This is a genomic window from Vibrio ezurae NBRC 102218 (assembly GCF_000467185.1).
Taxonomy (GTDB): Bacteria; Pseudomonadota; Gammaproteobacteria; order Enterobacterales; family Vibrionaceae; genus Vibrio; species Vibrio ezurae.
Genome location: NZ_BATM01000050.1, coordinates 1 through 40,679, shown reverse-complemented (window position 1 = coordinate 40,679; position 40,679 = coordinate 1). Strand labels below are relative to the sequence as shown.

The 40,679-nt window shown below is 43.7% G+C and carries 39 protein-coding genes and 1 riboswitch; of the genes, 10 read left to right on the top strand and 29 right to left on the bottom strand.

The window, feature by feature from the left end:
• Nucleotides 1-190 precede the first annotated feature (190 nt).
• The 22 genes from VEZ01S_RS14505 to VEZ01S_RS14405 form a co-directional block, all read right to left on the bottom strand.
• Nucleotides 191-613, bottom strand: a complete 423-nt coding sequence (locus VEZ01S_RS14505; protein WP_021714809.1) for a F0F1 ATP synthase subunit epsilon — start codon at nt 611-613, stop codon at nt 191-193.
• 18 nt (nt 614-631) lie between these two features.
• Entirely contained in the window at nt 632-2,035 is a 1,404-nt protein-coding gene (gene atpD / locus VEZ01S_RS14500; RefSeq protein WP_021714808.1) for a F0F1 ATP synthase subunit beta, read from the bottom strand.
• Between the two features lie 34 nt (nt 2,036-2,069).
• Nucleotides 2,070-2,936 carry a F0F1 ATP synthase subunit gamma gene (gene atpG, locus VEZ01S_RS14495; protein WP_021714807.1) on the bottom strand — a complete coding sequence of 289 codons (867 nt, stop codon included), beginning with the start codon at nt 2,934-2,936 and terminating at the stop codon, nt 2,070-2,072.
• A gap of 44 nt (nt 2,937-2,980) precedes the next feature.
• Nucleotides 2,981-4,522 carry a F0F1 ATP synthase subunit alpha gene (atpA, locus tag VEZ01S_RS14490; protein ID WP_021714806.1) on the bottom strand — a complete coding sequence of 514 codons (1,542 nt, stop codon included), beginning with the start codon at nt 4,520-4,522 and terminating at the stop codon, nt 2,981-2,983.
• A 13-nt stretch (nt 4,523-4,535) separates the two neighbouring features.
• Complete coding sequence (gene atpH / locus VEZ01S_RS14485) at nt 4,536-5,069, bottom strand: F0F1 ATP synthase subunit delta (protein WP_021714805.1); 534 nt, start codon at nt 5,067-5,069, stop codon at nt 4,536-4,538.
• Nucleotides 5,070-5,083: 14 nt separating this feature from the next.
• Complete coding sequence (gene atpF / locus VEZ01S_RS14480; protein WP_021714804.1) at nt 5,084-5,554, bottom strand: F0F1 ATP synthase subunit B; 471 nt, start codon at nt 5,552-5,554, stop codon at nt 5,084-5,086.
• Between the two features lie 60 nt (nt 5,555-5,614).
• On the bottom strand, nt 5,615-5,872 hold the full coding sequence (gene atpE / locus VEZ01S_RS14475; RefSeq protein WP_017029793.1) for a F0F1 ATP synthase subunit C: 258 nt from the start codon (nt 5,870-5,872) through the stop codon (nt 5,615-5,617).
• A gap of 44 nt (nt 5,873-5,916) precedes the next feature.
• Nucleotides 5,917-6,723, bottom strand: a complete 807-nt coding sequence (atpB, locus tag VEZ01S_RS14470) for a F0F1 ATP synthase subunit A (RefSeq protein WP_021714803.1) — start codon at nt 6,721-6,723, stop codon at nt 5,917-5,919.
• A gap of 8 nt (nt 6,724-6,731) precedes the next feature.
• The gene (locus VEZ01S_RS14465) at nt 6,732-7,121 is read right to left on the bottom strand and encodes a F0F1 ATP synthase subunit I (RefSeq protein ID WP_021714802.1); all 390 of its coding nucleotides are present in this window, start codon (nt 7,119-7,121) and stop codon (nt 6,732-6,734) included.
• A gap of 140 nt (nt 7,122-7,261) precedes the next feature.
• The gene (locus VEZ01S_RS14460; RefSeq protein WP_021714801.1) at nt 7,262-8,158 is read right to left on the bottom strand and encodes a ParB/RepB/Spo0J family partition protein; all 897 of its coding nucleotides are present in this window, start codon (nt 8,156-8,158) and stop codon (nt 7,262-7,264) included.
• 23 nt (nt 8,159-8,181) lie between these two features.
• Nucleotides 8,182-8,955 carry a ParA family protein gene (locus VEZ01S_RS14455; RefSeq protein WP_021714800.1) on the bottom strand — a complete coding sequence of 258 codons (774 nt, stop codon included), beginning with the start codon at nt 8,953-8,955 and terminating at the stop codon, nt 8,182-8,184.
• Between the two features lie 14 nt (nt 8,956-8,969).
• Nucleotides 8,970-9,599 (bottom strand): 16S rRNA (guanine(527)-N(7))-methyltransferase RsmG, encoded by a 630-nt coding sequence (rsmG, locus tag VEZ01S_RS14450; RefSeq protein ID WP_021714799.1) that lies wholly within the window; start codon nt 9,597-9,599, stop codon nt 8,970-8,972.
• The gene (gene mnmG / locus VEZ01S_RS14445) at nt 9,596-11,497 is read right to left on the bottom strand and encodes a tRNA uridine-5-carboxymethylaminomethyl(34) synthesis enzyme MnmG (protein WP_021714798.1); all 1,902 of its coding nucleotides are present in this window, start codon (nt 11,495-11,497) and stop codon (nt 9,596-9,598) included. Before mnmG ends, rsmG begins: the two co-directional genes overlap by 4 nt.
• A gap of 486 nt (nt 11,498-11,983) precedes the next feature.
• Entirely contained in the window at nt 11,984-12,424 is a 441-nt protein-coding gene (gene mioC / locus VEZ01S_RS14440) for an FMN-binding protein MioC (protein ID WP_021714797.1), read from the bottom strand.
• A 2-nt stretch (nt 12,425-12,426) separates the two neighbouring features.
• Nucleotides 12,427-13,788 (bottom strand): tRNA uridine-5-carboxymethylaminomethyl(34) synthesis GTPase MnmE, encoded by a 1,362-nt coding sequence (gene mnmE / locus VEZ01S_RS14435; protein WP_021714796.1) that lies wholly within the window; start codon nt 13,786-13,788, stop codon nt 12,427-12,429.
• Between the two features lie 113 nt (nt 13,789-13,901).
• Nucleotides 13,902-15,530 carry a membrane protein insertase YidC gene (gene yidC, locus VEZ01S_RS14430; RefSeq protein WP_021714795.1) on the bottom strand — a complete coding sequence of 543 codons (1,629 nt, stop codon included), beginning with the start codon at nt 15,528-15,530 and terminating at the stop codon, nt 13,902-13,904.
• Nucleotides 15,531-15,532: 2 nt separating this feature from the next.
• Complete coding sequence (gene yidD, locus VEZ01S_RS16680; RefSeq protein WP_084621729.1) at nt 15,533-15,790, bottom strand: membrane protein insertion efficiency factor YidD; 258 nt, start codon at nt 15,788-15,790, stop codon at nt 15,533-15,535.
• Nucleotides 15,757-16,080: a ribonuclease P protein component gene (gene rnpA, locus VEZ01S_RS14425; RefSeq protein WP_235868514.1), complete on the bottom strand. Its 324-nt coding sequence runs from the start codon at nt 16,078-16,080 to the stop codon at nt 15,757-15,759. The genes yidD and rnpA overlap by 34 nt, the downstream gene beginning before the upstream one ends.
• Before the next feature lie 45 nt (nt 16,081-16,125).
• Complete coding sequence (rpmH, locus tag VEZ01S_RS14420) at nt 16,126-16,263, bottom strand: 50S ribosomal protein L34 (protein WP_004400210.1); 138 nt, start codon at nt 16,261-16,263, stop codon at nt 16,126-16,128.
• Nucleotides 16,264-16,532: 269 nt separating this feature from the next.
• A complete protein-coding gene (locus VEZ01S_RS14415; protein ID WP_021714793.1) occupies nt 16,533-17,267 on the bottom strand; it encodes an amino acid ABC transporter ATP-binding protein in 735 nt (244 codons plus the stop codon).
• Complete coding sequence (locus VEZ01S_RS14410) at nt 17,264-17,935, bottom strand: amino acid ABC transporter permease (RefSeq protein WP_021714792.1); 672 nt, start codon at nt 17,933-17,935, stop codon at nt 17,264-17,266. Before VEZ01S_RS14410 ends, VEZ01S_RS14415 begins: the two co-directional genes overlap by 4 nt.
• 101 nt (nt 17,936-18,036) lie before the next feature.
• Complete coding sequence (locus tag VEZ01S_RS14405) at nt 18,037-18,792, bottom strand: amino acid ABC transporter substrate-binding protein (protein ID WP_021714791.1); 756 nt, start codon at nt 18,790-18,792, stop codon at nt 18,037-18,039.
• Nucleotides 18,793-19,127: 335 nt separating this feature from the next.
• Here VEZ01S_RS14405 and dnaA point away from each other — a divergent pair, with 335 nt between their 5' ends.
• The 5 genes from dnaA (at nt 19,128) to VEZ01S_RS14380 (ending at nt 26,174) form a co-directional block, all read left to right on the top strand.
• Nucleotides 19,128-20,528, top strand: a complete 1,401-nt coding sequence (gene dnaA / locus VEZ01S_RS14400; protein ID WP_040891091.1) for a chromosomal replication initiator protein DnaA — start codon at nt 19,128-19,130, stop codon at nt 20,526-20,528.
• Between the two features lie 15 nt (nt 20,529-20,543).
• Nucleotides 20,544-21,644 (top strand): DNA polymerase III subunit beta, encoded by a 1,101-nt coding sequence (dnaN, locus tag VEZ01S_RS14395; protein WP_021714789.1) that lies wholly within the window; start codon nt 20,544-20,546, stop codon nt 21,642-21,644.
• Between the two features lie 4 nt (nt 21,645-21,648).
• The gene (gene recF / locus VEZ01S_RS14390; protein WP_021714788.1) at nt 21,649-22,731 is read left to right on the top strand and encodes a DNA replication/repair protein RecF; all 1,083 of its coding nucleotides are present in this window, start codon (nt 21,649-21,651) and stop codon (nt 22,729-22,731) included.
• Between the two features lie 271 nt (nt 22,732-23,002).
• Entirely contained in the window at nt 23,003-25,420 is a 2,418-nt protein-coding gene (gyrB, locus tag VEZ01S_RS14385; protein WP_021714787.1) for a DNA topoisomerase (ATP-hydrolyzing) subunit B, read from the top strand.
• A 319-nt stretch (nt 25,421-25,739) separates the two neighbouring features.
• Nucleotides 25,740-26,174, top strand: coding sequence for an Hsp20 family protein (locus VEZ01S_RS14380; protein ID WP_021714786.1), 435 nt, complete (start codon nt 25,740-25,742; stop codon nt 26,172-26,174).
• A gap of 69 nt (nt 26,175-26,243) precedes the next feature.
• On the opposite strand, the gene VEZ01S_RS14375 is transcribed toward VEZ01S_RS14380, so the two are convergent.
• From VEZ01S_RS14375 to glyQ, 3 genes are all read right to left on the bottom strand, one after another.
• Nucleotides 26,244-27,503: a valine--pyruvate transaminase gene (locus tag VEZ01S_RS14375; protein ID WP_021714785.1), complete on the bottom strand. Its 1,260-nt coding sequence runs from the start codon at nt 27,501-27,503 to the stop codon at nt 26,244-26,246.
• Nucleotides 27,504-27,629: 126 nt separating this feature from the next.
• Nucleotides 27,630-29,696, bottom strand: a complete 2,067-nt coding sequence (gene glyS, locus VEZ01S_RS14370; RefSeq protein WP_021714784.1) for a glycine--tRNA ligase subunit beta — start codon at nt 29,694-29,696, stop codon at nt 27,630-27,632.
• 2 nt (nt 29,697-29,698) lie between these two features.
• Nucleotides 29,699-30,628, bottom strand: coding sequence for a glycine--tRNA ligase subunit alpha (gene glyQ, locus VEZ01S_RS14365; RefSeq protein WP_021714783.1), 930 nt, complete (start codon nt 30,626-30,628; stop codon nt 29,699-29,701).
• 281 nt (nt 30,629-30,909) lie between these two features.
• Nucleotides 30,910-31,093: riboswitch (yybP-ykoY riboswitch) on the top strand.
• Between the two features lie 2 nt (nt 31,094-31,095).
• Here glyQ and VEZ01S_RS14360 point away from each other — a divergent pair.
• On the top strand, nt 31,096-31,650 hold the full coding sequence (locus VEZ01S_RS14360) for a TMEM165/GDT1 family protein (RefSeq protein WP_021714782.1): 555 nt from the start codon (nt 31,096-31,098) through the stop codon (nt 31,648-31,650).
• A 10-nt stretch (nt 31,651-31,660) separates the two neighbouring features.
• Here VEZ01S_RS14360 and tusA read toward each other — a convergent pair whose 3' ends face one another.
• Entirely contained in the window at nt 31,661-31,909 is a 249-nt protein-coding gene (gene tusA, locus VEZ01S_RS14355) for a sulfurtransferase TusA (RefSeq protein ID WP_021714781.1), read from the bottom strand.
• Nucleotides 31,910-32,131: 222 nt separating this feature from the next.
• Between tusA and VEZ01S_RS14350 the strand changes: the two genes are divergently transcribed.
• Nucleotides 32,132-33,073 (top strand): LysR family transcriptional regulator, encoded by a 942-nt coding sequence (locus tag VEZ01S_RS14350; protein ID WP_021714780.1) that lies wholly within the window; start codon nt 32,132-32,134, stop codon nt 33,071-33,073.
• Between the two features lie 46 nt (nt 33,074-33,119).
• Here VEZ01S_RS14350 and acuI read toward each other — a convergent pair whose 3' ends face one another.
• The 3 genes from acuI to fadB form a co-directional block, all read right to left on the bottom strand.
• On the bottom strand, nt 33,120-34,103 hold the full coding sequence (gene acuI, locus VEZ01S_RS14345) for an acrylyl-CoA reductase (NADPH) (protein ID WP_021714779.1): 984 nt from the start codon (nt 34,101-34,103) through the stop codon (nt 33,120-33,122).
• Nucleotides 34,104-34,279: 176 nt separating this feature from the next.
• Nucleotides 34,280-35,443: an acetyl-CoA C-acyltransferase FadA gene (gene fadA, locus VEZ01S_RS14340; protein ID WP_021714778.1), complete on the bottom strand. Its 1,164-nt coding sequence runs from the start codon at nt 35,441-35,443 to the stop codon at nt 34,280-34,282.
• A 19-nt stretch (nt 35,444-35,462) separates the two neighbouring features.
• Nucleotides 35,463-37,634 carry a fatty acid oxidation complex subunit alpha FadB gene (gene fadB, locus VEZ01S_RS14335; RefSeq protein WP_021714777.1) on the bottom strand — a complete coding sequence of 724 codons (2,172 nt, stop codon included), beginning with the start codon at nt 37,632-37,634 and terminating at the stop codon, nt 35,463-35,465.
• 194 nt (nt 37,635-37,828) lie between these two features.
• On the opposite strand from fadB, the gene VEZ01S_RS14330 reads away from it, so the two are divergent.
• From VEZ01S_RS14330 to hemG, 3 genes are read left to right on the top strand one after another with little or no spacing between them, the layout of a single operon-like run.
• Nucleotides 37,829-38,446, top strand: a complete 618-nt coding sequence (locus VEZ01S_RS14330) for a YigZ family protein (protein ID WP_021714776.1) — start codon at nt 37,829-37,831, stop codon at nt 38,444-38,446.
• Nucleotides 38,447-38,453: 7 nt separating this feature from the next.
• A complete protein-coding gene (locus tag VEZ01S_RS14325) occupies nt 38,454-39,911 on the top strand; it encodes a TrkH family potassium uptake protein (RefSeq protein ID WP_021714775.1) in 1,458 nt (485 codons plus the stop codon).
• Nucleotides 39,912-39,921: 10 nt separating this feature from the next.
• On the top strand, nt 39,922-40,458 hold the full coding sequence (gene hemG, locus VEZ01S_RS14320; protein WP_021714774.1) for a menaquinone-dependent protoporphyrinogen IX dehydrogenase: 537 nt from the start codon (nt 39,922-39,924) through the stop codon (nt 40,456-40,458).
• Nucleotides 40,459-40,679: the final 221 nt, after the last annotated feature.

Here is a 40,679-nt window from a genome sequence, read left to right as displayed (position 1 = left end):
TAGTACGATTGGTATCATATGTTTACATAACTAAGTGACCTCAGGATGACACGCATTCTATCGTCGCATCCTGAAGTCACTTAGCGATATAAGTCGCCTAGCTATATATTAACCTAAACATCCTAGATTTGGCACAAAACAAAAAGGTGACCCTAGGGCCACCTTTTTTCGATACGCTATGGCTAATAAATTAGCGACGCTTTCTAGTCAGTTCTGCAACTCTAACTTGAGCAATCGCTTTAGCCAATTCACTGGCTGCCTGAGCAAAGTCCATGTCGCCGTGCTGATTAAGAATGCTCTCTTCAGCTTTGCGTTTGGCTTCTTCTGCTTTAGAAGCATCGATATCTTCACCACGAATTGCTGTATCAGCCAGTACAGTTGCTGTACCAGGCTGAACTTCAACAATACCACCAGAGACATAAATGAACTCTTCGTGGCCGTGCTGCTTCACGATGCGAACCATACCAGGAGTAATAGCGGTCAACAGCGGAGTGTGGCCGTGGAAAATACCAAGCTCACCTTCGCTACCGGTCACCTGGAACGTTTCTACGCGCCCAGAAAACAGTTTTTTCTCTGCGCTAACTACGTCAAGGTGAAAGGTTATTGCTGCCATATTGCCTCCTAATCAGACTTATAGCTTCTTAGCGTTCTCTAGAGCTTGATCAATGCTACCGCAGTACATGAATGCTTGCTCTGGAATGTCGTCGTAATCACCAGCTAGTAGGCCTTTAAATCCACGTAGAGTCTCTTTAAGAGGTACGTAAACGCCTGGGTCGCCCGTAAATACTTCCGCTACGTGGTAAGGCTGAGTAAGGAACTTCTCAATCTTACGCGCACGAGATACCACTTGCTTATCTTCTTCAGAAAGCTCATCCATACCTAGGATTGCGATGATATCTTTTAGCTCTTTATAGCGCTGTAGCGTAGTTTGAACGCCTGAAGCCACATCGTAGTGCTCTTGACCAACAACCAATGGATCAAGCATACGAGATGTAGAATCCAATGGGTCAATCGCAGGGTATAGACCCATAGCAGCGATGTTACGGCTAAGTACAACCGTTGCATCCAAGTGAGCAAACGTGGTTGCTGGAGATGGATCCGTCAAGTCATCCGCAGGTACGTATACCGCCTGTACAGATGTGATAGAACCCGTCTTCGTAGACGTGATACGCTCCTGTAGTACACCCATCTCTTCTGCAAGAGTTGGCTGGTAACCTACCGCAGATGGCATACGACCTAGAAGTGCCGATACCTCTGTACCCGCAAGGGTATAACGATAGATGTTATCTACGAAGAACAGTACGTCACGGCCTTCATCACGGAAACGCTCCGCCATAGTAAGACCCGTCAGTGCAACGCGCAGACGGTTACCCGGTGGCTCGTTCATCTGACCGTAAACCATTGCTACTTTTGATTCTTCAGGTTTTTCGATGTTTACAACACCCGCTTCCTGCATTTCAAAGTAGAAATCGTTACCTTCACGAGTACGCTCACCTACACCCGCAAATACGGATAGGCCAGAGTGCTGTAGTGCGATGTTGTTGATAAGTTCCATCATGTTAACGGTCTTACCTACACCTGCACCACCAAATAGACCGATTTTACCACCCTTAGCGAATGGGCAAACCAAGTCGATAACTTTAACACCAGTTTCTAGAAGTTCAGTCGCGTTTGACTGGTCTTCATAACTAGGCGCTGGTCGGTGAATTTCGTAATGCTCTTCAGCACCGATATCTCCACACTCATCAATCGCGTCACCAAGAACGTTCATGATACGACCAAGAGTTTTAGTACCTACTGGAACTGTAATTGGAGCACCAGTATTTATAACATCTAGTCCACGACGTAAACCGTCTGAGCTACCCATTACGATAGTACGAACTACGCCACCGCCTAACTGTTGTTGAACTTCAAGAACTAAACGTTCTGGAGCGTCAACTACGTTAAGTGCGTCGTATACACGTGGTACTTCGCCTTGTGGGAACTCTACGTCGACTACCGCACCGATGATCTCTACGATCTTACCTGTAGCCATTGTTAATCCTCTAAACTAATTCGTTGTCCTAAAACTAAACCGCAGCGGCACCAGAACAAATTTCTGATAGCTCTTGGGTAATCGCAGCCTGACGAGCTTTGTTATACACAAGCTGTAAATCTTCGATCAGGTTGTTTGCGTTATCCGTTGCAGCTTTCATTGCCACCATTCGAGCGGCCTGCTCACAAGCTAGGTTCTCAACCACGCCTTGATACACACTAGATTCGATATAACGAATCAGCAATGCATCTAGCAAAGGTTTCGGCTCTGGCTCGTAAATGTAGTCCCACTGATGGTCACGCTGCATTTCTTCGCTGTCTGATTTAGGTAAAGGCAGTAATTGATCGATCGTTGGTTCTTGAACCATAGTGTTTACAAACTTATTGAACACTATGAAGAGGCGATCCAACTCACCTTCATCATATTTCTTCAACATAACGCGTACTGAACCGATCAAATCTTCCAGACTTGGGTTATCGCCCAGACCAGAAGTTTGAGCTGCTACTTTCGCGCCGCTGTTGTTAAAGAATGCTGTTGCCTTTGAGCCGATAACGGCTAAGTCAATTTCAGCACCACTTTCCTGCCAAGTTTGCATGTCTAGAACAGCTTTTTTGAACAAGTTAATGTTCAAGCCACCACACAAACCACGGTCAGTAGAAACTATGATGTAACCAACACGCTTGGCTTCGCGTTCCTCTAGGTACGGATGTTTGTACTCTAGGCTACCGCTAGCCAAATGACCGATCACCTTACGCATTGTTTCTGCATATGGACGGGACGCTTCCATCGAATCTTGCGATCGACGCATTTTTGAAGCGGCCACCATTTCCATTGCTTTCGTAATCTTCTGTGTGCTTTTAACACTACCGATTTTATTACGTATTTCTTTTGCGCCGGCCATCGTTACTCTCCGTTAGTAGGTGACTCTTTCAAGTCACCAACCAATTACCAGGTTTGGGTTGCTTTAAAATCAGTGACGATTTTTTGAAGCTGCGCTTCAATGTCGTCGTTGTAAGCACCCGTTTGGTTGATCTCTTCCGCTAGATCAGCGAACTGACCATGAGCATACGACAGTAGAGCGGCTTCAAAATCTAGAATCTTATTAAGTTCAATATCATCTAGGAAACCACGCTCAGCAGCAAAGATAACAAGGGCTTGTGAGAACACTGACATAGGAGCGTATTGCTTCTGTTTCATCAGTTCTGTCACTTTTGCACCGTGATCAAGTTGCTTCTTAGTCGTGTCATCAAGGTCTGAAGAGAACTGAGCAAATGCTGCTAGTTCGCGGTATTGAGCTAGTGCTGTACGAATACCACCAGACAATTTCTTGATGATCTTAGTCTGCGCTGAACCACCTACACGAGATACCGAGATACCTGGGTCAACCGCTGGACGTACGCCGGCGTTGAATAGTTCAGTTTGAAGGAAGATCTGGCCATCAGTAATCGAGATTACGTTTGTAGGTACGAATGCTGATACGTCACCTGCTTGGGTTTCGATAATAGGAAGAGCGGTCAAAGAACCTGTCTTACCTTTTACTTCACCCTTGGTGAAACGCTCTACATACTCTTCGTTTACACGAGCTGCACGCTCTAGTAGACGAGAGTGAAGGTAGAATACGTCACCAGGGAATGCTTCACGACCCGGTGGACGTTTCAGTAGTAGAGAGATTTGACGGTACGCTACCGCTTGCTTAGACAGATCATCATAGATGATCAATGCGTCTTCGCCGCGATCGCGGAAGTATTCACCCATTGCACAACCCGCGTAAGGCGCTAGGTATTGCAGTGCAGCAGACTCAGATGCAGAAGCAACAACAACCACTGTGTTGGCTAGTGCACCGTGCTCTTCAAGCTTACGAACCACGTTAGCGATGGTTGAAGCTTTCTGACCGATTGCTACATAAATTGAGAAAATACCAGAATCTTTCTGGTTAATGATGGCATCAATTGCCATCGCTGTTTTACCAGTCTGACGGTCACCGATGATAAGTTCACGCTGACCACGACCGATAGGGATCATGGCGTCAACTGACTTATAACCAGTTTGTACAGGTTGGTCTACCGACTTACGGTCGATAACGCCAGGTGCGATAACTTCTACAGGAGAAGTTAGTGCTGCGTTGATCGGTCCTTTACCATCAATAGGCTCACCAAGTGTGTTTACAACACGACCTAGTAATTCAGGGCCTACTGGAACCTCAAGGATACGACCAGTACCTGTGACTTTCATGCCTTCCTGTAGGTCGGCATACGGGCCCATAACTACCGCACCAACCGAGTCACGCTCAAGGTTAAGTGCGAGTGCGTATTTGCCACCCGGTAATTCAATCATTTCACCTTGCATAACGTCTGCAAGGCCGTGGATACGAATGATGCCATCGCTTACCGAAACGATAGTACCTTCGTTGCGAGCTTCATTAACAACTTCGAAAGACTCGATACGTTGTTTAATTAGATCGCTAATTTCCGTGGAATTAAGTTGCATGCTCCAATCCCCATTAAGACTGCAATGCATCGCTCAGGCGGTTCAAACGACCTCGCGCTGAGTTATCAATGACTAGGTCTCCGGCTCGAATAATAACCCCACCAAGTAGGGTCTCATCTATACTGCAATTCAGCTTCACTTTGCGGTCAAAGCGTTGCTCTAACTTGCTTATCATGTCGTCTTGCTGTTGCTCCGATAGCTCAGAAGCAGAAATAACATCTACATCTATAAACTTATCGTGCTCTCTTCTAAGAGCTAAAAACTCAGCAAGAACATCAGGTAGAGCCTTTAATCGACCATTCCCTGCCATTACCTTAAGTAGGTTTTGACCATGTTCATCAAGTTGTTCGCCACAAACCACAATCAGTAGTTCTGATAATTTGTTGGCTGTTAATGAGCCATCCAATACATCAGAAATTTGTTTGTGCTTTGTCACTTCAGTGGCAAAAGCCAACATTTGACCCCATTGGTCTAACGCGTCTTTTTCCACCGCAAAATCGAATGCTGCTTTAGCATAGGGGCGTGCGATTGTTACCAAATCCGACATAAGCGCCCCTTGTATTAAAGTTTTGCAGTAATGTTTTCAAGAATATCTTTTTGCGCGTCTTTATCGATTGAGCGCTCCAAGATTTTCTCGGCACCAGCAATAGCCAGAGTAGCAACTTGTTTGCGCAGTTCATCGCGAGCGCGGCTACGGTCAGCTTCAACTTCTGCTTCAGCTTGCGCTAAGATTTTTTGGCGTTCCGCCTGTGCATCTTCGCGTGCTTCATCAATAATTTGAGCTTTACGTTTGTTCGCTGAATCGATGATCTCAGTTGCTGTGCGCTTCGCTTCTTTCAATTGTTCAGAAGCGTTGGCTTGTGCCAGGTTCAAGTTCTTTTCTGCGCGTTCAGCGGCAGATAGACCGTCAGCAATTTTCTTCTGACGTTCTTCGATCGCTTCAATGATTGGTGGCCATACATACTTCATGCAGAACCATACAAACATTGCAAACGAGATTGCTTGACCTAGCAGAGTTGCGTTCATTTCCACAACAGCTACCCCTTTTAATTAATCAACAAAGTTTCAGATGAATGATCTACGATCTACTGATTAACCTGCTAGTTGACCAACAAATGGGTTTGCAAATGTGAATAGCAGTGCGATTACGATACCGATCATTGGGATCGCATCTAGAAGACCCGCGATGATAAACATCTTAACTTGCAGCATTGGGGCCATTTCTGGTTGGCGTGCAGCGCCTTCTAGGAATTTACCACCTAGGATAGCGAAGCCAATAGCAGTACCTACTGAACACAGACCAACGATGATCGCTACAGCAACAGCAGAAAAACTTAGAACAGTTTCCATTTGAAAATTCTCCAATAAAAATTTTAGAGTTTACGTTTATAAAATTAGTGATCACTATCTTCATGAGCCATCGATAGATATACGATCGTTAGCATCATAAATACAAAGGCTTGAATCAAAATAACCAAAATATGGAAGATAGCCCAAGGTAGAGAACCTACCCATTGTAAGTACCAAGGGAGCATTGCAGCACAAAGAATAAACACAACCTCACCAGCAAACATGTTACCGAACAAACGCATACCTAAAGAGATAGGCTTTGCCAGTAGTGATACCGTTTCCAACAATAAGTTGAACGGGATCATGAGTGGATGGTTAAAAGGATGCAGTGCTAATTCTTTAGCAAAGCCACCGATGCCTTTTACTTTGATGCTGTAGTAAATCATCAGAGCAAAAACACCGAGTGCCATAGACATCGTAATACTCACGTCAGCTGTCGGAACCACCTTAAGATAAGGGATACCCACGAGCTCGGCTGGATAAGGTAAGAAGTCGATAGGCACAAGGTCCATCAAGTTCATTAAAATAATCCACACGAATATTGTTAATGCCAACGGTGCAATCAACGGGTTGCGTCCATGGAAAGTGTCTTTTACGTTCTCACCAACGAATTCCACTACCATTTCTACAGCACATTGCAATCGGCTTGGTACACCAGTTGTTGCTTTCTTAGCTACTGAGCGAAAAACCCAAAGGAATAACACACCAGTTAACACAGAAAAGAACAGGCTATCGATATGCACATTCCAGAAACTGCCCTCAGCTACAACGCCTAACTTAGCTAAAGATAAGTGTTGTAAGTGGTGCTCAATGTAACTGGAAGATGTCAACGCTTCACCAGGCGTAGCCATAACTTTTCCTATTTTCTTTTGTTAATAAAAAACACTGGCGCAAACATATTAATCAGTAAGACCAGCAAATAGGTTAGCTTGAGAGGAACTAGTTCCAACTCCATATACACGTAGGCAAGAGTAAACAAAACGATAGTTAGGAGTATCTTAAGCGCTTCACCTGTATAAAACGAAAAAGCGACAAATTTGACCGCTCTAGCGCCTGCATACAAAAACGCAAACAATGAAAACACTGCATTTGCGACGACAAAAATGCCCCCACCAATAAGTGCCGATAGCCCCCAACTAGGATTTACAGTTATGCTTACCCCAATTGCCACTAACATAACCGCGCTAAACTCGATCATAAGCAAACGCTTTGCAAGCTCTCGCCCAGGCCTAGCTAACGCAGTTACCATGTATTCATTTCCTCGAAAAACAACTTTCGCTCAATAAAAATCAAGCGAAAATTCCGAATTTTGTATCCAATGTCATGTATTAGCCGTAAAAATTCACGAAAAATAGAGACAATATGGATCTATTTGAACTGAACCGATTATCACACGATGCGTTCAAGCTTCGCGATTAACAGTTCTAATTTGTGAGGCTCGTCAACACTAATCGTCAATTTTGCTGTACCACTTTTGTTTCTAATCAAAGAAACTTCATTTCCCAGTGTTTTTGACAATTTTTCTGACAAAGAGACCGCCTCTTGATCGATAACTTTTTTATCTTCTTTGGCTGGCGGCTGAAGGATTTTTTTTACCAGTTGTTCCGTTTGTCTAACAGTAAGTTGTTTTTTAACAGCACTTTGCGCTAATTCAACTTGTTGCTTCCCATCAATTGCTAGAAGAGCCCTGGCGTGTCCCATATCCAGTAATCCATCAGAAACCAATTTTTTTACTTCAACTTCTAACTGATTCAAACGCAGCAGGTTACTGACCGCAGTTCGTGACTTACCTATAACTTCAGCTATCTGTTGGTGCGAAAGCTCGAACTTAGTTCTTAAGCTTTCTAAGGCATGCGCCTCTTCAACGGCATTCAAGTTTTCGCGTTGAATATTTTCAATTAAAGCCATTGCAATGGCTGCTTTATCTTGGACGCGCTTAACAACACAAGGAACTTGAGTAAGTCCCGCTTGTTTAGCCGCACGCCAGCGTCTTTCGCCAGCGATAATTTCATATTTGTTGTTGTCGACTTGACGAACAACAATCGGCTGGATGATGCCTTGAGAACGAATCGATGCGCTAAGCTCATCTAAGGCATCTTCATTCATCTCAGTTCGAGGTTGATAAACACCTGGCTGTAAATTCTCTACAGCAATATCTTGCATGTCTCCACTTGCCGACGATGTTGTGACAACATCTGACTCGTGAGCTGGCGTTTTTTTCTCTCTTGCTATCGCACTTGTCGATAACAGTGCATCTAATCCTTTACCTAGACCGCGCTTTGACATTTATCTTGTTCCTTAGAAATTTTTTATACTGTAACTTCTTCACGGCGCAATATCTCCCCTGCAAGGGCAAGATAAGCTTTAGCTCCAGCTGAATGTTTATCATAATACATTGCTGGTTTGCCATGACTTGGAGCTTCAGCTAAGCGTACATTTCTAGGAATCACCGTACGATAAACTTTAGTGCCAAAGTGTTGCTTCAATTGATCCGAAACCTCATTAGAAAGACGGTTTCTTGGGTCAAACATTGTTCGCAACAAGCCTTCTATTTTTAAATTTTCATTCACTACAGCCGCTAGCTTGCTGATGGTATCCATCAAAGCGGTCAAGCCTTCGAGTGCAAAATACTCACACTGCATTGGCACTAATACGGAATCGGACGCTGCCATGGCGTTGATTGTCAGCAAGTTAAGTGACGGTGGGCAATCAATAAAAATAAAGTCATATTGATCACGTACGTTTGCGAGGGCATTTTTTAGCCTAACTTCTCGAGCAAACACTTCCATCAATTTTATTTCAGCTGCCGTTACATCACCGTTGGCCGCAATCAGGTCGTATCCGCCTGTTTGTGAATGAGTCACGACCTCTGCAAACGGGACTTCTTCCACAAGTAGATCATAAGCTGTTGTTTCTACTTGGTACTTATCCACACCACTCGCCATAGTGGCATTGCCTTGAGGATCGAGATCGATCACTAATATACTGCGCTTAGTCGCTGCCATCGAAGCGGCTAAGTTGACGCAGGTTGTGGTTTTGCCTACACCACCTTTCTGATTGGCAATTGATATAATTTTTCCCACGCTCAAACTCTTCCCTAGTCTTGGTCTTGTAAGATTACAAGATGTCGCTCACCATCGAGCTCAGGTACTATCAAAGGTTTGACGCTGATCACGCTACACCAATCAGGAAGTTGCGCTACCTCTTCTTGTGCGACTTGGCCTTTCAAAGCCATAAACACACCAGAATCATCTTTTGGCAAATGACGACACCAATTCACCATGTCTGTCATTGAAGCAAATGCACGACTTAATACGGCATCAAACTTCTGTTCAGGTTGAAATTCTTCAACGCGACTCAGAACAGGAGTAACGTTCTCTACTTTAAGTTCATGCAACACTTGTTTGATGAAACGAATGCGCTTACCAAGACTATCAAGAAGGAAGAACTCACAATCGGGGTTCATTATTGCCAAAGGAACGCCAGGTAAACCTGGGCCTGTACCAACATCAATAAATCGTTGTCCCTCTAAATGAGGCGATACCACAATACTGTCCATAATATGCTTAATTAACATATCACTAGGATTGCGGACTGACGTTAGGTTGTAGGCTTTGTTCCACTTGTTCAATAGTTCCACATAGCCGACCAACTGATCAATCTGTTTTGGTGAAACTGTCAATTCTGTTTTTGCAACAAGTAATTCTAACTGTTGATGTAAACTCATTTTGCAATTTCCTCGCCTTTCTTCAAAAGACCTTGTTTTTTAAGACAAACTAGCAAAATGGATATGGCTGCTGGAGTGATTCCTGAGATACGAGAAGCGATGCCAATGGTCTCTGGTTTTATATCAGTAAGCTTTGCAACCACTTCATTTGAAAGTCCAGACACTTGCGAGTAGTCAAATTCATAAGGGATTTGGGTATTTTCATGACGCATCGATTTGGCAATTTCGTCTTGCTGACGCTGAATATAACCTTCGTACTTAACTTGAATTTCCACTTGCTCAGAGGCTTGTTGATCCTCAAGAGCAGGAGCAAACGTATCTAGCTCAGTCAACTGTTGATAATTCAATTCAGGTCTACGCAGAAGATCCTCACCGCTTGCTTCTCTGGTTAACGGTGTTTTTAGCAGTTTGTTAAGCTCAGCCACACCTTCAGATTTTGGATTAACCCATATACCTGCTAGTCGTTGACGTTCCGTGGCCATACCTTCCATTTTTTGGTTAAAGCGTGCCCAACGTTGTTCAGAAATTAAGCCCAGCTCGTGTGCTTTTTCAGTCAAACGAATATCGGCATTGTCTTCGCGTAGCAGTAATCGATATTCTGCGCGCGAAGTAAACATACGATACGGTTCTTTAGTGCCCATGGTTGATAAATCATCAATCAATACGCCCATGTAAGCTTGATCACGACGAGGTGACCAACCTTCTTTTTCTTGCGAGAACAAACTGGCGTTCAAACCTGCCATCAAGCCTTGTGCTGCCGCTTCTTCGTAACCGGTAGTACCGTTGATCTGACCGGCGAGGAAAAGCCCTTTAATGAACTTGGTCTCGTAAGTGTGTTTTAAATCTCGAGGATCAAAGAAATCATACTCAATGGCATAACCTGGGCGCACGATATGTGCATTTTCAAACCCTTTCATTGAACGAACAATTTGCACTTGAACGTCAAACGGAAGGCTAGTTGAAATGCCATTTGGATACAGTTCGTGAGTACTTAACCCCTCTGGCTCGATAAAGATTTGGTGGCTGTTTTTATCAGCAAAACGCATCACTTTATCTTCAATTGACGGACAATATCTAGGGCCAATGCCTTCGATAACGCCTGCGTACATTGGGCTTCGGTCTAGATTGTTACGAATAACTTCATGAGTGGATTCGTTGGTATGAGTGATGTAACAAGGCACCTGAGGTGGCTGCTGGCTACGATTGCCAATGAATGAAAATACAGGTGTAGGGTTGTCACCGTGCTGTACTTCAAGTTGGCTAAAATCAACACTACGAGCATCAATTCTTGGTGGCGTACCTGTTTTTAGTCGATCCACTCTAAATGGAAGATCACGTAATCTTTGAGCTAAAGCGATCGATGAAGGATCACCTGTACGGCCGCCTGACGCGCTTTCCATTCCGATATGGATCTTTCCACCCAGGAAGGTACCAACGGTCAGCACAACTGCTTTGGCTTCGAATTTAAGCCCCATTTGTGTGATAACACCCCTGACCTGATCATTCTCAACGATCAGATCATCGACCGACTGTTGAAACAAAGTTAAGTTAGGAGTGTTTTCTAATTCTGTACGAACAAACGCTTTGTACAACGCACGATCCGCTTGCGCTCTCGTCGCGCGAACAGCTGGACCTTTGGAAGCATTTAAAGTTCTAAATTGAATACCTGCATGATCAATGGCACGTGCCATTAAACCACCCATTGCATCCACCTCTTTCACAAGGTGACCTTTACCAATACCACCAATGGCCGGATTGCAAGACATCTGACCTAAAGTGTCAATATTGTGAGTCAACAACAGTGTCTTTTGGCCTGTTCTTGCTGCAGATAAGGCTGCTTCAGTACCAGCATGACCACCACCAACGATGATGACATCAAATTTTTCGTGATAAAACATGAGTTGACCTCGAATATTGCTATCGTGAAATGAGTGAACAAAAAGGAGGCGTATTCTACCTTCTTTCTGATCATTAGAAAATTGCTTTTAATGTTTTACACAATTTGCAGTCTCTTAAATATATATAAGATCTTTATATAGATCTTTTATTAGATCTATTATTAAGCAAGCGATCTAGTGTGGATAAGTAGAATTTGATCAATAAGATCAACACCTTTTAGAGGATCACTTTCTGTGATCTTGAGTAGATCTAACTCTGTATTAGCTGGGATCAAAATAGCTACTTATTCACAGGGTAGTGGATCACTGCAAGTTGTTATTGGGATAACTATAGGTTAAACACTGAATACCTATGTAGTTATCCACAGAAAATAATTTTCTAACTGCTGTTTTTATGAACAAAAATAAGACAAAAAGAAAAGCCGTTGTGCCTTTTCGGGCTACAACGGCTTAATGATCGCTTAGATATTTGCAGGGAAACGCTGTTTAGAACAGGTGTTTATGATCTTCAAACCAGTCTTCAAGTGCTTCTTCTGGTACTGGGTGACGTAAGACATCGATTGTCAGGCACTCTGTTAGCGCGGTAGCACCGATATCTTCTAGTAATTCATGGCAATGTAGGCCAGCACCACAAAAGGTGTCGTAGCTTGAATCACCAATGGCAATCACACTGTAGTTTAGTGCTTGGGTGTTTGGTGGCGTGTCTTGAAGCTGCGCAATGAACGGCTGAATATTCTCTGGGTAATCACCAGCACCATGAGTTGATGTGACAATTAACCAAGTGCCGTGTGGGTCAATCTCATCAAGGCTAGGTTGGTTGTGAATCTCGGTATCCTTGCCTAATTCTTGCAGTAAATCGTTAAGGTGGTCTGCTACGTATTCTGCGCCACCTAGGGTGCTACCTGTGATTAAATGAATGGTCGACATGATTATTTACCTATACAGAATGATGAGAAAATTCTACCGAGAAGATCATCTGAGCTGAATTCGCCCGTAATCTCGTTAAGATGTTGCTGAGTGATTCTTAGCTCTTCTGCCAAGATCTCACCGGCCATAAAGCCTTCTAGCTGTTGCTGGCCTATCATTAGATGTTCTGCGGCCTTGTCCAGTGAATCTAAGTGTCTACGGCGCGCCATAAAGCCTCCTTCGGTATTGCCCGAGAAGCCCATGCACTCTTTAAGATGGGTACGTAGCGCATCAACCCCTTCACCGGTTTTCGCGCTTAGGCGAATTAGCGTTGGATCGTTAACATGGCAGATCCCTAAGCTTTCTTGGGTTTGATCTACTTTGTTGCGGATCACTGTCATGCCCATATTATCGGGTAGTCGATCCACAAAATCAGGCCAGATATCTAGTGGGTTAGTTGCGTCCGTTGTCGTGCCATCCACCATGAATAATACACGATCGGCTTGTTGAATTTCGTCCCAAGCACGTTCGATACCAATTTTTTCGACTTCATCAGAGGCTTCACGTAGGCCTGCGGTATCGATGATATGCAAAGGCATACCATCGATGTGGATATGCTCTCGTAGCACGTCACGCGTCGTACCGGCTATGTCTGTCACTATCGCCGACTCTTTGCCTGACAAGGCGTTGAGTAGGCTTGATTTACCTGCATTGGGACGACCGGCAATCACCACTTTCATCCCTTCACGCATAATCGCGCCTTGGTTGGCTTCTGCACGTACTGCTTCAAGATTATCAATGATGCTTTGTAAATCGGTGCTGACTTTACCATCGGCTAGAAAATCAATTTCTTCTTCTGGGAAATCGATAGCCGCTTCGACATAAATACGCAAGTGAATTAAAGATTCAACTAAGGTGGTTATTCGTTTTGAAAACTGCCCCTGTAGTGACTGTAGCGCGGATTTAGCTGCTTCTTCTGAGCTGGCATCAATCAGATCGGCAATGGCTTCTGCTTGCGTTAGATCCATCTTATCGTTGAGGAAAGCACGCTCTGAAAATTCACCAGGTCGAGCAGGGCGAATGTTAGCGATGGTTAAGATTCGTTTTATCAGCATATCCATGACTACTGGACCGCCATGGCCTTGCAGTTCTAAAACATCTTCACCGGTAAAAGAGTTTGGGTTAGGGAAATACAGTGCGATGCCTTGATCTAGTTGACGACCTTCATCGTCGACGAAGGGGAGGTATTCCGCTCTTCTTGGCTGAAGTTCACGCCCTACAACTAGTTTAGCGACTTGCTTGGCCTGTGGGCCTGAAACTCGAATAATACCGACTCCGCCACGTCCGGGCGCAGTAGCTTGAGCCACAATTGTATCGTTAGTCATGTTCGTCTCAATTGGGATAATTAGGTAAATTGTATACTTAAACTACAACAAGTAAAAAATAAAAAGGCGACCCCAAGGTCGCCTTCTCTTATTCATATTGGCTAGCTTAAGCTCTATTTAGAGTGTAAGCCTTTTTTCTCTAGACCTTTGTAGATCAACGTTTGCTGAATTAGCGTCACAACGTTAGATACCAACCAGTATAGAACTAGACCAGATGGGAACCATAGGAAGAAGAAGGTAAACATAACCGGCATAAAGGTCATGATCTTCTGCTGTAGTGGATCCGTTACTGTTGTTGGGCTCATTCTCTGAATCATAAACATACTTGCGCCCATCAATAGAGGCAGGATGTAGTACGGGTCTTGAGCTGAAAGGTCAGTAATCCAACCAAAGAATGGAGAGTGGCGTAGTTCAACCGACTCCATTAGTGCCCAGTATAGAGAGATGAAGATAGGCATTTGCAGAACAAGAGGTAGACAGCCACCCAATGGGTTTACTTTCTCTTTCTTGTACAGTGCCATCATTTCTTGGCTCATGCGTTGGCGATCATCACCAATACGTTCGCGCATAGCGGCTAGCTTAGGCTGTAGCATGCGCATTTTAGCCATAGAGGTGTACTGAGCTTTTGTTAGTGGGTACATTGCGCCACGAACGATGAACGTCAGAACCATGATAGCTAGACCCCAGTTAACTACTACGCCTTGAATCATAGATAGTAACCAGTGCAGTGGTTTCGCGATGAACCACAACCAACCGTAGTCAACTACTAGCTCAAGGTGTGGTGCAACAGCAGCCATTTCATTTTGCAGTTTCGGACCAACCCAAAGTGTTGACTTCATTTCGCCCGTTTGACCGTTAGCGATAGTCTTGTTTGGAAGGCGTACACCGATATCACCTAGGTTACCCACTACACGAGTGTAAAGAGTGGCACCTTGTGCATCACGAGGAACCCAAGCTGAAGCAAAGTAGTGCTCAAGCATAGCAACCCAACCTTGACCTTCACTCAGGTTTTGTTGAAGGTTGCGTTCTTCCATATTCTTGAAGCTGTATTTCTTATAACGAGTAGACTCTGTTGAGTATGCACCGCCACGGTAAGTCGGCATTGTTAAGCTGCCACCAGCGTCTTGTAGGTTTTGACGAAGGTGAGCGTACATACCTACAGTTGCATTCGCACCAGAATTGTTCTCTACATCGTAAACAACGTCGATAGCATAGCTACCACGTTTTAGGATGAAGGTTTTGGTGTAGTTAATGCCGTTTGCTGAGAATGTCATTGGAATGCGCAGTTCATCTTGGCCATCAGCAAGCGTAAAGCTGTCTGAATTCACTTTATAGTGAGGGCGAGATTGGCTGCTTAAATCGATACCTTGAGGACCAATTAGACCACTCTGTGCGATATATTGTTTATTGCCTTCTTTGTGCAAAAGAACAAAACGTTCTTTTGAACCGAAATCTTTAGCATAGTCATTGAGCTTAGCGGACACTACATCACCACCGACAGAATCGATAGATAGATTTAGTACGTCTGTTTTAACGGATACAATGCTTGCCGTATGGTGTGCTTCTGGAGCAGGATCTGCCATTTCATCCGTGAATGAAGGAGCTGGCAATGTACTATCAGTACTAGATTGTGCCTGGTTAGTCGCAGGAGCTACTGGGGTTGTATGTGTTTGCCATTGTTTAAATAGCAAAAATGAAACCATAGCTAATGCGATAAACAGAATATTACGTTGAGAACCCATCGTTATTTATCTCTGTTTGTTGTGTTTTTAGGTGGTACAGGATCGTATCCGCCATCATTTAAAGGGTGGCATTTTAATAGACGTTTGCCCGATAACCAACACCCTTTTACAAATCCGTGGCTTTTTAATGCCAAGATTGCGTACTCAGAGCAGGTTGGGGTGAAACGACAGCGTGGCCCGATAAACGGACTAATACCAAATCGATATAGGTTAACAAGACCTATCGCTATCCACGTGAGGGGCGAGAAAGTCTTTGCCATAACTTATCGAAGAGTTTAAACATATCATCATTGCTTAATTCTTGGGCACTTTTCTTTGCAATAACAACGAAATCTTTGTTAGCAAGTTTGTGTTGATTAAGACGGAAACTTTCTCTTGCTATTCGCTTGAATCGATTACGACCTACAGCAGTTTTTATTTGCTTTTTAGGTACAGCAAGTCCGAGTCTTGGATGCGAAAGAGAATTGTTTCGAGCGATAATAGTAAAATGAGGGGAACCAGCTCTATGAGCTTTTTCGAAGACTGTTTGATAATGCTCGGGAGTTAACAGACGTAACTCCCGATTGAACGCGTACGTAGTCAAAATAATCGCGAATTATTTTGAAAGGCGCGCACGGCCTTTTGCACGACGTGCATTAATTACTTTACGACCGTTCTTAGTAGCCATACGAGCACGGAAACCGTGAGTACGTTTACGCTTTAGAACTGAAGGTTGAAAAGTGCGTTTAGACATGGTTATTACCTTTACTGATCAGTAGTTTTTAGGTTCTTGTTAAACCCGACGTGGGCTGTACATCTCTCTTATATATAAGAGGGATACCGACGTCTCTCAACAAAGAGGCGGAATTGTAATCACTGTATTCAAAATAGTCAATGATTGGTTTAACCCCAAGACAAGTTATCTTTATCTTATATCTATAAATAGACAGTCAATAAAGTTAGCTGACTAGAAATTCCGGTCGACGGATTATACTTGTAAAAAATCAAATCACAAGGATCTTATTAGATCCCTACTTTATTTAGGAACTTTTTCAAGCGAGGATCCTGTGGATTACCAAAGATATCCTCAGGTTTTCCCTGTTCAACAATATGGCCTTCTGCCATAAAGATCACTCTATCGGCGACTTCACGAGCAAATTGCATTTCGTGAGTCACCACCAGCATAGTTTGGTGCTGAGTCGCCAATTTTTTCATCAAGCTTAGTACTTCACCGACCCATTCTGGATCAAGCGCTGAAGTGGGCTCATCAAACAACAGCAGTTCAGGTTCCAGTGCCATCGCGCGGCCGATACCGACACGTTGTTGTTGACCACCAGAGAGAGACGCAGGATAGCTATCCCCTTTGTCTCCTAAGCCAATGTCATCCAAAATTTCTTGAGCGCGTTCTAATGCTTTGTCTTTCTTCCAGCCATGCACGGTGATAAGCCCTTCCGCGATGTTCTGACGCGCGGTCATATGGGTAAATAGCGCATAGTTTTGGAAGACAAAACCGGTTTTACGTCGCAGCGCGAGTTCTTCGGCTTTAGTGTATTTTGCGCAGTTAACATAGGTGTTATCGATCTGAATTTCACCTTGTTCAGCAGATTCAAGGAAATTGACACAGCGTAAGAGGGTCGATTTACCTGTACCGCTAGAGCCGATAATGACAATGATCTCGCCTTTTTGAATGTCGATATCAATGCCTTTTAGAATTTCACTGTCACCGAAGCGTTTGTGTATGTTCTTTAGCTTAATCATCTTTGATACGCCTTATTTAATCGATTTTCTGCCCAAATTTGTACGCGAGTGAGTACCACCACTACCAGCCAATAAATGAGTGCTACTGCCAAGAAAGCTTCAAAGAATCGGAAACTTGAAGAGGCTTCCATTTGTGCTTTAGCCATGATTTCAGCGACACCTAATGTAAAAGCCAGTGACGTTGATTTAATCATATCGATGAAATAGTTCATCAAAGAAGGAAGTGCGACACGGGTAGCTTGAGGCAGAACGACGCGTTGCATTGCCTGACGTGTGGTCATGCCTATTGAGCGGCTGGCTTCCATTTGGCTACGATCAATACCAATAATTGCGGCGCGAATACTTTCCGTCATATAAGCGGCAAAATGCAGAGTTAAACCTATTATGGTGGCTGTAAACGCATCGATGCCGACTAAAATAGGGAATATTTGTGGTAACCCGTAATAAAGCAGGAATAATTGAACCAACAGTGGTGTACCACGAAAGAAACTGATGTAGAGCTGGCTAAGCTGATCCAATACTGGGATCTTAAATACTCGAATGTTTGCCAGTATTAGCGCGAGGATCAGAGCAAAGATACCACCTAATACCGCCATTTCTAATGTGATGTGCAAATACTTAAATAGTATCGGCAGCAACTCCAGCATGTAGTTAAAATCAAAACCCATGTTTAAAACCTATCTTATTGCGTCTCATAGTGTAAAAAGCAAAACCCACTATCTCCGTAGAAATAGTGGGTTAAAAGCCTGATTAGGCTAAATTAAATCTATTATTTGGTGATATCTGCATCAAACCATTTGGTTGAAATTTTCGCCAATGTTCCGTCTTTACGCATTGCCGCTAGTGCATCGTTGACTTCTTTTTGTAATTTGGTGCCTTTCTCATTTTTTGCGAATGGCATCGCACTGTCGATAGTTTCAAAAGGTTTACCTGCTAATTGCAGTGGCAAGCCTGTTTTCTTGATAAGTGATAATGCTGATAAGCGGTCCATAACAAAGGCATCGGCACGACCAAGAGCAACATCATGTTCAATACCAGTGTCATAAGTCTTGATATTGATAGAGTTGTCTTTGTTGTGCTCACGTAAAATTTGTTCGAAGTTTGAACCTAGATTAACAGCAACCGTCTTACCAGATAGGTCGTCAATGGTTTTTATGCTGTCATTACCTTTACGTACCGTAATTTGCACACCGTTCACTACATAAGCGTCAGAGAAAAGGTATTTAGCTTTGCGTGCATCTGTTGGGGTAATTTGGTTTGAAATAGTATCAATACGTCCAGTTTCTAGCATACCAAACAAGCCAGAAAAATTAGACGTTACGTATTTCACATCGTAGTCATTGCGACGTGCAATTTCGTCCCACATGTCAACTTCAAAGCCTTGTAGCTTATCTTTTTCAACAAAAGTAAACGGGTAATAACGCCCTGACATACCTACTTTTATTTCTGTTGCAGCATAAGCCGCTTGTCCTAAAGTCGCAATTAGTGCGATTGAGTAAATTAACCCTTTAAACCAGTTTTTCATACTACAACTCCCCGTGTTTATGCAGCGAATCATACAGTTAAGTGAAAGTTAATCTAATACTAAAAAGTTATTAACAATAACACATCGTTTTAGTCTTTTTTTGATTCGATAGCATGTGAAAAAAGTTGGGGATAACCTTGTCTATGTGTGAGTTGATCGTCACGAATTAGGATAATTCTGTGGGTAATCCATGGGATCTTCAGTAATTGTCACGATTAATTGTGAATAACTTTGATCTTATACACTGGATCTTCGATCATTTGCTAGCGATCTTGATAATCTGGGGGTAAAATTACTGTCCTTTATTTTTAATCTACTCGTATTGTGGGGTCGATGTGTCATCTTCGCTTTGGACTCAATGTTTGCAGCAACTTCAAGAAGAGCTTCCTGCAACCGAATTCAGCATGTGGGTACGACCACTACAAGCTGAGTTAAGCGGTAATACGCTGACCTTATTTGCCCCAAACCGATTTGTGTTGGATTGGGTGCGTGATAAGTACATCAATAGCATCAATCGTCACCTGCAAGAATTCTGTGATAACGATATTCCTAGCCTAAGATTTGAGGTGGGAAGTAAACCTGTTTCTGCGCCAACCCCGGTGAAAAAAACCGCGGCGGATGTTGCTGCTGAATTTTCAGCCCCTGCGCAGCTTGCAAGACGCAGACCTGTGCATAAAACGTGGGATAACGATAGTGATGTTTCAGACATTACTTACCGTTCTAACGTTAACGTTAAGCATCGTTTTAATAACTTTGTTGAAGGTAAATCAAACCAACTTGGTTTAGCGGCAGCTCGACAAGTGTCTGATAACCCTGGAGCGGCATACAATCCATTGTTTTTATATGGTGGAACGGGTTTAGGTAAAACGCACTTATTGCACGCAGTAGGTAACGCTATTGTTGATAACAAGCCAAACGCAAAAGTGGTGTATATGCACTCTGAGCGTTTTGTTCAGGATATGGTTAAGGCATTACAAAACAATGCCATTGAAGAATTTAAACGTTACTACCGCAGTGTAGATGCGCTATTAATCGATGATATTCAGTTCTTTGCTAATAAAGAGCGTTCTCAAGAAGAGTTCTTTCATACCTTCAACGCATTACTAGAAGGGAATCAGCAAATTATTCTGACTTCTGATCGTTATCCGAAAGAGATTAACGGAGTAGAAGACCGTCTAAAATCACGTTTTGGCTGGGGACTTACGGTTGCGATTGAACCGCCAGAGCTGGAAACACGTGTCGCTATTTTGATGAAGAAAGCGGAAGATCATCAAATTCATTTAGCCGATGAAGTGGCTTTCTTTATTGCTAAACGTCTACGTTCTAATGTTCGTGAGCTAGAAGGGGCATTGAATCGTGTTATTGCCAATGCAAATTTCACCGGTCGCCCAATAACCATTGATTTTGTTCGTGAAGCGTTACGTGATTTGTTAGCACTGCAAGAAAAGCTAGTGACTATCGATAATATCCAAAAGACGGTGGCGGAATATTACAAAATTAAAGTGGCTGATCTATTGTCTAAACGTCGCTCACGTTCAGTGGCACGTCCACGTCAATTGGCGATGGCATTAGCGAAAGAGCTAACCAACCATAGCTTGCCTGAAATCGGGGATGCGTTTGGTGGTCGTGACCATACTACAGTGTTACACGCGTGCCGTAAGATAGAACAGCTTCGAGAAGAGAGTCACGATATTAAAGAAGACTACTCGAACCTAATCCGTACACTTTCATCGTAATAGGTTATTAATAGAATGAAATTCACTATTAATCGTCAGCATCTTATTAAGCCCCTACAACAAGTTTCGGGTGCTTTAGCGGGGCGTCCTGCACTGCCTATTTTAGGTAATGTGTTACTTAAAGTTGATAATGGCATCTTATCGATGACCGCAACTGACCTTGAAGTTGAACTGATCAGCCAAGTTCAGCTGGAAAATGACTTTGAAGCGGGGAGCGTTACTGTTCCTTCTCGTAAGTTTTTTGATATTTGCCGTGGTCTGCCTGACAACGCGGAAATCTCGCTATCATTGGATGGCGAACGAGTGGTTGTTCGCTCAGGTCGCAGTCGTTTTTCTTTGGCGACATTGCCTGCGATCGATTTCCCAAATATTGAAGACTGGCAATCAGATACTGAATTGACTCTGACTCAAGGGCATCTGCGCTCTTTAATCGAGAAGACCCAGTTCTCTATGGCAAATCAGGATGTGCGTTATTATCTGAACGGTATGCTATTTGATATTGATGGCAATACATTGCGCTCAGTAGCCACTGATGGCCACCGTATGGCAGTATCAGAAACCACATTAGCGGACAGTTATCCTCAGCAACAAGTGATTATCCCACGTAAAGGGGTACTTGAGCTGATGAAAATTTTAGACCAACCCGATGAAGCGGTGAGCCTATTAATTGGCGCGTCGAACATTCGAGTCAGTGTGACTAACTTTGTCTTCACTTCGAAGCTTGTTGATGGTCGTTTCCCGGATTATCGCCGCGTAATGCCACAAAATACCACCAAAACTGTGATTGCTGAGTGTGAAGACTTACGTCAAGCCTTCTCTCGAGCGGCTATTTTATCGAATGAAAAATTCCGTGGTGTAAGGGTCAACCTTTCTAGCGGAACTATGCAAATTACCGCCAACAACCCTGAGCAAGAAGAAGCGCAAGAGGTGGTTGATGTTGATTATCAAGGTGATGATTTAGAAATCGGCTTCAACGTCAGTTACGTGCTGGATGTATTAAATGCCGTGCGTTGTGAGAAAGTGTCTATTTCTATGTCTGATGCGAATGCGAGTGCCTTGATTGAGAATGCTGAAGATTCAAGCGCTCAATACGTGGTAATGCCGATCCGTCTATAACGGTATGCCTTTAAGTCGCCTCATCATAAAACAGTTTAGAAATATCGAAGCCTGCGACATTAGCCCGTCGTCAGGCTTCAATTTTCTGATTGGTGCTAACGGAAGCGGGAAAACCAGCCTTCTTGAAGCTGTATATCTTCTGGGTCATGGACGCTCTTTTAAAAGCTCTATTACTGGACGCATCATTCAACATCAATGTGATGAACTGTTCGTGCACGGAAGACTGAAAAATTCACAACAATTTGAACTTCCTCTTGGTATCAACAAGCGTCGTGATGGTACAACTGAAGTTAAGATATCCGGTGAGTCTGGGCAGAAACTTGCCGAGTTAGCTAAGGTGTTGCCCCTGCAACTTATTCATCCTGAAGGCTTTGACCTACTGACTGATGGACCCAAGCATCGTCGTGCTTTTATCGATTGGGGTGTCTTTCACTGTGAGCCTCAGTTTTATGAAACCTGGGGACGAGTGAAACGTCTCAACAAGCAGCGTAATGCGCTATTGAAAACGGCAAGCAGCTACCGAGAGCTAAGCTACTGGGATCAGGAGCTGGCAAAACTGGCTGAGATGATTTCTCGCTGGCGGGAAGAGTATGTGGCACAACTGAAAGAAGTGGCAGAGCCTTTGTGTCGTGACTTTCTGTCTGAGTTTGATGTGTCGATCTCATTCTACCAAGGGTGGGAGAGAGGTGCGGATTATGCTCAATTATTAGAAAAAAATTTCGAGAGAGATCAGCACCTTGGTTATACTTTTAGTGGCCCAAATAAGGCTGATTTGAAAATTAGAGTAAACGGTACTCCTGTCGAAGATATCTTGTCTCGTGGACAACTGAAATTGTTGGTATGCGCACTGCGTGTCGCGCAAGGCCAACACCTAACAAAGTTAACAGAAAAACAGTGTATATACTTGATTGATGACTTTGCATCAGAGCTTGATAGTCAACGAAGAGCACGTCTAGCAGACTGCTTAAAGGAAACTGGAGCACAAGTATTTGTAAGTTCTATTACAGAAAGCCAAATTGCGGAAATGAACAGTGAAAATAGCAAGATGTTTCATGTGGAACGTGGCAAAATAGAACCAGTAGAATAAGGGACAGATTATGTATGGATCCCTTTGCTATCGCTAAGCGAATTAAACAAATTTAACGAAAAATAGAGATTTAGACCGATATGGGGCGAATCCCTTAAAATATTAGGTTTAAGTCTTAGAATGCTACTTTAAGTGTTAGGGCATTAGTCTTCCTAGCGCAGTAGAACCTATTCAATATAGATGGTTGTTATCGGTATTTGCGAGTTCAACAAAGCTTCACTTTGATTGGCTGCAACATGGATGATAAAGAGACCCAAATAGAGAGTAACTCATGGCAGAAAATTACGATTCATCGAGTATTAAAGTACTAAAAGGTCTGGATGCGGTTCGTAAGCGTCCAGGTATGTACATAGGTGACACAGACGATGGAACCGGTCTTCACCACATGGTATTCGAGGTAGTGGATAACTCTATTGATGAAGCGTTGGCAGGTCACTGTAACGACATCATAGTCACTATCCATGACGACGATTCAGTTTCTGTTCGAGACGATGGTCGTGGTATCCCGACTGAACTGCACGAAGAAGAACAAGTGTCTGCCGCTGAGGTTATCATGACTGTTCTGCACGCTGGCGGTAAGTTTGACGATAACTCTTATAAAGTATCGGGCGGTCTGCACGGTGTAGGCGTTTCAGTGGTAAACGCATTGTCTAAGAAAGTTACCTTAACCATCCAACGTGGCGGTCACATTCATGCACAAACGTATCGCCATGGTGAGCCTCAAGCGCCACTAGCGGTGGTAGGTGATACAGATAAAACAGGTACAGAAATCCGTTTTTGGCCGAGTGAAGAAACCTTTACTAATATCGAGTTCCATTACGATATTTTAGCCAAACGTCTGCGTGAGTTATCTTTCTTGAACTCTGGCGTATCGATTAAATTGGTTGATGAGCGTGAAGAAGACAAATCTGATCACTTCATGTTTGAAGGTGGTATCCAAGCGTTTGTTGATCACCTAAATACCAATAAAACACCGATCATTCAAAAAATCTTCCACTTTGATAGTGAGCGAGATGATGGCATCAGTGTTGAAGTCGCAATGCAATGGAACGATGGTTTCCAAGAAAATATTTTCTGTTTTACCAATAACATCCCTCAACGTGATGGCGGTACTCACTTAGCTGGTTTCCGTTCAGCTTTGACACGTACGCTAAATACCTTCATGGACAAAGAAGGCTTTTCTAAGAAAGCTAAAGCCGCTACTTCGGGTGATGATGCTCGTGAAGGTTTGACGGCTGTTATCTCAGTTAAGGTTCCAGATCCTAAATTCTCAAGCCAAACTAAAGACAAACTAGTGTCGTCTGAAGTGAAATCAGCGGTTGAATCTGCGATGGGCGAGAAGTTATCTGAGTTCTTAGTGGAGAACCCAGGTGAAGCTAAGATTGTGTGTGGCAAAATCATTGATGCAGCGCGAGCTCGTGAAGCGGCGCGTAAAGCACGTGAAATGACTCGTCGTAAAGGTGCATTAGATTTAGCGGGTCTGCCAGGTAAACTAGCAGATTGCCAAGAAAAAGATCCTGCACTTTCTGAACTATACATAGTGGAAGGGGACTCTGCGGGCGGTAGTGCTAAGCAAGGCCGTAACCGTAAAAACCAAGCGATTCTTCCGCTGAAAGGTAAGATCTTAAACGTTGAGAAGGCACGCTTTGATAAGATGCTTTCTTCTCAAGAAGTGGCAACATTGATTACAGCGCTGGGTTGTGGCATTGGCCGAGATGAATATAACCCAGATAAACTGCGTTACCACAACATCATTATCATGACCGATGCCGATGTGGATGGTTCACACATCCGTACACTGTTGCTGACATTCTTCTACCGTCAAATGCCTGAGCTTATCGAGCGTGGCTACATCTACATCGCTCAGCCACCACTTTACAAAGTGAAGAAAGGTAAGCAAGAGCAGTATATTAAAGATGAAGATGCGATGACTCAGTATCAGACGGGTCTGGCATTGGATAACGCGGCATTATTTGTGAACCCTGAAGCGCCAGCGCTTTCTGGCGAACCTCTAGAAGCGTTAGTGACTCAATTTAATCAAGCGACTAAATTGGTTGAACGTATGGCTCGTCAATTACCAAAAGCATTGGTAGAAGAGTTTATTTATGTTCCTCGCCTAACGACTGAGCAGTGCCAAGACGAAGCGACAGTAACCGCTTGGGGTGAGCGTTTGATCGCTCAGCTGAACGCCAAAGAAGTGGGTGCAAGCCAATACAGCTTAGAAGTAGAGAAACATGAAGAGTTGAATGTTTGTCTTCCTAAAGTAGTTGTTCGTACTCACGGTGTTCATTACGAATATGTCGTTAGCTTAGAGCTATTAGCAACGAAAGAATACGACAAGCTAGCGTCACTGTCTGATGCACTTGACGGCCTGCTTGAAGAAGGTGCTTTCGTTAAACGTGGTGAGCGTACTGCGCCAGTTAGTACTTTCCTTGAAGCACTAGAATGGTTAACAAAAGAGTCTCGTCGTGGTTTATCACTACAGCGTTACAAAGGTCTAGGTGAAATGAACCCAGATCAACTTTGGGAAACCACTATGGACCCAGACACTCGTCGTATGATGCAAGTGACCATTGATGATGCTGTTAGCTCTGATCTGTTGTTCACTACTTTGATGGGTGACCACGTAGAACCTCGTCGTCGTTTCATCGAAGACAATGCACTGAAAGTGGCTAACTTAGACGTGTAGCGCTTCTGCTATTTTGTGTTAGATCGAAAGACTGGCACAGCATGAGCTAAATCAGAGTATCAATAAGCACTACCGAATAGGTGGTGCTTTTTTTTTGCAAAAAACCTTGAAAGGAGGTTTTCTCATCCCTATATCTAGTTGTGAAGAGGATGCCAGACGGGTCTTCTGAACCGCTTTACTCGCTTCGCTCTTTTAGAGGAAGGACAGCAGAAAGCACACAATTTAACTTTGTTGAAACCATGTCCTTGATGGAATGGAAACAACACCCTTGATCCGCCCACTCAGGATTAGGGCTATTGCTAATGAATAGGATAGTATTATGAGAACTGTAGATTTCACTCCTTTGTACCGCAACGCTATTGGCTTCGATCGTCTATTAAACATGATGGAGTCTTCTTCTGCCAAAAATGCTTCAGCGGGATACCCTCCATACAATATCGAACAGCAAGATGAAAACAACTACCGTATTACTATGGCGGTGGCTGGATTTGCAGATGAGCAGCTGGACATTACACAAAAAGAAAACGTACTGATTGTACGTGGTGAGCACCCAACTGAAGAGGGGAAAACCTATATTTATCAAGGAATTGCTGAGCGCAATTTTGAACGTAAATTCCAGTTGGCTGATTATGTAAAAGTACTTGGCGCAACAATGAAAAATGGTTTGCTGCACATTGATTTACAACGAGAAATTCCAGAGGCAATGCAACCACGTAAAATTGCGATTAATGGTAGCAATCTCATTAATGGATAGGGCTGACTCGTTACAATAATGAGTCATTAAACAAAGCAGTGAAAGAGCGCCGATGGCGCTCTTTTTCGTTTATGAGTAGGCTTTTATCACTTCTTCTGCGATGATTTTTATGCCATTTTGCATGTCTTCATCGTTTTGCACATAGTTCATTCTTAAGCATTGTTTCGAATGTTGCCATTCTTTCTCTTGCTGGCCAAAGAAGAAGTATTCACCAGGAACAATTAACACACCACGAGCTTTTAGGCGCTGGTATAACTCCATCGTCGTGATCGGCAGCTCATCAAACCATAACCATAAAAAGATTGCGCCTTCAGGTTTATGAATGCGGAATCTAGGATCTGGGATAGCCGATTGTAGTAGAGAAATAGCCTGAGCGGATTTTTGTTGATAGAAAGGCTTGATGACATCATCACTCAACCTCAATAAGTCATTTGACTCAATCATGTGCTGAGCAATTGTCGGTCCAATACTCCCTGGAGCTAAACCAATAATGCCATTGATATTAGTGAGTGCTTGCGTAATCTCTTCATTGGCTATCACTATGCCACATCTGACACCAGGTAAGCCTAGCTTAGAGAGACTCATACAAAGAATCGTATTGTCATTCCAAAATGGTGTCGCGTGCTCAAATACAATATTAGGGAAAGGTGTGCCGTATGCATTGTCCAGAATCAGTGGAATATTGTGCTTTTTCGCCAACTTATCTAATTTATACACCTCTTCATCGGTGAGCAGGTTCCCTGTTGGGTTTGTTGGTCTAGAGGCACAAATCGCGGCCACAGAGTCATCGATTTCTATTTGAGAAAAATCAACGTGATATTTAAATTGTTGATTATCAAGCAGTTCAATTTCTGGCTTATAAGATACGAAAATATCATCTTGAATTCCGGAGTCGCAATAACCGATATATTCAGGAGCCAGAGGCAACAGAATTTTTTTATGTGACCCGTCCGGTTGTTTACCTGCAAGGAGATTAAATAGATAGAAGAAAGCGCTTTGGCTACCATTGGTTAAAGAGATATTTTTCTCGCTAATATCCCACCCATAAGTCTCTTTGAGTAAGGCTGCGAGTCCTTTTACAAAGGTGTCTTTTCCTTGAGGTCCATCATAATTAGCCATGGCCGCAACTAATTCACCACTGCTGAGCATTTTACGGGTTGTCTCAGAGAAGTAATCCAACATTTCAGGAATGGCAGCAGGGTTTCCACCGCCTAGCATTAGTGCTCCTGGGGTGCGCAAACCATCGTTCAAGTCACCCATTAACTGAGTGATCCCTGAGTTTCGGTTAAATTTTTCCCCGAACGTTGAATAAGTGTTGGAAGAAGACATATTGGCCCCAATTCTTTGTAAATTTATACAGGAAAGAGATCAACATTAGCTTAGTCGAAGGGGAATACTCAATAGTTAAATGCGTATTTATAATAAAAAGCCCAGCGAAAGCTGGGCTTGATAAGATTATTTCTGCAGAAGAGAAATATCGGCAATTTGTAGGAATAAATTGCGCAGCTTGTTCAGTAGCGTTAAGCGGTTCTTTTTCAGAGCTTCGTCATCGGCCATAACCATAACGTTGTCAAAGAATGCATCAACAGGCTCACGTAAATCAGCCAGTTTGCTTAGTGCTTGTTGGTAGTCACCCGTAGCGAAAGCAGGTTCAAGTGCTTCAGCCATCACTTCAACGTTTTCAGCCAGTGCTTTCTCTGCATCTTCTTGAAGAAGCGAAAGATCGATTTCTTCAGCTAATTCGCCATCAAACTTAGCAAGGATATTACCTACACGTTTGTTCGCGGCAGCCAATGCAGTTGCAGCTTCTAGACCACGGAAGTGAGATACCGCTTTAACACGTTGGTCAAAATCAGCAGGTTTAGTTGGGCGACGAGCCAATACCGCTTGGATAATATCAATGCTGAAGCCAGCATCTTGATACCAAGAACGGAAACGACCTAGCATGAAATCAAGTACGTCGGCTTCTACGTTTTGGTTAGTCAGTTTATCGCCTAGCTGTGCTTTTGCTTCGTGGATCAGGTCAACAAGGTCTAGCTTGTAGCCATTTTCTACGATGATACGTAGTACACCTAGTGATGCACGACGTAGTGCAAATGGGTCAGAACCTTTTGGTGCTTGACCAATGCCGAAGATACCAACAATAGTATCTAGCTTATCAGCCATAGCTACAGCAGAAGAAATACCTGTGCTTGGCAAATCATCCCCAGCAAAACGAGGCATGTATTGCTCGTAAAGTGCTAGAGCCACTTCTTTATCTTCGCCGTCATGAGTTGCGTAGTGCATGCCCATAACACCTTGGGTATCGGTAAACTCGAATACCATAGAAGTCATTAGGTCACATTTAGCCAGTAGACCAGCACGCGTGGTTTTTTCTACGTCAGCGTCGATTTGCTTAGCAATGTAACCGGCTAGGGCTGTAATGCGATCGGTTTTATCTTTGATCGTACCCAGTTGTTTTTGGAAAACAGCTTGTTCTAGTTCAGGAAGACGATCGATCAAAGGACGTTTACGGTCGGTATTAAAGAAGAACTCCGCATCCGCTAGACGAGGACGAACCACTTTTTCGTTACCTTCGATAACTTGACGAGGGTCTTTAGATTCGATGTTAGAAACAAAGATAAAGTTAGGCAGTAGCTTTTTGTTTTCGTCATAAACAGGGAAGTACTTTTGGTCACCTTTCATGGTGTAAACCAAAGCTTCAGAAGGTACTTTTAAGAACTCTTCTTCAAACTTCGCTGTCAGTACCACTGGCCATTCAACCAAAGAGGTCACTTCTTCAACGAGATCGTCTTCTAGGTCAGCCACGCCGCCAACCGCTGCTGCGGCTTTTTTAGAATCGGCTAGGATAATTGCTTTACGTGCTTCGTAATCGGCCATTACTTTACCGCGCTCTTCTAATAGAGCAGGGTATTGATCGGCTGAATCGATAGTAAACTCTTGCTCACCCATGAAGCGGTGACCACGGATAGTACGACCGGATGCAACGCCAAGGATCTTACCTTCGATAAGCTCATCTCCAAGCAGTACCGTCAGTGTTTTTACTGGGCGGATAAAGTGAATGTCTGAGTCGCCCCAACGCATTACTTTAGGGATAGGCAGTCCAGTTAGCGCTTTAGCCGCAATATCTAGAACCAATTCTTGAACTGGCTTACCTTTTACTTCTTGTTTGAAAAGAAGCCATTCGCCTTTGTCTGTTTTAAGACGCTCAGCTTGCTCAACAGAAATACCGTTGCCGCGAGCCCAGCCTTGAGCCGCTTTAGTAGGGTTGCCGTCAGCATCAAATGCCACTGAAATTGCAGGGCCACGTTTCTCAACCACTTTGTCTGCTTGGCCTTCAGCCAGGCTAGTCACTTTAAGTGCAAGACGACGAGGTGCTGCGTACCATTTTACGCCTTCGTGAGAAAGCTCAGCCGCTTTAAGACCCGCTTCAAAGTTAGAAGCAAATGCTTCTGCTAGAGAACGAAGTGCTGTTGGTGGTAGCTCTTCGGTACCCAGTTCAATTAGAAAATTCTTCGCCATGATTATTTGTCCTCGTTCTTAGCTACAGGTCGACACATAGGGAAGCCAAGAGCTTCACGTGACGCGTAGTACGCCTCTGCAACTGCTTTAGTCAGATCGCGAATACGAAGGATATAACGTTGACGCTCTGTTACTGAGATAGCTTTACGTGCATCAAGTAGGTTGAATGCGTGACCAGCTTTAAGAATACGTTCATAAGCAGGAAGTGGTAATGGCTTGTCTAGTGCCAATAGCTCTTTACACTCTTTTTCACACTGCTCAAAGAAACCAAATAGGAAGTCCACATCAGCGTGTTCAAAGTTGTAAGTAGATTGCTCAACTTCGTTTTGGTGGAAAATATCACCGTAAGTAACTTTAGAGCCATCGGGTGCAACGTTCCAAGTCAGGTCGTAAACAGAGTCGACTTCTTGAATGTACATTGCTAGACGTTCGATACCGTAAGTGATTTCGCCAGTAACAGGCTTACACTCTAGGCCGCCAACTTGCTGGAAGTAAGTAAACTGGGTTACTTCCATGCCGTTTAGCCAAACTTCCCAACCAAGACCCCAAGCACCCAACGTTGGGTTTTCCCAGTTGTCTTCTACGAAACGAATATCGTGAACCAGTGGATCGATACCAAGCACTTCAAGAGAGCCAAGGTACAACTCTTGGATGTTATCTGGAGAAGGTTTAAGAGCAACCTGGAATTGATAGTAATGCTGCAGGCGGTTTGGGTTCTCACCGTAACGTCCGTCAGTTGGACGACGTGAAGGTTGAACGTATGCCGTTGACATTGGCTCTGGGCCAAGTGCACGCAGACACGTCATTGGGTGAGAGGTGCCAGCACCTACTTCCATATCTAGCGGTTGAACAATAGTACATCCGTTTTGAGCCCAATAATCCTGCAGCGCGAGGATCATTCCCTGGAAGGTTTTGATATCGTATTTATGCATAGTCGTTTCGCGCGATTCTTTTGTCTGAATATGAAATAACTTTGAATTATACCCAGATATTAAGGTGGGGAGTAGTGAAAAAACCGTCAATTCACGTATCGAGAACAAGACGGGTGCAAAATAAAGCCCCTCACTTTCATGGTTTACACAATATAGTGAGAACCGTGCCCGTGGCTTTGTGTCAATGATGGTGAACTGACTGCCTTAAAAATAAGGAGATAGAAAAGGCCAAGCGTGAAAGGGTTTTGCTGTTGCACTGCAATTGAATGATCTATAAAATCCCCACAATCTTTGGGGAGTAGCTTACCGAGACTGCAAGTCCGGTTCGTCCGTCAACATAATTGATGCAAAATCATCATGGCGTTCGAGACTCTTTGTTTAGCAAGACCTTAGATAAGAATCGCTATCCTTGGTGGGAGAGTGGTGCTTATCTATTGTTTGTTATCTCCCACCTTAAAGAGAGTCATTTGAGCGTTCTAGCCATTTCTATTACCACAGTTGCTTTAGCTGAAATCGGTGATAAAACCCAACTTTTAGCCCTTCTACTTGCCAGTCGCTACCGTAAGCCACTGCCTATCATTGCTGCTATCTTTTTTGCGACGATTGCCAACCACGCTGTAGCGGCTTGGTTAGGTGTTTTGGTATCTGACTTGTTAACCCCTGAGGTTCTGAAGTGGGTTTTAGTGGTGAGCTTTGCTTTAATGGCGCTGTGGATTTTAATTCCCGATAAACTAGATAGTAATGAATCGATATCCAGTAGGGGGCCGTTTGTAGCCAGTTTTATTGCTTTCTTTGTAGCTGAAATAGGCGATAAAACACAAATAGCGACATCGATTTTAGGTGCTCAGTTTGCGGACGCATTATGGATGGTGATATTGGGAACAACGATCGGGATGTTGCTGGCAAATGTCCCTGTTGTGCTCATCGGGAAGTTTTCAGCGGAGCGACTGCCTTTGGCTCTTATTCGTAAAATAACGGCTGCACTGTTTTTGGTGTTAGCGATAAGCGCAGCAATCTATTAATTCGATAAGGTTAAGCTAGCCCTTTTTTGATCAAATATTGAAATGGGGCTGAATCTGTTTTCTCTGCGATAAGCTGATGATCCATAAAGCGACAAAAGCTTGGAATATCACGGACTGTTGAAGGATCGTCGGCTTTAACTAGCAACACATCCCCTTCTTGCATAGTACGGATGGTTTTTCTGACCATCATAACGGGTTCAGGGCAGCGCAATCCTTCTGCTTCTAAAACGTGATTGGCCACTTCTGGATTAAAAGACATGGTTTCTCTCCCAAAAAATGAGACAGCGATCATACTTAAGTATAAAAAATATTCAATATTAACTTCGGCAACAATAGCGGTAGTGGCCCTCTGGTTTAACTTCCACTTTACAGTACGGTAGCATTTGCCATTATTTTATGGCTTTTGCAGTGCCTATTATGGGTAAACAGGATTTCGCTTAACTGGTAATATGCAGATAAGCTTTGTCTGTATTGAGGTCAAATGGAACTAGAAGAGATTTATCGTCGCGACCTTAACTTATTGGTCGCTTTGCGAGTGCTGGTGGAAGAAGGCAGTGTCAGCCGAGCCGCCATTCGGCTCAATTTGAGCCAGTCAGCAATGAGTCGAGTATTGGGCCGTTTGCGAGAGTTGCTTAATGATCCTTTGTTTACTCGTAATGGACAAAATCTCATTGCGACGGAAAAGGCATTACAGATCAATGAGCAAATTCAGTTCCCACTTGAAGCGATCAGAGAATTGCTGACGCCAACGGATTTTGACCCATCTCAGTGTTCACAGCGATTTGTTGTCGCCACAACCGACTACGCTATGCAAACGATTTTGCCTTTTGCGTTGTCTAAGATTTATGACTTAGCTCCAAATATCTCATTGGATTTTCAGCCACTACAGCATGACAATATTTATCATCAGCTAACGGCTGAAAGGGTGGATATGGCTATCTGCCGACCGGTTTCTGAAATAGAGCCTCTGCGTAGAGAAGTATTAGGAAAAGTAGGGGTCACTTGTTTAGTTTCTAAGCACCATCCTTTAGCGGATAAAGCACTAACCTTAGTGGACTTTTTAACTTTACCACACGCAATGATTGCGATTAGTGACGGGGTGAAAGCGTTAATCGATGACAGTTTGCGTGCGCATGGCAAAATGAACTTAGTGTTGCGTGCTTATCACTTAGAGGCTGCACTTGCCATCGTCGATCGCCTGCCGTTAGTCATTACGGTACCGGCAGATATCGCTTACTTAGTAGCAGAGAGACACGATTTAGTCGTTAAGACGCTACCATTTGAATTTATTGCGTTTGATTATTCTCTGATTTGGCATTCAAGGTGTGATACTTCACCTGCGCAAAAATGGCTTCGAGCGGTGTTAAAAAGTGAGTGCGGAAAATTAATAGAAAAGCGGGTGATGGATATGGGGTTGGAGTAAGCCAGCAGACAACTCCGCTGGCTCATAGATTGCTGCCCCCAGCAAACTAACTCACTTTAATTACGACACGTCCTGTGATTTGACCATTAGTAATGTCGTTTGCTGCCTGAATGGCATCTTCCAGGTTAATTAGCTTAGTGGCTTGTTCGTAGAATGATGCAGGTAGCAATTCAACTAGACGTTCCCATGCTTGGATGCGTTTTTCTCTTGGGCACATAACGGAATCAACACCTTGCAGGCGAACGTTACGTAGAATAAACGGCATTACTGTTGTAGGAAGGTCGAAACCGCCTGCTAGACCACATGCGGCTACAACACCGTTGTAGTTAGTTTGAGTCAGTACTTTAGCCAGTACTTTGCTACCTACAGTATCGACGGCTGCAGCCCAAAGTTGACGCTCTAGTGGTTTTGCTGGCTCTTCTAGTTCAGAACGTTCAACGATGCGTGATGCGCCTAAGGCTTTTAGAAGCTCGCCATTTTGTGATGAACGACCTGTCACAGCTGCGACTGAGTAACCCAGTTGGTTTAGTAGAGTGACAGCTACGCTACCCACACCACCACTTGCACCTGTTACTAGCACTTCGCCATCTTCAGGTTTTACACCACCGTCAACGATAGCTTGCACACAAAGCATGGCAGTAAAGCCCGCTGTACCTATACTCATTGCTTGTTGGCCAGAAAGACCGTCAACTAAAGGAACCAACCAATCACCTTTAAGACGTGCTTTCTCAGACATGCCGCCCCAATGATTTTCACCGACACCCCAGCCAGTAAGAACCACTTTGTCACCTGCTTGATAACGATCATCTTCAGATGTGGTTACTGTGCCGACTAAGTCAATACCAGGAACCATAGGGAAGTTACGAATGATCTTGCCTTTACCTGTAATCGCTAGGCCATCTTTATAATTTAGAGAGGTATAGTCTACAGCGACCTCTACATTACCCTCTGGTAATTGCGATTCATCAACTTGCTCAATTGCAGCAAGGGTTTTTTTATCTTCTTGGTTTAGAACAAGTGCTTTGAACATCAGTTACTCCAAAGGGGTTATGTATTTGATTGCCAGTAAGTCTAGAGAACAAATAGCAATAAAAAAAATGATTTGTCATCATTCTAACTATGCATTAAACGCATTGATTAAATAAAAGGTATGATTTTGTGGTTAATAAGCCACCTATAATGTTAGGTGGCTTATTGATGAGGAGGTTATGGTCGTTCAAAAACAGTGGCAATCCCTTGGCCTAAGCCAATGCACATGGTTGCTAGACCGTATTTGGCGTCTTTGCGCTCCATGAGATTAATCAGAGTAGTCGATATCCTTGAGCCTGAGCAGCCAAGGGGGTGCCCTAACGCAATCGCCCCTCCATTTAGGTTAACCTTCTCATCTAAAACCTCTAGTAGACCAAGGTCTTTCGCTACAGGTAGTGCTTGAGCGGCAAAGGCTTCGTTGAGTTCAATCACACCCATGTCCTCGATACTCAGTCCGGCACGTTGCAGTGCTTTCTTGGTCGCAGGTACAGGGCCATAGCCCATAGTTGCTGGGTCGCACCCAGCAATGGCCATAGATTTTACTTTAGCGCGAATGTTGAGACCAAGCTGTAATGCTTTGTCTTCACTCATGAGAAGCATGGCTGATGCGCCATCAGACAGGGCAGAGGAGGAGCCTGCGGTAACGGTGCCATTGACAGGATCAAATACCGGTCTTAGTTGCGATAAGCCTTCAACCGTTGTTTCTGGGCGAATGACTTCATCATAATCCAGTGAGATAAGTGAACCATCAGCGGCATGCGCTTGAGTAGCATAAATCTCCGATTTGAATGCACCGCTTAACGTGGCCTGATGAGCTCTTGCGTGGGAGCGGGCGGCAAACTCATCTTGTTGCTCTCGTGGTATGCCGTGTAACTTACCTAGCAGTTCCGCAGTCAATCCCATCATTCCTGAAGCTTTGGCGATGCTTTTCCCTAACCCATCATGAAAATCAACGCCATGATTCATAGGGACGTGGCCCATATGCTCTACACCGCCAACAATACAAATATCCGCGTCACCCACCATAATAGAGCGACTTGCATCGTGTAGCGCCTGCATAGATGAACCGCATAGTCTGTTGACTGTCACCGCACCTACTTCAATAGGAAGACCTGCTAATAGGGAGGCGTTGCGGGCAATATTAAACCCTTGCTCAAGGGTTTGTTGTACACAGCCCCAGTAAATATCTTCAATTTCTTTCGCGTCGACTTTAGGGTTTCGCTTTAACAGTCCTTTCATTAGGTGTGCCGAAAGGTCTTCCGCGCGAGTATGACGAAATGCCCCTCCTTTTGAGCGTCCCATTGGAGTACGGATGCAATCAACAATTACGACATTTTTCATTTCTCATTCCTCTTATTGATTACAAGCTGGTGGATTGTTGGTTGGTGTAAAAGTTATCGCCAGAGCTCGCCATTGTGTATAGCAATTGTGGTGCTTTATACAGAGGGCCTAGTGATTGATATTTTTCACATAAAGCAAGGTAGTTGTTGATGCCTAAGCTATCTAGATAACGGAATACACCACCTCTAAAGGGAGGGAACCCTAAACCGTAGACCAGTGCCATATCCGCTTCTTGTGGTGACGCTATGATGTTTTCTTCAAGGCAGAGAACCACTTCATTGATCATTGGAATCATCATGCGTTGAATTAATTCTTCATCAGTGAATGTTTGTTGTGGGGTGTTCAGTGCGGCTAAACACTGCAAAACCTCCGAATTAAAGGTTTTCTTAGGTTTACCTTTTCGGTCAGGCTGATATTCATAGAAACCCAAGCCATTTTTTTGTCCGTAACGTTTTTCGGCAAAGAGTAGGTCTATAGCGTCAGTGGTTTGCTTCGCCATACGCTCAGGAAACCCTTCGGCCATCACTTTTTGTGCGTGATGTGCTGTATCTAGCCCTACAACATCCAACAAATAAGCCGGCCCCATTGGCCAACCAAATTGGCGCTCCATGACTTTATCTATGTGCTGGAAATCAGCGCCATCATTGACCAGTTGACTAAAACCATTGAAGTAAGGGAATAAAACACGGTTGACAAAGAAGCCGGGACAATCGTTGACCACAATAGGGGATTTCCCCATTTGTGCGGCGTAAGCTACTACGCGATTAATGGTGTCCTCTGAGGTCTTTTCTCCGCGAATAATTTCGACTAAAGGCATGCGATGGACGGGGTTAAAGAAGTGCATGCCACAGAAATTTTCCGGTCTTTGCAGAGATTGAGCTAATAAGTTGATAGGGATTGTGCTGGTGTTTGATGTGATGACAGCATCTGGGCTGACATGTTGCTCTACTTCAGCAAGTACACTGGCTTTAATTTTTGGGTTTTCGACAACGGCTTCTATTATTACATCCGCCTGTTCAATGCCGGCATAATGCAGACTTGGGGTAATAGAAGTCAGTACTTTAGCGACTTTTTGTGGTTTGATGCGACCGCGTTCTAAGCGAGCATTCAGTAGTTTTGACGCCTCTTCTAGCCCTAGATCAAGAGAAGGCTGAGCAATATCTTTCATTAATACAGGGACGCCTTTCAATGCGGATTGATAAGCGATACCTCCCCCCATAATCCCAGCTCCAAGTACTCCTGCTCGTAGCGTGGGCTTCGTTGAGGCTTTTGCTGCTTTTTTGGCGAGCCCTTTTATATACTGATCGTTTAGGAATAAGCCGACTAAAGAGGTTGCGACCTCAGTTTGGGTAAGTGTAATGAAATTTTCTCTTTCTATATCTAGGGCTTCATCCCTGGAACATTGAGCGGCTTGTTCGATGGTTTTGACTGCCATCATAGGTGCAGGGTAGTGTGGCCCTGCTTTTTGAGCGACCAGTCCTTTAGCGGTCGTAAAGCTCATCATAGCTTCAAGCTTTCCAAGACCAAGGGCCGATGTTTTGTTTTGTCGACGCTCTCGCCAATCAATAATGCCTTGATTGGCATCTTTAATAAGAGCTACAGCGGCACTAAAGAGCACTTCGGTCTCAACAATGGCGTCAATTAAACCGATTTTTAGTAGTTTATCAGCACGCTTTGAACTTCCCGCGGTGATAATCTCCATGGCATTATCTGCGCCGATTAAACGAGGCAGTCGCACTGTTCCACCAAAACCGGGCATAATGCCTAACTTTGTTTCTGGTAGACCAATATTGGCGGTGCTATCAGCCAGTCGGAAGTCAGTGGCAAGAATGGTTTCACAGCCGCCTCCAAGAGCATGGCCTTTGATGATAGAGATTGTTGGAACCGGAAGATCCTCAAGACTGTTGAAGATAGAATTTGCAAACCTTAGCCACTGATCGAGTTCCTGTTTCGGCTTTGCAAATAGCCCAAGAAATTCAGTGATATCAGCTCCGACAATAAAGGTGTCTTTGTCGCTTGAGAGTATGACGCCTTTCAGATCGGCAAGTTGCTGTATTGCTTTAATTCCAGCATCTAATGCTTCAAGGGTTTTCAGATCGAGTTTATTCACTGAGTTATCCCCACAAAAGCATATTTCAACTATGCCATCTTGGTGTTGTTTGACCGTGAGGGTCTCTGCTTGATAGATCATCCGTGTTCTCCATAAATCGAGTTAGCCTAGTGGCTAGACATATCGTGGTATGACCAGTCAAGTCTGGCTCTGTAATAAATAAATATCAATACATTTATTTAACAATTAATCAACAATGTGTGTTGTGTGCCACTATTAATCGAAAGTGCTTCTCGTGATAAACTGTTTCAATTACCTCAAAACACACAGATCTAATGAACGTCTCTCCTTATTTAATACCGGCCAAATCAATGATTTTTGAAGAAGAAATCAAGAAGAGTCAGTTTATTACCTACTTAGCTCACACTCCGTCTATTGAAGCCGCCAAAGCATTTGTAGATGAAATAAAGGCAAAACATAATGACGCGAGGCACAATTGCTGGGCATTTGTTGCTGGTCGACCTGAAGACTCAATGAAGTGGGGATTTAGTGATGACGGAGAGCCGTCGGGGACAGCAGGAAAACCGATTCTTGCCCAACTGACCGGCTCGGGCGTAGGAGAGATCACGGCGGTGGTGACTCGTTACTATGGCGGCATTCGTTTAGGTACGGGTGGTTTGGTAAAGGCGTACGGTGGCGGGGTACAGCAGGCATTAAAACTGCTCGAAAGTATAGAGAAGAAGATCACCACTCAGTTAATCGTAGAAGTAGACTACTCTCTCATATCATTAACTCAGTCTATTATGGCGCAGTATGGTGCAGTGGAAATCGATGCTACTTATGATATTAGCGCTAAACTGACCGTGGAGATTGAAGTTCTGCATGAAAGCGACTTCATTTTGACGATGACCAATAAAACCGGGGCGAGAGCCTTAATTTCAAGGATGAGCTAACCCTAGTATGCAGTTTCGTTCCATTATTCGAATAGTAGGTCTGCTACTCGCACTCTTTAGCCTCTCTATGCTAGCGCCTGCTGGCGTAGCTCTCATCTATAGAGATGGTGCAGGTGTTCCCTTTGTCGTAACTTTCATCATTTTATTGATTTGCGGTTTTGTATGTTGGTTCCCTAATCGTCGCCAGAAGCGAGATTTAAAAGCTCGAGATGGCTTTTTGATTGTGGTGTTGTTCTGGACGGTTATTGGCAGTGCAGGCTCGCTTCCTTTTCTGCTGGTGGATAGTGCTTCGGTCAGTGTCGCCGATGCTTTTTTTGAATCGTTTTCGGCATTGACCACCACAGGTGCTACGGTTCTTGTTGGATTAGATGACTTACCCAAAGCCATCCTTTTTTATCGACAGTTTCTACAATGGTTTGGTGGGATGGGGATCATTGTATTGGCCGTGGCGATTTTGCCAATGCTTGGCATTGGTGGTATGCAGCTATATAGGGCTGAAATCCCAGGTCCAGTAAAAGACAGCAAAATGACGCCAAGGATAGCGGAGACGGCTAAAGCGCTTTGGTATATCTATCTTAGTTTGACAGTTGCTTGCGCTATCGCTTTTTGGCTTGCTGGAATGACCTTCTTTGATGCGGTAGGGCATAGCTTCTCAACCATTGCGATTGGGGGATTCTCCACTCACGATGCCAGCATGGCTTATTTTGATAGCTATGCGATTAATATGATTACTGTTGTCTTCTTATTAATTTCTGCGTGTAACTATTCATTGCACTTTGCCGCTTTTGCGTCGGGAGGAGTGCATCCTAAATACTATTTAAAAGATCCTGAGTTTAGGGCCTTCATCTTTGTACAAGTCGTGTTGTTCCTCATCTGTTTTCTGGTGCTATTAAACCATCATAGCTATGACACCTATTATGAAGCCTTTGACCAAGCTCTTTTCCAAAGTGTCTCTATTTCTACAACGGCAGGTTTTACCACAACCGGTTTTGCTCAGTGGCCTTTGTTCCTTCCTATGCTTTTGCTTTTTTCATCCTTTATAGGAGGGTGTGCAGGTTCTACAGGGGGGGGAATGAAAGTCATCAGAATACTTCTTCTTACCCTACAAGGGTTTCGAGAATTAAAGCGTTTAGTTCACCCACGAGCGGTATTTACGATAAAACTGGGGAGTAAAGCACTTCCTTCTAAGGTTATTGATGCGGTATGGGGGTTCTTCTCCGCTTATGCACTTGTGTTTGTCGTCTGTATGTTGGCATTGATCGCGACTGGCATGGATGAGCTCAGCGCATTTTCCGCCGTTGCGTCAACGTTAAATAACCTTGGCCCTGGTTTAGGGGAGGTATCGCTACATTATGGTGATATCAGTGACTCTGCAAAATGGATATTGGTTATCTCTATGTTGTTTGGTCGATTAGAGGTATTCACTCTATTAATTCTATTTACTCCATCGTTTTGGAAAAATTAAGGAAAGAACATTGAAAAAGGCGGCATTGCTGTACTCCACTAGTGACGGTCAGACGAAAAAGATTTTGGCGCATATAGAAAGCGATCTAGAAGGGTTTACCTGTGAATCTTTTGATCTCTCATCAGTAAGCAGTATTGATTTGCTTGCTTTTGATCGTGTGGTGATTGGGGCGTCTATTCGTTATGGGCATCTAAATAAGAAGCTATACCAGTTTATTGAAAAAAACCTATCACAATTAGAGCAAGTGAATGCGGCATTCTTTTGTGTCAATTTAACCGCGAGAAAAGAAGAGCAAGGCAAAGATACTCCAGAGGGAAGCGCCTATATTAAAACCTTCCTTAAAAAATCACCTTGGCAACCAAAACTCATTGGTGTTTTTGCTGGGGCTCTTCTTTACCCAAGATATAACTTCTTAGACAAATTTATGATTCGCTTAATTATGTCTTTAACTGGGGGCGAAACCGACACCACAAAAGAAGTTGAGTATACCAACTGGCAAAAGGTCTCTTTGTTTAGTCAAAAAGTCGTAAAAATGAGCGGTAATTAAGCGTTTTTAGAGCGTATTGTCGTAAAATCAACCGAACAGAAATAAATTCAAAAAAAACCTTAAAAAACGCTTGCCAACGTGACGCAGGTCTCTATAATGCGCCCCACTGACACGGCAACAGCGACAACGCTTCGCAGTGATTCAGTCGGCAAATTAGCTGAACCATTTGAGTTTAACTTCTCTTAGAAAATAAATTCAAAAAAGTGTTTGACACTACGGTT

Excerpts from the sequence above, each read along its gene's own strand:
- rsmG (WP_021714799.1), bottom strand. The coding sequence starts at position 9,599 with ATGAGTTTACATCAACAGTTAGAATTACTTGTTGCAAAAACAGAATTG.
- VEZ01S_RS14505 (WP_021714809.1), bottom strand. The coding sequence starts at position 613 with ATGGCAGCAATAACCTTTCACCTTGACGTAGTTAGCGCAGAGAAAAAA.
- atpE (WP_017029793.1), bottom strand. The coding sequence starts at position 5,872 with ATGGAAACTGTTCTAAGTTTTTCTGCTGTTGCTGTAGCGATCATCGTT.
- tusA (WP_021714781.1), bottom strand. The coding sequence starts at position 31,909 with ATGTCTTTTAATCCAGAAGTGGCCAATCACGTTTTAGAAGCAGAAGGA.
- mnmE (WP_021714796.1), bottom strand. The coding sequence starts at position 13,788 with ATGACTAACGATACAATTGTGGCTCAAGCTACTGCGCCCGGACGTGGC.
- VEZ01S_RS14325 (WP_021714775.1), top strand. The coding sequence starts at position 38,454 with ATGCAGTTTCGTTCCATTATTCGAATAGTAGGTCTGCTACTCGCACTC.
- fadA (WP_021714778.1), bottom strand. The coding sequence starts at position 35,443 with ATGAAAAATGTCGTAATTGTTGATTGCATCCGTACTCCAATGGGACGC.
- rpmH (WP_004400210.1), bottom strand. The coding sequence starts at position 16,263 with ATGTCTAAACGCACTTTTCAACCTTCAGTTCTAAAGCGTAAACGTACT.
- yidC (WP_021714795.1), bottom strand. The coding sequence starts at position 15,530 with ATGGGTTCTCAACGTAATATTCTGTTTATCGCATTAGCTATGGTTTCA.
- gyrB (WP_021714787.1), top strand. The coding sequence starts at position 23,003 with ATGGCAGAAAATTACGATTCATCGAGTATTAAAGTACTAAAAGGTCTG.
- fadB (WP_021714777.1), bottom strand. The coding sequence starts at position 37,634 with ATGATCTATCAAGCAGAGACCCTCACGGTCAAACAACACCAAGATGGC.
- atpG (WP_021714807.1), bottom strand. The coding sequence starts at position 2,936 with ATGGCCGGCGCAAAAGAAATACGTAATAAAATCGGTAGTGTTAAAAGC.
- VEZ01S_RS14405 (WP_021714791.1), bottom strand. The coding sequence starts at position 18,792 with ATGAAAAACTGGTTTAAAGGGTTAATTTACTCAATCGCACTAATTGCG.
- atpB (WP_021714803.1), bottom strand. The coding sequence starts at position 6,723 with ATGGCTACGCCTGGTGAAGCGTTGACATCTTCCAGTTACATTGAGCAC.
- dnaN (WP_021714789.1), top strand. The coding sequence starts at position 20,544 with ATGAAATTCACTATTAATCGTCAGCATCTTATTAAGCCCCTACAACAA.
- VEZ01S_RS14465 (WP_021714802.1), bottom strand. The coding sequence starts at position 7,121 with ATGGTAACTGCGTTAGCTAGGCCTGGGCGAGAGCTTGCAAAGCGTTTG.
- VEZ01S_RS14460 (WP_021714801.1), bottom strand. The coding sequence starts at position 8,158 with ATGTCAAAGCGCGGTCTAGGTAAAGGATTAGATGCACTGTTATCGACA.
- VEZ01S_RS14375 (WP_021714785.1), bottom strand. The coding sequence starts at position 27,503 with ATGTCTTCTTCCAACACTTATTCAACGTTCGGGGAAAAATTTAACCGA.
- mnmG (WP_021714798.1), bottom strand. The coding sequence starts at position 11,497 with ATGTTTTATCACGAAAAATTTGATGTCATCATCGTTGGTGGTGGTCAT.
- VEZ01S_RS14350 (WP_021714780.1), top strand. The coding sequence starts at position 32,132 with ATGGAACTAGAAGAGATTTATCGTCGCGACCTTAACTTATTGGTCGCT.
- glyS (WP_021714784.1), bottom strand. The coding sequence starts at position 29,696 with ATGGCGAAGAATTTTCTAATTGAACTGGGTACCGAAGAGCTACCACCA.
- VEZ01S_RS14380 (WP_021714786.1), top strand. The coding sequence starts at position 25,740 with ATGAGAACTGTAGATTTCACTCCTTTGTACCGCAACGCTATTGGCTTC.
- yidD (WP_084621729.1), bottom strand. The coding sequence starts at position 15,790 with ATGGCAAAGACTTTCTCGCCCCTCACGTGGATAGCGATAGGTCTTGTT.
- atpH (WP_021714805.1), bottom strand. The coding sequence starts at position 5,069 with ATGTCGGATTTGGTAACAATCGCACGCCCCTATGCTAAAGCAGCATTC.
- VEZ01S_RS14415 (WP_021714793.1), bottom strand. The coding sequence starts at position 17,267 with ATGATTAAGCTAAAGAACATACACAAACGCTTCGGTGACAGTGAAATT.
- VEZ01S_RS14330 (WP_021714776.1), top strand. The coding sequence starts at position 37,829 with ATGAACGTCTCTCCTTATTTAATACCGGCCAAATCAATGATTTTTGAA.
- atpD (WP_021714808.1), bottom strand. The coding sequence starts at position 2,035 with ATGGCTACAGGTAAGATCGTAGAGATCATCGGTGCGGTAGTCGACGTA.
- recF (WP_021714788.1), top strand. The coding sequence starts at position 21,649 with ATGCCTTTAAGTCGCCTCATCATAAAACAGTTTAGAAATATCGAAGCC.
- atpA (WP_021714806.1), bottom strand. The coding sequence starts at position 4,522 with ATGCAACTTAATTCCACGGAAATTAGCGATCTAATTAAACAACGTATC.
- VEZ01S_RS14410 (WP_021714792.1), bottom strand. The coding sequence starts at position 17,935 with ATGGGTTTTGATTTTAACTACATGCTGGAGTTGCTGCCGATACTATTT.
- glyQ (WP_021714783.1), bottom strand. The coding sequence starts at position 30,628 with ATGCATAAATACGATATCAAAACCTTCCAGGGAATGATCCTCGCGCTG.
- acuI (WP_021714779.1), bottom strand. The coding sequence starts at position 34,103 with ATGTTCAAAGCACTTGTTCTAAACCAAGAAGATAAAAAAACCCTTGCT.
- mioC (WP_021714797.1), bottom strand. The coding sequence starts at position 12,424 with ATGTCGACCATTCATTTAATCACAGGTAGCACCCTAGGTGGCGCAGAA.